This is a genomic window from Streptomyces sp. NPDC127190 (assembly GCF_042672505.1).
Classification (GTDB): Bacteria; Actinomycetota; Actinomycetes; order Streptomycetales; family Streptomycetaceae; genus Streptomyces.
In genome coordinates this window covers 56628-114298 of the sequence record NZ_JBHXVE010000024.1, presented here as the reverse complement: position 1 = coordinate 114298, position 57671 = coordinate 56628, and the positions used below count along the sequence as shown (strand labels likewise).

General features: G+C 71.6%; 43 protein-coding genes (2 of these 43 cut by a window edge). 29 read left to right on the top strand and 14 right to left on the bottom strand.

All coding sequences use genetic code 11. The features are described 5' to 3' along the window. The 5 genes in view from clpB to dnaK are tightly spaced (at most 8 nt apart) and all read right to left on the bottom strand, a layout consistent with a single transcriptional unit that may run on beyond the window. Nucleotides 1–1095: the 5' end (the start) of an ATP-dependent chaperone ClpB gene (gene clpB, locus ACFVIU_RS30020; protein WP_385846332.1), read on the bottom strand. It extends 1545 nt beyond the left edge of the window; only the first 1095 of its 2640 coding nucleotides appear in the window; it begins with the start codon at nt 1093–1095; the stop codon falls past the left edge of the window. Further along, complete coding sequence (locus ACFVIU_RS30015; protein WP_385846331.1) at nt 1086–1493, bottom strand: chaperone modulator CbpM; 408 nt, start codon at nt 1491–1493, stop codon at nt 1086–1088. The genes clpB and ACFVIU_RS30015 overlap by 10 nt, the downstream gene beginning before the upstream one ends. Continuing rightward, nucleotides 1490–2443 carry a DnaJ C-terminal domain-containing protein gene (locus tag ACFVIU_RS30010; RefSeq protein ID WP_385846329.1) on the bottom strand — a complete coding sequence of 318 codons (954 nt, stop codon included), beginning with the start codon at nt 2441–2443 and terminating at the stop codon, nt 1490–1492. The genes ACFVIU_RS30015 and ACFVIU_RS30010 overlap by 4 nt, the downstream gene beginning before the upstream one ends. A 6-nt stretch (nt 2444–2449) precedes the next feature. After that, entirely contained in the window at nt 2450–3058 is a 609-nt protein-coding gene (locus ACFVIU_RS30005; protein ID WP_385846328.1) for a nucleotide exchange factor GrpE, read from the bottom strand. Between the two features lie 8 nt (nt 3059–3066). Then, a complete protein-coding gene (dnaK, locus tag ACFVIU_RS30000; protein ID WP_385846327.1) occupies nt 3067–4968 on the bottom strand; it encodes a molecular chaperone DnaK in 1902 nt (633 codons plus the stop codon). 280 nt (nt 4969–5248) lie between these two features. On the opposite strand from dnaK, the gene ACFVIU_RS29995 reads away from it, so the two are divergent. Continuing rightward, nucleotides 5249–7030: a PucR family transcriptional regulator gene (locus ACFVIU_RS29995; RefSeq protein ID WP_385846326.1), complete on the top strand. Its 1782-nt coding sequence runs from the start codon at nt 5249–5251 to the stop codon at nt 7028–7030. Between the two features lie 119 nt (nt 7031–7149). Here the strand turns inward: ACFVIU_RS29995 and ACFVIU_RS29990 are convergent, their stop codons facing one another. Further along, nucleotides 7150–7308 (bottom strand): hypothetical protein, encoded by a 159-nt coding sequence (locus tag ACFVIU_RS29990; RefSeq protein WP_385846323.1) that lies wholly within the window; start codon nt 7306–7308, stop codon nt 7150–7152. 108 nt (nt 7309–7416) lie between these two features. Here ACFVIU_RS29990 and ACFVIU_RS29985 point away from each other — a divergent pair, with 108 nt between their 5' ends. From ACFVIU_RS29985 to mgtA, 5 genes are all read left to right on the top strand, one after another. Continuing rightward, on the top strand, nt 7417–8535 hold the full coding sequence (locus ACFVIU_RS29985) for a hypothetical protein (RefSeq protein WP_385846348.1): 1119 nt from the start codon (nt 7417–7419) through the stop codon (nt 8533–8535). 421 nt (nt 8536–8956) lie between these two features. Continuing rightward, on the top strand, nt 8957–10000 hold the full coding sequence (locus tag ACFVIU_RS29980) for a PP2C family protein-serine/threonine phosphatase (protein ID WP_385846322.1): 1044 nt from the start codon (nt 8957–8959) through the stop codon (nt 9998–10000). A 263-nt stretch (nt 10001–10263) separates the two neighbouring features. Further along, nucleotides 10264–12996, top strand: coding sequence for a SpoIIE family protein phosphatase (locus tag ACFVIU_RS29975; RefSeq protein WP_385846320.1), 2733 nt, complete (start codon nt 10264–10266; stop codon nt 12994–12996). 260 nt (nt 12997–13256) lie between these two features. Continuing rightward, entirely contained in the window at nt 13257–14474 is a 1218-nt protein-coding gene (locus tag ACFVIU_RS29970; RefSeq protein WP_385846319.1) for a diacylglycerol/lipid kinase family protein, read from the top strand. 216 nt (nt 14475–14690) lie between these two features. Then, nucleotides 14691–17441 (top strand): magnesium-translocating P-type ATPase, encoded by a 2751-nt coding sequence (gene mgtA, locus ACFVIU_RS29965; RefSeq protein ID WP_385846318.1) that lies wholly within the window; start codon nt 14691–14693, stop codon nt 17439–17441. On the opposite strand, the gene ACFVIU_RS29960 is transcribed toward mgtA, so the two are convergent. Then, entirely contained in the window at nt 17350–18027 is a 678-nt protein-coding gene (locus ACFVIU_RS29960) for an HdeD family acid-resistance protein (protein ID WP_385846317.1), read from the bottom strand. The two genes, mgtA and ACFVIU_RS29960, sit on opposite strands and share 92 nt — an antisense overlap. A 238-nt stretch (nt 18028–18265) precedes the next feature. Here ACFVIU_RS29960 and ACFVIU_RS29955 point away from each other — a divergent pair, with 238 nt between their 5' ends. Beyond that, nucleotides 18266–19951, top strand: a complete 1686-nt coding sequence (locus ACFVIU_RS29955; protein WP_385846316.1) for a ribonuclease J — start codon at nt 18266–18268, stop codon at nt 19949–19951. A gap of 404 nt (nt 19952–20355) precedes the next feature. Continuing rightward, nucleotides 20356–21576, top strand: a complete 1221-nt coding sequence (locus tag ACFVIU_RS29950; protein WP_385846315.1) for a metallophosphoesterase — start codon at nt 20356–20358, stop codon at nt 21574–21576. Between the two features lie 63 nt (nt 21577–21639). Here ACFVIU_RS29950 and ACFVIU_RS29945 read toward each other — a convergent pair whose 3' ends face one another. From ACFVIU_RS29945 to ACFVIU_RS29930, 4 genes are read right to left on the bottom strand one after another with little or no spacing between them, the layout of a single operon-like run. Then, nucleotides 21640–23319 carry an ABC transporter family substrate-binding protein gene (locus ACFVIU_RS29945; protein WP_385846314.1) on the bottom strand — a complete coding sequence of 560 codons (1680 nt, stop codon included), beginning with the start codon at nt 23317–23319 and terminating at the stop codon, nt 21640–21642. A gap of 50 nt (nt 23320–23369) precedes the next feature. Next, nucleotides 23370–25454: a dipeptide ABC transporter ATP-binding protein gene (locus ACFVIU_RS29940; RefSeq protein ID WP_385846313.1), complete on the bottom strand. Its 2085-nt coding sequence runs from the start codon at nt 25452–25454 to the stop codon at nt 23370–23372. Next, nucleotides 25451–26341, bottom strand: a complete 891-nt coding sequence (locus ACFVIU_RS29935; protein ID WP_385846347.1) for an ABC transporter permease — start codon at nt 26339–26341, stop codon at nt 25451–25453. The genes ACFVIU_RS29940 and ACFVIU_RS29935 overlap by 4 nt, the downstream gene beginning before the upstream one ends. Nucleotides 26342–26381: 40 nt before the next feature. Further along, nucleotides 26382–27365, bottom strand: a complete 984-nt coding sequence (locus ACFVIU_RS29930; RefSeq protein WP_385846312.1) for an ABC transporter permease — start codon at nt 27363–27365, stop codon at nt 26382–26384. 413 nt (nt 27366–27778) lie between these two features. Here ACFVIU_RS29930 and ACFVIU_RS29925 point away from each other — a divergent pair, with 413 nt between their 5' ends. Genes ACFVIU_RS29925 through ACFVIU_RS29900 form a run of 6 tightly spaced genes read left to right on the top strand, consistent with a single transcriptional unit; the run spans nt 27779 to nt 34611 of the window. Continuing rightward, the gene (locus ACFVIU_RS29925; RefSeq protein ID WP_385846311.1) at nt 27779–28570 is read left to right on the top strand and encodes a GntR family transcriptional regulator; all 792 of its coding nucleotides are present in this window, start codon (nt 27779–27781) and stop codon (nt 28568–28570) included. 39 nt (nt 28571–28609) lie between these two features. After that, nucleotides 28610–28837 carry a ferredoxin family protein gene (locus ACFVIU_RS29920; RefSeq protein ID WP_055491243.1) on the top strand — a complete coding sequence of 76 codons (228 nt, stop codon included), beginning with the start codon at nt 28610–28612 and terminating at the stop codon, nt 28835–28837. A gap of 15 nt (nt 28838–28852) precedes the next feature. Further along, the gene (locus ACFVIU_RS29915) at nt 28853–30196 is read left to right on the top strand and encodes an ABC transporter substrate-binding protein (RefSeq protein ID WP_385846310.1); all 1344 of its coding nucleotides are present in this window, start codon (nt 28853–28855) and stop codon (nt 30194–30196) included. After that, the gene (locus tag ACFVIU_RS29910) at nt 30193–31080 is read left to right on the top strand and encodes an ABC transporter permease (RefSeq protein WP_385846309.1); all 888 of its coding nucleotides are present in this window, start codon (nt 30193–30195) and stop codon (nt 31078–31080) included. Before ACFVIU_RS29915 ends, ACFVIU_RS29910 begins: the two co-directional genes overlap by 4 nt. Then, nucleotides 31064–31852, top strand: a complete 789-nt coding sequence (locus tag ACFVIU_RS29905; RefSeq protein ID WP_385846308.1) for an ABC transporter ATP-binding protein — start codon at nt 31064–31066, stop codon at nt 31850–31852. The genes ACFVIU_RS29910 and ACFVIU_RS29905 overlap by 17 nt, the downstream gene beginning before the upstream one ends. A gap of 11 nt (nt 31853–31863) precedes the next feature. Next, entirely contained in the window at nt 31864–34611 is a 2748-nt protein-coding gene (locus ACFVIU_RS29900; RefSeq protein WP_385846307.1) for a fumarate reductase/succinate dehydrogenase flavoprotein subunit, read from the top strand. Between the two features lie 72 nt (nt 34612–34683). Here the strand turns inward: ACFVIU_RS29900 and ACFVIU_RS29895 are convergent, their stop codons facing one another. After that, the gene (locus tag ACFVIU_RS29895; RefSeq protein ID WP_385846306.1) at nt 34684–35448 is read right to left on the bottom strand and encodes an amino acid ABC transporter ATP-binding protein; all 765 of its coding nucleotides are present in this window, start codon (nt 35446–35448) and stop codon (nt 34684–34686) included. A gap of 421 nt (nt 35449–35869) precedes the next feature. On the opposite strand from ACFVIU_RS29895, the gene ACFVIU_RS29890 reads away from it, so the two are divergent. The 9 genes from ACFVIU_RS29890 (at nt 35870) to ACFVIU_RS29850 (ending at nt 45789) form a co-directional block, all read left to right on the top strand. Beyond that, nucleotides 35870–36907: an ABC transporter substrate-binding protein gene (locus ACFVIU_RS29890; RefSeq protein ID WP_385846305.1), complete on the top strand. Its 1038-nt coding sequence runs from the start codon at nt 35870–35872 to the stop codon at nt 36905–36907. 3 nt (nt 36908–36910) lie between these two features. Then, nucleotides 36911–37753 (top strand): ABC transporter ATP-binding protein, encoded by an 843-nt coding sequence (locus ACFVIU_RS29885; RefSeq protein ID WP_385846304.1) that lies wholly within the window; start codon nt 36911–36913, stop codon nt 37751–37753. Continuing rightward, the gene (locus ACFVIU_RS29880) at nt 37750–38688 is read left to right on the top strand and encodes an ABC transporter permease (RefSeq protein WP_385846303.1); all 939 of its coding nucleotides are present in this window, start codon (nt 37750–37752) and stop codon (nt 38686–38688) included. The genes ACFVIU_RS29885 and ACFVIU_RS29880 overlap by 4 nt, the downstream gene beginning before the upstream one ends. A gap of 131 nt (nt 38689–38819) precedes the next feature. Beyond that, nucleotides 38820–40175 carry an LLM class flavin-dependent oxidoreductase gene (locus tag ACFVIU_RS29875; protein WP_385846302.1) on the top strand — a complete coding sequence of 452 codons (1356 nt, stop codon included), beginning with the start codon at nt 38820–38822 and terminating at the stop codon, nt 40173–40175. Continuing rightward, nucleotides 40172–41794, top strand: coding sequence for an FAD-dependent oxidoreductase (locus tag ACFVIU_RS29870; protein WP_385846301.1), 1623 nt, complete (start codon nt 40172–40174; stop codon nt 41792–41794). The genes ACFVIU_RS29875 and ACFVIU_RS29870 overlap by 4 nt, the downstream gene beginning before the upstream one ends. Continuing rightward, nucleotides 41791–42159, top strand: coding sequence for a 4Fe-4S dicluster domain-containing protein (locus ACFVIU_RS29865; RefSeq protein ID WP_385846300.1), 369 nt, complete (start codon nt 41791–41793; stop codon nt 42157–42159). The genes ACFVIU_RS29870 and ACFVIU_RS29865 overlap by 4 nt, the downstream gene beginning before the upstream one ends. Nucleotides 42160–42211: 52 nt before the next feature. Continuing rightward, entirely contained in the window at nt 42212–43111 is a 900-nt protein-coding gene (locus ACFVIU_RS29860) for a TauD/TfdA dioxygenase family protein (RefSeq protein ID WP_385846299.1), read from the top strand. Nucleotides 43112–43214: 103 nt separating this feature from the next. Further along, nucleotides 43215–44924 (top strand): hypothetical protein, encoded by a 1710-nt coding sequence (locus tag ACFVIU_RS29855; protein ID WP_385846298.1) that lies wholly within the window; start codon nt 43215–43217, stop codon nt 44922–44924. Further along, nucleotides 44917–45789, top strand: coding sequence for a hypothetical protein (locus ACFVIU_RS29850; RefSeq protein WP_385846297.1), 873 nt, complete (start codon nt 44917–44919; stop codon nt 45787–45789). Before ACFVIU_RS29855 ends, ACFVIU_RS29850 begins: the two co-directional genes overlap by 8 nt. A 47-nt stretch (nt 45790–45836) precedes the next feature. Here ACFVIU_RS29850 and ACFVIU_RS29845 read toward each other — a convergent pair whose 3' ends face one another. Continuing rightward, a complete protein-coding gene (locus tag ACFVIU_RS29845; RefSeq protein ID WP_385846296.1) occupies nt 45837–46472 on the bottom strand; it encodes a TetR/AcrR family transcriptional regulator in 636 nt (211 codons plus the stop codon). A 289-nt stretch (nt 46473–46761) separates the two neighbouring features. Between ACFVIU_RS29845 and ACFVIU_RS29840 the strand changes: the two genes are divergently transcribed. Then, nucleotides 46762–48750 carry an acetoacetate--CoA ligase gene (locus ACFVIU_RS29840; RefSeq protein ID WP_385846295.1) on the top strand — a complete coding sequence of 663 codons (1989 nt, stop codon included), beginning with the start codon at nt 46762–46764 and terminating at the stop codon, nt 48748–48750. Between the two features lie 100 nt (nt 48751–48850). On the opposite strand, the gene ACFVIU_RS29835 is transcribed toward ACFVIU_RS29840, so the two are convergent. After that, entirely contained in the window at nt 48851–50209 is a 1359-nt protein-coding gene (locus ACFVIU_RS29835; protein WP_385846294.1) for a hydrolytic protein, read from the bottom strand. Between the two features lie 233 nt (nt 50210–50442). Between ACFVIU_RS29835 and ACFVIU_RS29830 the strand changes: the two genes are divergently transcribed. The 5 genes from ACFVIU_RS29830 to ACFVIU_RS29810 form a co-directional block, all read left to right on the top strand. Beyond that, nucleotides 50443–51135 carry a response regulator transcription factor gene (locus tag ACFVIU_RS29830; RefSeq protein WP_385846293.1) on the top strand — a complete coding sequence of 231 codons (693 nt, stop codon included), beginning with the start codon at nt 50443–50445 and terminating at the stop codon, nt 51133–51135. A 139-nt stretch (nt 51136–51274) separates the two neighbouring features. Then, nucleotides 51275–54457, top strand: a complete 3183-nt coding sequence (locus ACFVIU_RS29825; protein ID WP_385846292.1) for a hypothetical protein — start codon at nt 51275–51277, stop codon at nt 54455–54457. Further along, nucleotides 54454–55254 carry a DUF4255 domain-containing protein gene (locus ACFVIU_RS29820; protein ID WP_385846291.1) on the top strand — a complete coding sequence of 267 codons (801 nt, stop codon included), beginning with the start codon at nt 54454–54456 and terminating at the stop codon, nt 55252–55254. Before ACFVIU_RS29825 ends, ACFVIU_RS29820 begins: the two co-directional genes overlap by 4 nt. Beyond that, nucleotides 55251–57365 carry an ATP-binding protein gene (locus ACFVIU_RS29815; protein ID WP_385846290.1) on the top strand — a complete coding sequence of 705 codons (2115 nt, stop codon included), beginning with the start codon at nt 55251–55253 and terminating at the stop codon, nt 57363–57365. The genes ACFVIU_RS29820 and ACFVIU_RS29815 overlap by 4 nt, the downstream gene beginning before the upstream one ends. 247 nt (nt 57366–57612) lie before the next feature. Continuing rightward, nucleotides 57613–57671, top strand: the beginning of a protein-coding gene (locus ACFVIU_RS29810) for a phage tail sheath family protein (protein ID WP_385846289.1). 1501 nt of this gene lie beyond the right edge of the window; the window shows 59 of its 1560 coding nt (coding positions 1–59); its start codon is at nt 57613–57615; its stop codon lies off the right edge, out of view.

The window sequence follows — 57671 nt, the reverse complement described above, 5'->3', positions numbered from 1 at the left end:
GAAGACCTCGAGGCGTTCGCGCAGTCCGCGCAGGATGGAGATGGTGTCCTCCACGCTCGGCTCGTCGACCAGGACCTGCTGGAAGCGGCGTTCGAGGGCGGCGTCCTTCTCGATGTGCTTGCGGTACTCGTCGAGGGTGGTGGCGCCGATCATGTGGAGTTCACCGCGGGCGAGCATCGGCTTGAGCATGTTGCCCGCGTCCATGGCCCCTTCGGCGGCGCCCGCGCCGACGACGGTGTGGAGTTCGTCGACGAAGAGCAGGATGCGTCCCTGGGCGGCCTTCACCTCGGACAGCACGGCCTTGAGGCGTTCCTCGAACTCGCCGCGGTACTTGGCGCCGGCGACCAGGGATCCCATGTCGAGAGCGAACACCGTCTTGTCGCGCAGGCCCTCGGGGACGTCGCCGCGGACGATGCGCTGGGCCAGGCCCTCGACGATGGCGGTCTTGCCGACACCGGGATCGCCGATGAGGACGGGGTTGTTCTTGGTCTTGCGGCTGAGGATCTGGGTGACGCGGCGGATCTCCGCATCACGGCCGATGACCGGGTCCAGCCGCCCGGACCGGGCCTCGAGGACGAGATCGCGGCCGTACTTCTCCAGAGCCTCGTAGGCCACTTCGGGGTTGGCGGAGGTGACGCGCTGGTTGCCGCGCACCTGGGTGAGCGCGCTCAGGAACGAGTCCCGGGTCACGCCGTGCTCCTTGAGCAGGCGTCCGGCGGCGGTCGCCGAGCCCTCCTCGGCCAGGGCGAGCAGGAGGTGCTCCACGGACACGTACTCGTCCTTGAGGCGTTTGGCCTCCCGCTCGGCGGCGTCGAGCAGGCGGGACAGGCGCTGGGTGACGAAGACCTGGCCGGGTGCCGCGCCGGGACCGGTGACCTTCGGGCGGCGGGAGAGTTCCTCGCGCAGGGCCGCGCGCAGCTCCTTCGGCCCGGTGCCGGCCTGTTGCAGCAACCGTGGGATCAGACCGTCCTCCTGATCGAGAAGCGCGAGCAGCAGGTGTTCCCCGTCGACCTCGGTGTGCCCCATGCCGACGGCCGCGCTCTGGGCCTCCTGGAGGGCTTCCTGCGACTTCTGGGTGAGACGGTTCATGTCCATGGGGGTGTTTCACTCCTCGTGCCGCGGCCGCGCAGGGCGGCTTCGAGCAGGCTGATGCGGTCGAGCAGGTCGAGCACCAGGCCGATGGATGCGTAGTTGAGGCAGAGTCCGGTGCGCAGCCGCTGGATACGGGCGAGCACCGCCGGGGCCGTGGGATCGAACACCAGTCGCCCCGCGGAGTCGCGCTCGGCGTCGACCAGGCCGAGGGCGACGAACCGGCGGATCAGCTCGGGGTGGAGGCCCGAGCGAAGGGCCACGGCGGCCAGGGAGAGCCTGGGGACGGGCACGAGCGCGTACCGGACAGCCGTCGAGGCCGTGATGTCGGCGCCCCTTCGTACCTGACGGGCTCCCACGTCGGCCCGGCCGATGCCTCCCGCTCCCGCGGGTCGGTCGTTCATCGCGTCCTCCTGGGGTCGAACGAGGAAGTGGCGGCGAGCTCCTCGAACAGCTCGCGCTCCCGGTCGCCGAGGGCGGGAGGCACCATGACGCGAAGTTCGGCGTACAGGTCGCCGTTCGCGCCCCGCGGATTCGGCATGCCCTCGCCGCGCAGCCGCAGCCGCCGGCCGCTGGACGAGCCCGCGGGCACCGTGACCTTCGCCGTGCCGCCGCCGGGCGTGGGCACCGGCACGGTCGCGCCCAGGGCCGCCTCCCAGGGGGCGACCGGGACCTGGACGTGCACGTCACGGCCGTCCAGCCGGAACCGGGGGTGGGGCTGGATGCGCACCCGCAGGTACAGGTCGCCCGCGGCCGCGGCACCACTGCCCTGGCCTCCCTCACCCGCCAGCCGGATGCGCTGCCCGTCGGTGACGCCCGGCGGCACGTCGACCTCGTACCGCCGCGGCTGCCCGGTGGGGCCGGCCAGTGTGACGGTGCGACGGCCGCCTCGGTACGCCTCCTCGACGGTGAGCGGCAGTTCGGCCTCCTGGTCCGCTCCGGGGACGCCGCCTCGGGCGGCGCCGGCTCCGAACATGGAGCCGAGCAGGTCCTCGATGTCGATGCCCTCCGCGCCGAAGTCGCCACCGAGGCCGGTGGTGTAGCGGACGCGAGGGCCGCCCGCGCCTGTGGTCCTGCGAGCGCGGAAGCCGCCGCCCGCTCCGGCAGCGACCCGTTCGTCGAAGTCCTCGGGGATCCTGCGGAAGTCCTCGCCGAAGCGGTCGTAGCGGGCCCGGGTCTTGGGGTCGGACAGGACGCTGTACGCCTCGTTGAGGTCCTTGAAGCGTTCCTCCGCGCCAGGGTCCTTGTTGACGTCGGGGTGGTACTTGCGGGCGAGCTTGCGATATGCCTGCTGGATCTCGTCCTGGCTCGCGGTCCGCGACACGCCCAGCACCTCGTAGTGGTCCCGTGCCATCGCCGGTCACTCCCGCTTCGCGACCGTCACGGCGGCGGGCCTGAGCTGCCGCTCACCGTCCCCGTAGCCGGGGCGCAGCACCTCGACGACGGTGCCCGGTGGGGCGTCGGGGTCCTGGACGACGCCGACCACCTCGTGCCGCGCCGGGTCGAAGGCGACACCGCTCTCCGCGTGCCGCGGGTAGCCGAGCAGTTCGAGGACGTTCACCGCCTGGTCGCGTACGGCCCGGACGCCCTCCACGATCGCGCCCGGATCGGCGCCGGCGTGGGTCAGGGCGAGTTCGAGGTTGTCGAGGACGGGCAGGAAGGCGGCCGCCGTGCGGGACCGCTCTGCCGCCCGTTCGCGATCCAGTTCCCTGGCGTGACGCTTGCGAAGGTTGTCGAGGTCGGCGAGGGCGCGCCGCCAGCGGTCCTCCAGTTCCTGGATCGCGGTCGTGTACTCGTCCTCGGCAGGCGCGGGACCGGCGGCATCGGGCCCCGGTTCGCCGTTCGTCGCGTCCGGCCGGGGCGGCCCCGGTTGGGGCAGATCCCCGCGAGGACCAGGCCCGGCGCCTGCCGGGACCTGCGCGCCCGGATCCGATGCGGCCCGGTCGGGTTCCTGGGGGTGGGTGGGCATGGCGCGCCTCAGCCCTTGTCGAACTCGGCGTCGATGACATCATCGTCACCGCCACCGCCACCCGTGGGACCGCCGGTGGCGCCGTCCTGGCCGGGACCGCCGTCCGTGGCGGCGGCGCCCTGATGGGCCGCCAGCCCGGCGAACACCTGCTGGAGTTCGGAGGTCAGAGGCCGCACGCGCTCCACGCCCGCCTCTTCCTTGACCGCCGCCCGGGCATCGGACACGAGCATCTCGGCACGTGCCTTCTCGTGCGCGGGCGCTGCGTCGCCCAGTTCGGCGAGGCGCTTCTCGACCTGGTACGCGACGGCGTCGAGTTCGTTGCGGGCGTCGACGGCCTCCCGGAGTGCCTGGTCCTGGCCCTGGTTGCGCTCGGCCTCCTGGACCATGCGCTCGACCTCACTGCGGTCCAGGTTGGAGCTCTCGCTGATGGTGATGCCCTGTTCCTTGCCGGTGTCCCGGTCGCGGGCCTTGACGTTGAGGATGCCGTTGGCGTCGATGTCGAAGGTGACCTCGATCTGCGGTTCGCCCCGCGGCGCAGGCCGGATGTCGGTGAGCTGGAACCGGCCCAGCACCCGGTTGTCGGCGGCCCGCTCGCGCTCGCCCTGGAGGACCACCACATCGACGGCCGGCTGGTTGTCCTCGGCGGTGGAGAACGTCTCGCTGCGGCGCACCGGGATGGTGGTGTTCCGCTCGATGATCTTCGTCATCACTCCGCCGCGTGTCTCCACGCCCAGCGACAAGGGGGTGACGTCGAGCAGCAGGACGTCCTTGACCTCGCCCTTGAGCACCCCGGCCTGGATCGCGGCGCCCAGGGCCACGACCTCGTCGGGGTTGACGCTCATGTTGGGTTCCTTGCCGCCGGTCAGCCGGCGGACCAGGGTCTGGACGGCGGGAATGCGGGTGGAACCGCCGACGAGGATGACCTCGTCGATGTCGCTCTCGCCGACCTTCGCGTCGGCCATCGCCTGCTGCACCGGTCCCAGGCAACGCTCCACCAGGTCGCCGGTGATCTGCTCGAAAGTGGACCGCATGATCGAGTCGGTGAGGTGCTTGGGGCCCGCGGCGTCGGCGGTGATGAACGGCAGGCTGACCTGCGTCTGCGTCACCGAACTGAGCTCGGTCTTGGCCTTCTCCGCCGCCTCGAACAGTCGTTGCAGCGCCTGCGGGTCCTTGCGCAGGTCGATGCCGTTCTCCTTCTGGAAGTCGTCCGCGAGGTAGTCCACCAGACGCCGGTCGAAGTCGTCGCCGCCCAGGTGGCTGTCCCCGGCGGTGGAGCGCACCTCCACCACGCCGTCGCCGACGTCGAGGATGCTCACGTCGAAGGTGCCGCCGCCCAGGTCGAAGACGAGCACGGTCTCGTGCTCCTTCTTGTCCATGCCGTACGCGAGGGCGGCCGCCGTCGGCTCGTTGATGATCCGCAGCACCTCCAGTCCGGCGATCCGTCCGGCGTCCTTGGTGGCGGTCCGCTGGGCGTCGTTGAAGTAGGCGGGCACCGTGATGACCGCCTCCGTGACCCGCTCCCCCAGCTGCTTGGACGCGTCGTCGGCGAGTTTGCGCAGCACCTGTGCGCTGATCTCCTCAGGCGCGTACAGCTTGTCGCGCACCTTGAAGCGGGCCGCCCCGCCGTCGCCCTCGACGACGTCGTACGCCACCGCCCTGGCCTCGTCGGAGATCTCGTCGTAGTGCCGGCCGATGAACCGCTTGGCCGAGTAGATGGTGCCCTTGGGGTTGAGGATCGCCTGGCGCCGGGCCAACTGGCCCACCAGACGTTCCCCGGTGTCGGTGAAGGCCACCACGGACGGTGTCGTGCGGTTGCCCTCGCTGTTGGGCACGACGGACGGCTCGCCGCCCTCCCACACGGCGATCACCGAGTTGGTGGTGCCCAGGTCGATGCCCACTGCCTTGGCCATGAGGAACTCCTCCCGGTGCAGCGCCTGCGTCGACTCTCCGGATCACGTTCGTTCAGACAGAGGCGGGACTCCGCCGGTTTCCCACCGGTGCGCGCGGAGCGTCTCGAGCACTCCCCAGGGTGACGAACCGGGTGGCTCCACGCCTGCGCCTGGCGAGTCAGGAATGCACGGGTCCGGTCACCCCACGAGTACGAGAGAAAGAACCCACACGTGTCGGGGTAGCCGGCCCGGGACCGGGTACGCGAATGCCGCTCACCTCGAAGGAGGGGAGTGATCTCCCATGACCGGCAGTCGGGCGTACAGCCCGTACCACCGCTGCTCCGACCGGCCGGGCGGCCTTCCGCGGGGCAGCGCCGGGCGGCGCCCCACGGCCGCGCCCGGGCGGCCCCGCCTGCCCGCTCGTACCCCAGCCGCCCGTTCCCTCCTCGAACTGGTCGCGCTCTCCCGCGCCCAGTTCGACGCTCCGGACGAAGGCGAGATCCTTCGCCTGGCCATGGATCACATAGTCGCCGCGGGGCCGTACAGCGCCGAGGCCGGATATCTCAAGGTGGGCGGCGACCTGGTCCCCAGCCCGTGGAACGGGCGAGCGCATGCCTTGACCCTGGACCGGAGGGTGCGGGAGCTGGCCGGGCAGGACGGCAACGTGACCGTAGCCGGCAGGCCCTGGGGCCGCGCCCTGGGGCTACGCGGACCCGGGGTCCTGCACGGCTACCTCGTGGTCACGTCCCGCTCCCGGCCCACCAAGGCCGAGCAGTCCCTGCTCGCCTTGCTCGTCCGGCACACCGCTGCTGCACTGTCGGTCGCCGTCGCACACCGCCGCCGACGCGAGGACGCGCTGGAGCTGCACCGGCTGAGGGAGGAACGCACAGCCCTCCAGCGGCAGCTGATCTCTGTGGCGGCTGAGCTGGGCTACGAGCGAGCCGTTCACGCTCTCCTGGCCGACGCCGCTGCCTCGGGTGGCGGCGAGGAAGCCGTCACCCGCGCACTGCACGGGCTCACAGGACTTCCCGCACTGGTCGAGGACCGCTTCGGCCGGCTGCGGTCCTGGACCGGTCCCGGCCGCCCCGTCCCCTATCCCGAACCGGACCCCGTGCGCCAGGACGAAATGCTGCACGCAGTCGCCCGTCAGGCCGGACCGGTGCGGGTAAGGGACCGGCTGATCACCCTGATCCGCCCGCACGGCGAGATCCTGGGTGTGCTGGCCCTGGTCGACACCCGGGACGAGGCCGACGAGCACATCGTCCTCGCGCTCGGACACGCCGCCACCTCGCTCACCCTGGAGCTGACGCACCTGCGCGATCTGGCCGAAGTGGAGCTGAGGCTGCACCGTGAGCTGGCCGACGACCTCCTGGCAGGGACGGACGAGCCGAGCGCCTACGCCCGGTCCGAGGCCGTCGGACACGACCTGCACGGCAGCCACTACATCGTCGTGGTGCAGTGGTCGAACCGGACCGCCGACGATGCCTTCGCGCAGACCGTGGGTCGGGCCGCCGCTGCGGTGGGCATGCGCTCCCTGCTGACCCACCGCTCCGACCACGTCGTCCTCATCACCGGCGACAGACCGCACGCCCGCGCGTTGTACGAGGTGCTCGCCCGAGAACACGGGACATGGTCCGGGACGATCGGGGTGAGCGCCCCTTGCGACTCCGTGGACGACATCCCCCATCACTACCAGGAGGCGCAGCGCGCGCTGGACGTGCGCCGCCACTCCCGCGAGCGCTACGGCACGTCGTTCTTCGAGGAGCTGGGTCTCTACCGCATCCTGGGACCCGGCAGCGGTCACCGGGAACTGGAGACGTTCGTCCAGGAGTGGCTCGGGCAGCTCATCGACTACGACTCCCGGCACCACGCGACCATGGTGGAGACCCTGTCCCGGTACTTCGACTGCGGCGGCAACTACGACGAGACCGCCGACTCCCTCGCGATCCACCGCAGCACGCTGCGCTATCGGCTCCAGCGCATCCGCGACATCAGCGGCCACGACCTCGCGAACGTCGAGGACCGGCTGAACCTCCAGGTGGCGACCCGAGTGTGGAAGATCGTGCTGGGCGGACCCGGCTGATGCCTCACTGGAACTCTTGCGCGAGCATCGGCGGATGCGCAGCGGATGTCGCGGCCTGAGCGAGGCGAACGCAGGGGCCGGACACCACCGACGGGTGACGTCCGAGCCCCGGCCCGGCGTCACAAGGCGATGACGTGGAGGTCGACCAGCTCGATCATCGCTCGCAGAGCCGAGCCGGGCGGCCGGGTCGTCGACGTGCCGAGATGCATGCTCCAGCGGAGCACGGTGTCGTGGCTCGGCCGGCGGCGCATCATCGTCCCGGCGCTGCTGGTCGGCAAGGCCCGATGGTATGGGCAGGGGCCAGCGTGTCAGGCGGTGTCGGCGTTATATCGGGGACATTCTGGGCACTGGTGAGCGCCGGGTCAGCCGACTGGAAAGGGCCGGTCATGCGGGAGTCATCGCAGGACGTTACGGTCGTGGCTCTTCTGGCGGATCCGGACACGCCGACGGAGATCGCGCAGCGCATGGCCCAGATGCTGCCTGCTCGGCTCGCCGACAGGTCAGGCCAGGGACGACGGTTCGACGTCGTGGTGGTCAGTGAGCCCTTCACCGCAGGGACCGAGGACCTGTCCACATTGACGCGCCGCATCATGGACCGCGGAAGTGAGGGGAACTGGGACATCGTCGTGGCCCTCACCGACCTTCCCGTGCACTCACATGGGCGCAAGCTTGTGGTGGATCTGAGTCACGAACACGGCTTGGCGCTGCTGTCTCTTCCCGCGCTGGGGGGCTTCCGGCTGCAGACCAGGGCCCGGCAGGCCGTGGAAGAAGCCGTCCTCAGCTTGGCGGGCCCGCAGGCCACCGGGCCTGAAGGGCCTCCGGGAAGTCAGCTGCGGGGGCCCTTCATCGGTCGTCTCGCGCCCGTCCATCCAGGCCGGATCGGTGAGGAGGAGATCGCCGATCAGCGGTACGTCGTCAGTGGGCCGCGCGGATACCTGAGGGTGCTCGGCGGTATGGTCCGCGCCAACCGGCCGTGGCGCTTGGTTCCGGGCTTGTCGAAAGCCCTGGCGGCCGCACTCGCCACGGGAGCAGTCGCCACCGTGAACTCCACCATCTGGAACCTGGCCACCTCCCTGAGCACGCCACGCCTGGTGATCGCCATGGTCGGGTCTGTCGCGCTCATGATCGGCTGGCTGATCGTGGACGCGAACCTGTGGCATCGAACGGATGAGGTCTCGCCGGAGGCCAGGAAGAGGGCGGCTCTCTACAACGCCTCGACGGTCGTGACCGTGGGTATCGGGGTGATCGTCTGCTACGCGGGTTTGGTGGTCATCAACCTGGCGTGGGCGCTGTTCATCCTCAACGACCGGCTGTTCGCTTCCACGACACGAACGCCGCTGCACCCCACGCAGTACTGGACGCTGTCCTGGTTCGTCGCTTCCGTCGCCACGGTGGGCGGCGCGCTGGGATCCGGCCTGGAGAGCGATGAGGCGATCCGGGCAGCCGCCTACTCCAAGCGCGAACAGGAGCGTCGCAGCGCGCTGCAGGACGACCGCAGTGACTAGCGGGTGAGCTTCCGAGAGTCAAGCTCGCCCTCACCTGCCTGGCCGCACTCCACCTCGCGGCCATCCTCATCCGAACCCGGAACTGACCAAAGAGACAGAACCCAGGCCGACAGGCCGCCGGCGGCCACGACGAACCGCCCCGTCGGGATGGTTCTCGACGGGGCTCCGCCGCAGCACTCGCTGTCACGCAGCTGACGCCGACTGTGCGGCCCCGGGCTGCCCATCGCGGAAGGGCCGCTCACAGCCGTGGAGGGGGCTGCACGGTGCGGTCCAGCGGCCGGTCGGCGCGCATGGGCGCCGATGCCCTCACGAACGAAGCCCGTTATGCCCCATTAAAATGATTTTTGTGATGAGGATAGGACGACCCCGGCGCCACCGCCCTTCATCCGATGCCCGACGCGAGATCGTCCTGCTGTCCCCCGTGATACTCACCGCCCTCATCACCGGCCTGGCCTTCGCCACTCCCAGGGAGATCGCCTTCAGCCGTCTCCTGCCTGCCGCACCCGCCCTGGCCGCTGCGATGTGGCCCGTGCTCCCGACGATCGCACTGGGGGCCTTCTGCCTGCTGACCATGATCGGGCTGAGCCTCGTGTACTCCGATCTCGGAACGCCCTACACGGCGGCTGCGATCGTCGCGGTCACCTTGACGGCCGCATATACGAGTCATCTTCGACTCCAACGGGAGGAAACGCTCTTCCAGGTCCGGCTCGTCGCCGACGCGGCGCAGCAGGTGTTGCTGCGCCCGCTGCCGCGCCGCGTCCAAGGCCTCGATGTCGAGTCGCTGTATCTGGCGGCTCAGGAGCAGGCCCGGATCGGAGGCGACTTCTACGAGGTGGCCGACACGCCGTACGGGGTTCGGCTGCTCATCGGTGACGTGCGCGGCAAAGGGCTGTCGGCCGTGGGAGCCGCCTCGGCAGTCATCAACTGCTTCAGGGAGAACGCGTACGACCAGCCCGACCTGAAGGGCGTCATCCATCGGCTGGAGACGAGCATGAGGCGCTACAGCGTGGCCATCCTCGACCCGGATCAGCCTGAGCACTTCGCCACTGCTCTGATCGCCGAGATCCCCAGGGGCGGCGGACACGTCAAAATCCTCAATTGCGGACATCCTCCGCCATTGGTGATGCACAGCGGCGAGATCCGCGTCCTTGAGCCGACCGTTCCCTCACCGCCCCTCAACCTCGCGGCCCTCCTGGGGGGCGACTACAACGTCGACACCGTCGCCTTCGCCTCCGGCGACCAGATGCTGCTCTACACCGACGGCGTGACGGAGACCCGGGACCGGGCCGGCGCGTTCTTCCCGCTACCGGAGTGGATGCGGCAACTCGGCCCGGCGACGCCCCGTGAGCTGCTGGACCGGCTTCACCGGGACCTACTCCGTTACAGCGGCGGAAGGCTCGATGACGACATCGCGGCCGTCGCCGTCCGCTGTAGGCGTCCCGGGACCCCAGAGCGCACCGCGTAGGTGGCTGGAAGCCGTGTCACGGCTGCGTCCGCTCCCGGTGAGCAGGCGGGCATCTGCTCTCGACGCCCTGCTCCCGCTCAGCTCGTTCCTCCCTGCACCGACGCCCTCTGCCGCTGCGACCGGCAGCCGCGCGAGGGATTCGATCAGCGTCGGCTTGCCCACAGTGGTGTTATCAAGGGTGTATGGAGGCATTCTCCGGACGCTCTCTGAGCCCGGAACGTCATCCGCCCGGCGGACGCTCGCGCAAGGGTCGCGCTTCCCGGATGGACCTGCGCAGTGCGGCCGGTCAGGTGTTCCTCCTCCAGGTCGTCATCGTGGTCCTGCTGGTGGTGGCCGCGGTGGTGGGCATGGTGCTCCAGGCGGCGCGTGACGCTCTGCAGCAAGGACGACGGGAGTCGGTCATCGCGGCCCAGTCGTTCGCGAGTGCCCCCGGCGTGGCCGCGGCACTGCAGAGCCGGAACCCCTCAGCGGTGCTCCAACCGCGGGCCGAGGCGGCGCGCAAGCGCACAGGCATGGATTTCGTCGTCGTCATGAGCACGAAGGGGATTCGTTACACGTACCCCTATCCGCGGGAGATCGGGAAGAAGTTCGTCGGCGACATCGCACCGGCGCTGAAGGGCCGTACCGTCGTCGAGCAGGCCGGTGGGCCGCCTCTGCCCGCCGGCCAGGGGACGGACGTGCAGGCGGTGGTCCCGGTGACCGACTCGCGCGGCACGGTGGTCGGCCTGGTCTCCGCCGGAATCACGGTCAAGAACGTGGCGGGACTGTGGCTGCCGCAGCTGTCGATCATCTTGGCCAGCGGCGTGGTCGCGCTGGCGCTGGCCATGACGGGAACGACGCTGGTGTCCCGGCGGCTGCGGCGGCAGACCTACGGCCTGACTCCGGTGGAGTTGGCACATTTGTACGAGCACCACGACGCGGTCCTGCACGCGGTACGGGAAGGGGTGCTGATCACGGGCGCCGACGGACGGCTGCTGTTGGCGAACGACGAGGCGACGCGGCTTCTCGGACTGCCGGCTGACGTGCGGGGGCGCTCGGTGCGGGAGCTGGGACTTTCGGAGTCGGTCACGAGCCTGCTGTCGTCGCGGGACGAGGTCACCGACGAGGTGCGGCGCGCGGGGGACCGACTGCTGGCGGTGAACAAGCGGCCGACGTACCCGCAGGGCGACCGGGGCGGCAGCGTGGTGACCCTCCGGGACACCACGGAGCTGGCGGAGATCTCGGGTCGGGCCGAGGTCGCGCGGGAGCGGCTGAGGCTGCTGTACGAGGCCGGGGTGCGGATCGGGACGACGCTGGATGTGAGACGTACGGCCCAGGAGCTGGCCGACGTGGCGGCGCCGCAGTTCGCCGACCTCGTGACCGTGGATCTGCTCGACGCGGTGCTGCGGGGGTGGGAGCCGACGGCGGAGGGCTGGCGGCATCTGCGCCGGGCGGCGATCGGGGGCGAACAGCGGATGATGCCGGTGTATCCGCTGGACGAAGTGATCGCGTTCTCGCCCGACACCCCGCAGATGCGGACGCTGCAGGAGGGGCGGGGGATGCTGGAGACGGACCTGCGCCGGTCACAGGGCTGGCGGGAACAGGACCCGGAGCGCTCCCGGAAGGCCCTGGAGGGCGGGCTGCGGTCGCTGGTGGCCGTGCCGCTGCGGGCGCGGAACGTACCGCTGGGCGTGGCGAACTTCTACCGGACGGCGGATTCCCCTGCGTTCGAGCCGGAGGATCTCACCTTCGCGGAGGAACTGGCCGTACGGGCGGCGGTAGCCCTCGACAACGCCCGGAGGTTCACCCGGGAGCACGCGATGGCGGTGGCGCTGCAACGCAGTCTGCTGCCGCGTGGACAGCCGGAGCAGGACGCGCTGGAGGTGGCCTGGCGGTATCTGCCGTCGGAGGAGGGGGTGGGCGGGGACTGGTTCGACGTCATCCCGCTTCCGGGCGCGCGTGTGGCCCTGGTGATGGGGGACGTCGTCGGTCACGGGCTGCACGCGACGGCGACGATGGGTCGGCTGCGCACCGCTGTGCACAACTTCTCCACCCTGGACCTGCCCGTGGACGAGGTGCTCGGGAACCTGGACGACCTGGTCGTGCGCATGGACAACGAGAGGAACAGGGGTGATGCGGATGGCCACGAAGGGGAGGCGGTGACCGGAGCGACCTGTCTGTACGCGGTGTACGACCCGGTGGCGGGGACCTGCACCATGGCCCGTGCGGGACACCCGGAACCGGTGGTGGTGCGCCCCGACGGGACGGTCACCTGCCTCGGTGTGCCGGTCTCGGCACCCCTCGGTCTGGGCGGCTACCCCTTCGAGAGCGCAGAGGTGTCCCTGCCGGAGGGTTCACAACTGGTGCTGTACACCGACGGCCTGGTGGAGAACCGCGCCCACGACTTCGACGTCGGGATGGAGAGGCTGCGCCGGGCTTTGGACGGGTCCGGGAAACGCACTCCGGAGGAGACGTGTCAGGCGGTGATCGACGCGCTCAAGCCGTCACGCCCCTCCGACGACATCGCGCTGCTGACGGCACGTACCCGGATGTTCCCGCCCTCGCGCGTGGCCGAGTGGGACGTGCCGCCCGATCCGGCGGTGGTTCCCTCGGTGCGGGCGCGCTGCAGGGAGACGTTGTCGGAGTGGGGGCTGGAAGAGACCGGATTCGCCACGGAGTTGATCGTCAGCGAGTTGGTCACGAACGCGATCCGGTACGGCTCGCCACCGATCGGCGTGCGGCTGTTGCACGGACGCTGTCTGATCTGCGAGGTCTCGGACGGCAGCGGTACCTCGCCGCGCCTGCGGCGGGCGGCGGCCACGGACGAAGGCGGGCGGGGGCTCTTTCTGGTGGCGCAGTTCGCGCAGCGATGGGGAACGCGGTACACGACCCACGGCAAGGTCATCTGGACGGAGCAGCTTCTTCACGACGGCGAATCCGATGCCTCGGGCCTCGCACCGGTCGACTTCCTTCTCGACCAGTTCGACCTCGACCAGTTCGATGATCCCGGTTTGTGAGCCGACGTTGACCCCGAGCGCCATGGACAACGGCATGTCCGGCGCAACGAACCCCTTTGGCTTGACTGGGACCGGCCTCACCCCCGACGACCTCGCCGAAGCCCCGCTCATCCGGCTCGGCGCAGCGGACGGCGACCGAGAGGGCGTCAGGAGGAGCGTTACCGTCCAGGAGCACCCGGCGGGTTCGTCGGTCAGGCGGCAGGGTCGTAGCCCTGCGGCACCCGTCGCTGCAGCGCCTCGACCGTCCGGCGCGGTGGCGGGTGGACCAGGTACGTCCCAGGTGCGGATGCTCGGGCCCCGCTGCAAGCTGGTGCCGTAGGCCGCACCTGTCGAAGGAGTGTCATGGTGGCGGTGGCCGCACATGCGATCGCCGGAGCGTCGGCCCGGACGGGGCCGGCGCCGCCGGCTGCGGGTGTGATCGCGGCAGTCCTGTTGTCGCTCCTGAAGTGCGCCGGGCCGGTGCGTGCGGCTTATCGGTACGTGCCGTGACCGAGAGCGCGTCGCGACCTGCGGCCGGCGTGCGACGGCCCTATCTGATCGTGAACCCGCGCTCAGGGGGAGGGAAAGCGAGCCGGTTCCGGATCGCGGAGCGCGCCCGTGCGTGCGGAGCTCAGGTTTTCCTGATCGATCATTCCCTGCCCCAGGACCTGGCGACTGTCGCGCGACGCGCCGTGCACGACGGTGCGGATCTGCTCGGGGTGGCCGGCGGAGACGGCACACAGGCACGTGTGGCCGAGGTGGCCGCAGCAAGCGGCCTGCCGTTCATGGTCGTTCCGGCGGGTACCCGCAACCACTTCGCGATGGATCTCGGCCTGGACCGTGACGACCCTTCAGCCGCGCTGGAGGCCCTCAGGGACGGCGTCGAGCTGCGCGTGGATCTCGGGTACGCAGGCGAGCGGGCATTCGTCAACAACGTGTCGTTCGGCGCGTATGCCGCCCTGGTGCAGGACCCGGCCTACCGGGAGGACAAGATCGGCACGATGGTACGGATCCTCCCGGAATTTTTGGCCCGCCACGAGGGTCCGGAGCTGCGGGTACGCGCAGGGCTGCTCACTGTGGACCGGCCTGATGCCGTGCTGGTGAGCAACAATCCCTACCAACTCGACGACCCGGCCGGGCTGGACAGGCGGGCGCGGCTCGACTCCGGGCTCCTGGGAGTACTGACCGCCAGGGCGGAGACGCCCACCGAAACCGCCGCCAGGCTGCGCAGCGGGCAGACGCACGGACTGACCCGGCTGGCCACACCCGATGACGTCGTCATCCACGCCGACGCCCCGGTCGTCCCCGTCGGGCTCGACGGCGAAGCCGTCACCCTGCGGACCCCCGTGCGGTGCCGGATCAGCCCCGGGACGCTGCGGGTGTGGGTGCCCCGCCATCGGCCGGGCGTCGCGCCCGCCGGATGGCGACCGCCGGGATGGGCCGTCGTCCAGCGGGCGGCCTCACTCGTCGGACGGTCTCATGGCCGTCACGGCGACTGACCGGAGCGCGCTGCGTGGTGAGCAGCAGGTCCCGGCGACAGGGCCCGACGGCCCATGGGGGTGTGACCGGTGAAGGGTGGAGGGTGGGATGGTGAGGCGACTGCCAGATGATGCGGGCGCGGACCCGTTCTGCCGCCCGCTCAGCACTGTCAAACGTTCGTCGAGCCATGTGTGTTTCCCTGTGCGGGAGGGCACACGCCCGGGCGGTGGGCGCTGATGGCGACCACGGTCGGGGCGAGGCCGGTGGCCGCGGGGCGTGCCGTCTCGGCGGCCTCCCTGCCCACCGCGCAGGTGCTCCGTGATCTCCAGGTGCCCGAGGGCGGCCTGACGTCGGAGGAGGCGGCAACACGGCTGAAGCGCTGGGGCCCGAACGCCGTCCACTCCCACCGAGCTCGGGCGTGGCTGGTGCTGTGGCATCAGCTGCGGTCCCCGCTGCTCGGCCTGCTGCTGGCCGCGGCCGTCGTGTCGTACTTCGTCGGAGAACGCAGCGACGCCATGATCATCGCGGTGATCGTCGCGCTCTCCGTCGGCCTGGGTTTCGTCAACGAGTTCCGGGCGGAGAAGACCGCCCAGTCGCTGCACGCGAAGATCCGGCACCGCACGGTCGTACTGCGCGACGGGCGAGCACAGGAGGTCGAGGTCACCGCCCTGGCGCCGGGTGATGTGGTCGAACTGCGGCTCGGCGACATCGTGCCCGCGGATCTACGGCTGCTTCAGACAGCCGGGCTCGAGTGCAGCGAGTCGGTGCTGACCGGCGAGTCGTTGCCGGTCGCGAAGGACACCGCCCCGGTTCCGGCCGGCACGGCTCTGGCGGACCTGTCCGGCTGCGCCCTGATGGGCACGGTGGTGCACGCGGGAAGCGGCCGCGGTGTCGTGGTCGCCACCGGTGCCGAAGCCGAGTTCGGGAAGATCGCCGCCGGCCTGAGCGGACACCAGCTGGAGACCGAGTTCCAGGGCGGCCTGCGCCGCTTCTCCATGCTTCTGGTCTACGTCGCCGGGGCACTGACCACGTCGGTCTTCATCATCAACGTCGCACTGCACAAGCCGCTGATCGACGCCCTGCTGTTCTCCCTCGCCATCGCGGTCGGCATCACCCCGCAACTGCTGCCCGCGGTGGTCTCCACCAGCCTCGCCGCCGGCTCCCGGCGCATGAGCCGGCGCAAGGTGCTGGTCAAACGGCTGGTGTGCATCGAAGACCTCGGCGACGTCGATGTGCTGTTCACCGACAAGACCGGAACCCTCACCCAGGGACGCATCGACTTCATGCGGGCCGTACCGGTCCCCGGCACCCTGGCGGAGGAAGTGCTGCACCGGGGACTGCTGTGCACCGGATCGGACGTGGACGGCCAAGGCCGGCCGGTGGGCGGAAACCCGCTCGACGACGCCCTGTGGGACTCACCGGCCGCCCAGCGCCCTGTACTCAGCGGCTGGAGACGGGCCGGCGTCCTGCCCTTCGACCATGAGCGGCGGATGGTCTCCGTCACCGTCACCGATCCCGCCGGTGACACCTTGCTCATCACCAAGGGTGCTCCGGAGACGGTACTGGAACGCTGCACGGAGGTTCCCCAGCCGGTCCGCGAGGCGCTGGACGCGGAGTTCGCCGCCGGGAACCGGGTGGTCGCGGTGGCGACCCGGCCCGCCCACCCCGCCACCGCACTCAGTGCCGCCGACGAGCGGGGCCTCCGCCTGGCCGGCCTGCTGGTCTTCCGCGACCCGCCCAAACCCGACGCGGCCGAGGCTCTGAGGCAGCTGGACAGGCTCGGCATCAAGACGAAGATCGTCACCGGGGACAACCCCACGGTCGCCGCCAAGGTCTGCCACGACCTGGGGCTGACCGACGCCACCGTGCTGACCGGGAACGACCTGGACGCCATGGACGACGAGCGGCTCACCGCCGCCATCCGCGACACCACCGTCTTCGCCCGGGTCAGCCCCGAGCACAAGGCCCGCATCGTGCGGATCCAGCGGAAGACCGGCGGCGACGTCGCCTTCCTCGGCGACGGCGTCAACGACGCCCTCGCGCTGCACGCCGCCGACGTGGGCATCTCGGTGGACTCGGCCACCGACGTGGCCAAGGACGCGGCCGACGTGATCCTGCTGGACAAGGATCTCGGGGTTCTGGCGGACGGGGTCGCCGAGGGACGACGCATCTTCGCCAACACGATCAAGTACGTCCTGATGGGCACGTCCAGCAATTTCGGCAACATGTTCAGTGCGGCCGGAGCCTCGCTGTTCCTGCCCTTCCTGCCGATGCTGCCGTCCCAGATCCTGCTCAACAACCTGTTGTACGACACCAGTCAGCTCGCCATCCCCACCGACGAGGTCGACGAGGAGCAGGTGCGGCGGCCCGCTCACTGGGACATTGCCTTCATCCGGCGGTTCATGATCTGTTTCGGGCCGATCAGTTCACTGTTCGACTTCGTCACGTTCGCCGTGATGCTGGGCGTCTTCCACGCGGACGCCGCCCAGTTCCACACCGGCTGGTTCGTGGAGTCACTCGCCACGCAGACCCTGGTGATCTTCGCCATCCGCACCCGCCGCATTCCGTTCTGGCGCAGTCGCCCCAGTCTGCCTCTGACGCTGACCGCGCTGGGAGTCGTCGCGCTCGGCGCCGCCCTGCCGGCCACTCCCCTGGCCCACGTCCTGGGCTTCCAACCACTGCCGACCGTCTTCCTCGCCACCGTGGCCGCCATGGTCGTCGTCTACCTGCTCCTCGTAGAGCTCGGCAAGCGGATCTTCTACCGGTCCACGGGTCCACGGGATCGCCCCGCACCCGCTCCCGGCCACCGGCACTTGCGCCGCCGTGCAGCAAGGTTCAGCACCGTCACCCGCCTGCCGCACCGGCGAGGCCTCCGCCGTCCGCCGGTGAAGGGTCTCAGTGCTGTGGGTGCGCACGTGGGTGGAACAGAGGGCGCCTCTGGGTGGTCGGGCCGGAAGCGAGATGGCCGATCTCGACGCGTGTCCTGATGGCGCGGACCACCTCGGTCAGGCCCACAACTATGGCCATGACGCCCACCACCAGCGTGAGTGTCGCGATGGATGCGAACGGCATGACGATCATCACGATGCCGGCCATGGTGCCGATGACGCCGAAGGCCACGTGCCAGCCGCGCCCCGGCATGGTCCGGTCAGAGGCTGCGGCAACCGTCTCCAGCATGCCCCGCATGAGCCAGCTGAAGCCGATCCACAGGGCGAGCAGAAAGATCGACTCGAGGGTGCCCTTGAAGCAGATCAGTCCCAACAGGATGGAGGCAGCACCGGTGACGAAGTGCAGTACGCGAAGATGCCGGGGGACGTGGGTGCCGAAGGCGGCGGCGAGTTGGAAGACACCAGTGGCAAGCAGGTAGACGCCGAAGAGCACGCCGACGACACGAAGCGTCGCACCGGGCCAGACCAGCGCGACGACGCCCAGGGCGATGGTGGCGAGGCCCATGGTGAGCAAGAGCTGCCAGCCCAGGTTCGCCAGTGCTGTCATGCCTTCGGTCAGGGCGCCCTCCTGCGGCTCGGTGCCGTGTGGGGAATCGGGGCCGGAGGATTGTGAAGGAGCTGTCATCGCACCTGCCTCCTTCTCGGAGCAGCGTCGTCGCATCCATCTGTTCCATTCCATCGTCACCCGATCAGCCTCGTGTTGCCCGCTGGAGAGGGCGGGGGCGGGGCGCACAAGGTCCAGCACGAGCTGAGCGCCCTGCTGCGCCGGGACCAGGCCCCGGAGGGGCGGGTGCGTGTCGAGCGCTCGTTGCATCACACACGCAATGGATCATCCCGTCCCGCTTTCCGGGTACCGTCAGGGTATGAGTCATCCGCACCCCGAACTGAAAGCCGCCCCGCCCCTTCCCGAAGGAGGGCTGCGGGTCATCGCCCTGGGCGGCCTGGGTGAGATCGGCCGCAACATGACCGTCTTCGAGCACGCGGGCAAGCTGCTCATCGTCGACTGCGGCGTGCTGTTCCCCGAGGAGACCCAGCCCGGCGTGGACGTGATCCTGCCGGACTTCACCTCGATCCGGGACCGGCTGGACGACATCGTGGCCGTGGTCCTCACCCACGGCCACGAGGACCACATCGGCGGCGTGCCGTACCTGCTGCGCGAGCGGTCCGACATCCCCGTCGTCGGCTCCAAGCTGACGCTGGCGTTCCTGGAGGCCAAGCTCAAGGAACACGGCATCCGGCCGCGCACGGTGCGGGTGCGGGAGGGCGACCGCCGTGGCTTCGGGCCCTTCGACTGCGAGTTCGTGGCGGTCAACCACTCCATCCCCGACAGCCTCGCGGTCGCGATCCGCACCCGGGCCGGGATGGTGCTGCACACCGGCGACTTCAAGATGGACCAGTTCCCTCTCGACGACCGCATCACCGATCTGCGCGCCTTCGCCCGCCTCGGCGAGGAGGGCGTGGACCTGTTCCTCACTGACTCCACCAACGCCGAAGTACCCGGCTTCACCACCTCCGAGCGAGAGCTGAACCCAGCGATCGAGCAGGTGATGCGGACCGCGCCGCGCCGGGTCATCGTCTCCAGCTTCGCCAGCCACGTGCACCGCATCCAGCAGGTCCTGGACGCCGCCCACCAGCACGGCCGCAAGGTCGCCTTCGTCGGCCGGTCGATGGTGCGCAACATGGGCATCGCCCGGGACCTGGGGTATCTGAAGGTCCCCTCCGGTCTGGTCGTGAGCACGAAGGAGCTGGAGAAGCTCCCGGACCACAAGATCACTCTGGTGTGCACCGGCTCCCAGGGCGAACCGATGGCCGCGCTGTCACGGATGGCCAACCGCGACCACCTGATCCGCATCGGCAAGGGCGACACCGTCCTGCTCGCCAGCTCCCTCATCCCCGGCAACGAGAACGCCATCTACCGGGTGATCAACGGACTCACCCGGTGGGGCGCCCACGTGGTCCACAAGGGCAATGCCAAGGTGCACGTCTCCGGGCACGCCAGCGCCGGCGAACTCGTCTACTGCTACAACATCGTCAAACCCCGCAACGTCATGCCCGTGCACGGCGAATGGCGACACCTGCGGGCCAACGCCGACCTCGCCATCCGCACCGGTGTCGACCCCGACCGGGTCGTCATCGCCGAGGACGGCGTCGTCGTCGACCTGATCGACGGACGCGCATCCATCACCGGCAAGGTCCCCGCCGGCAACGTCTACGTGGACGGCATGGAAGTCGGCGGCGCCACTGAAGCATCGCTCAAGGACCGCCTCACCCTCGCCGCCGAAGGCGTGGTCACGGTGGTGGCGATCGTCGACGCGGACACCGGCGCCCTCGCCGAGGCTCCCGACTTCCTGGCCCGCGGCTTCGTCCACGACGACGCCACCTTCGAGCCGGTCATCCCCGTCATCGAGAAGACCCTGGCCACCGCGGCCGAGGAAGGCGTCGGAGACGCCCGCCAACTCGAACAACTCATCGCCCGCGCCGTGGCGAACTGGGCGTTCCGCACCTACCGCCGCAAGCCCCTCATCATCCCCGTCATCATCGACGCCTGAGCCAGTGGGTCCGCTTCGGCCAATTGCACCACGTGGACCGGCCCGTACGGATTCACGGACGCGGCGGGAGATCTGTTTGGAGGTGCTCGGGCCGGCCGGTTCCACCTGGTCGGGCACCACACCGGCCGGTGATCGCCGTGGAGCCGGACCGCGTCGTCGCCCACCTCCCGCACCCGCACGTCCCACAGCCGGCCGTACGCGCGGGGGAACGCGAGCGGGCCGGGGGGCAAACTCCTCAAGAGCCGTATCCGGGAACAGGTGCGGTGGGGTGCCTCGCTGCGATGACGCGCCTTCGCTGAATTACCCGACCGCACGTCCGTCATCACGACGCGAGGACCCTGTGCGACGGACACGGACTACGCTCATGACAGCTGTCGCACGGCAGCCTGGTCAGGAGGGGAAGCGTGACCGACACCAGCAGCACCCGGCCCGCCGAGGGTGAGACACGAGACCTGCGGCCGAGCCGGCTGCACCGCCTGATGCGCTACCTCCCCGTGATCGCCCCCGTCCTGCTGTGGGCCGTGCCCTGCTGGGTGCTGCTGTACGGCGGCCAGCACTGGCCGCTGCCTGTCACGCTCGCCGGCACCGCCCTGTCCGTCCTCGGCCTCATCGGGATGCCGCTCGCGATGGTGCGCGGCCACGGCCCGCGCCAGCAGGACCGGGCGGCGATCGTCGGTGACACCCTGCTGGGCGCCGGCTGGGTGCTGTTCACCTGGTCCGTTCTGCTCGGCCTCTTCCTGCGGCTCGCCCTGAGCGTGGCCGGCGTCGGGGACGGTCAGGGCCGGGCCCGGATCGTGACGTGGGCCGTCCTCGGTGTGACCGCCGTCCTGCTCGCCTGGGGGTACGCCGAGGCCCGCCGCGTGCCGCGGGTGCGCCGGCTCGACGTGCAGCTCCCGCGGCTGGGTGCCGGGCTGGACGGCCTCCGTGTCGTCCTGATCACCGACACCCACTACGGCCCGCTCGACCGTGCCCGCTGGTCGGCGCGGGTGTGCGAGACGGTGAACACCCTGGAGGCCGACCTGGTCTGCCACACCGGCGACATCGCGGACGGCACGGCCGACCGCCGCCGCGCCCAGGCGGCCCCCCTCGGGACCGTGCGGGCCACTCGTGCCCGGGTGTACGTCACCGGCAACCACGAGTACTACAGCGAGGCCCAGGGCTGGGTCGACCTGATGGACGAGCTGGGCTGGGAGCCGCTGCGCAACCGCCATCTGCTGCTCGAACGCGGGGGCGACACCCTCGTGGTCGCCGGGGTGGACGACGTCACCGCCGAGTCCTCCGGCCTGGCAGGCCACCGTGCCCATCTCGCCGGAGCCCTGGACGGCGCCGATCCCGGCCTGCCCGTCCTGCTCCTGGCACACCAGCCGAAGTTCGTCGACCGGGCGGCAGCCGCCGGCGTCGACCTCCAGCTCTCCGGCCACACCCACGGCGGCCAGATCTGGCCCTTCCACCACCTGGTCGGCATCGACCAGCCCGTCCTCGCCGGCCTCAGCCGCCACGGCACCCGGACCCTGCTCTACACCAGCAGGGGCACCGGCTTCTGGGGCCCGCCCTTCCGCGTCTTCGCCCCCAGCGAGATCACCCTGCTCGTGCTCCGCTCCCCGCAGCTTCCGACCTCGCCGTAGCGGCCGGTACGTCCTTTCGGGGAGCGCGGCCGGCCACCGTGGGCGCGGCCGTCCTGCGGGTGGTCACTTCTCCCAGCCGACCGTCTCCGGGAGCGGGTTGTAGAAGATGGTCGCGCCGACGTTGGCGAGGCCCTTCTTCACGCCGTAGGTCGAGGGGCCGCTGAACAGCGGGAGGAAGGCGTACTGCCGGAGTGCCTTGCGCTCGACCTGGTTGGCCGCCGCGGCCTGCTTGCCGAGGTCGGCGATCCGGCCGGTGGCCCGGATCTCCTTGTCCAGCGCGGGCGAACCCGCACCGGTGATGTTGGAGTCGCGGTCGGAGCAGTAGAAGTCGCACAGGTAGCGGGCGCCGAACGGGTCCATCGAGCGGTTTCCCGACAGGAACAGATCGAACCTGCGGTCGCTGAGGATCTTGGAGAAGTCCGCCTCGTCGGCCTTCCTGATGTCGAGGCGGACGCCCACCGGCTTCAGCATCGCCGCGAAGGCGCCGGCGGTCGCCTTGTCCAGCGGGTCGTCACCCAGGAGCGTGTAGCCGACTTCGAGCTTCCTACCGTTCTTCACGCGTACGCCGTCGCTCCCGGGCTTCCAGCCCGCTGCGTCGAGTGCCTTGCGTGCCGCGTCCGGCGCGTACTTCAGCACGGCCGAGACGTTGTCCTGGTAGCCCTTCTGGAAGCTGTACAGGATGGCGGAGCCGGGCAGCGGCTCCTTGTAGTCCAGGCCCTGGAACCGGATCCTGGCGATCTGTGTGCGGTCGATGCTCTCCTCGATGGCCTTGCGTACGGCCGGGTCGGCGAGCACCGGGGACTTGGTGTTGAAGTACAGCGAGTACTCGAAGGGGCTTCCGCCGCTGCGGATCTCCGTGCCCTTGAGCCCCTTGATCTGCTTGAGGCTTTCCGCGTCGACCGCGGAGACGTAGTCGAGCTGCCCGTTCTTGAAGGCGTTGACCGCCGCGGTCGATTCCAGGTTGACGTAGACGCGCCGGTCGAGCTTGCCCTTCCTGCCCCACCACTTCGGATTGCGGACGAACGTGATGTCGCCCGAGTGGGTGTCCCACGTGCCGACGGTGTACGGCCCCACACCCCACTCCGGGTGGGCCTTCTTGACGTAGGCGTTGTTGAAGTTCCGGACCGTTGCGGCCTTGGGATGCAGGAAGGTGGTGAACAGGCTCGACCAGGAGGGGTTCACTCCCTTGAAGGTGATCACGGCCTGCTTGGCGTTCCGGCCCTTCTCGACCGAGGTGATCTGGTCGTAGCCGTCCGTGGAGGAGGCGGCGTACGCCGGGTTGGAGCCGTTGTTGGCCTGCCAGGTGGCTTTGATCGCGGTCCAGTCGACGGGAGTGCCGTCGTTGAAGACGGCCTTGGGGTTGATGGTGAGCGTGACCTTCTGGTTGCCGCCCTCCACGGAGACCTTCACATCGCTGAAGTAGTCCGGGTTGTACTGCACCTCGCCGGTCGGCGAGTAGGTGATCGCGTCGGCGTTGTACCAGGACCATACGCGGGACGCGGTCAGCGTGGAGTTGACGTTGAACGGGTTGCCCTGGTCGTCGAAGGTCCCGACCGTGGTGTACGTGCCGCCGTCCTTGATCCGGTCGTACGGCGTGGGGTTGTAGTCGGCGACGGACGACGCGGCCGAGGGGGCGTTCTTCGCGTCCGGCTGCGCGGAGTTCCCCGACGAGGACTGGCACGCGGTGGCGGTGACGGAGACGGCGGCGATCAGAGCGACGGGCAGGGCCAGTCTCGTGCGCATGGTGGAAGGTTCCTTAGAGGTCGGTGAGGGACAAGGTCGCGGGCCGGTGTTCAGACGCCGTGGCAGGCGTACTGATGGCCGGGGGACCCGGCCGCGGAGGTCGGCACGGGGGGCTGGGTGCGGCAGCGGTTCTGCAGTTCCTCGCCGGCCAGCCGGTACAGCGGGCAGCGGTCGACGAAGACACAGCCCGCGGGCATGCGCGCGGCGTTCGGCTGCTCTCCCGTCAGCACGACGCGTTCGCGGGTGCGTTCGCGCCCGGGGTCGGGGATCGGGATCGCCGACAGCAGCGCCCGGGTGTACGGGTGCTTCGGATCGGAGAAGATCGTCTCGGTGTCTCCGCTCTCGACGATGTGCCCCAGGTACATCACCGCGATGCGATCGGAGATGTACCGGATCACGGCCAGATCGTGGGCGACCACGAGGTAGGCGAGGCCGAGTTCGCGCTTGAGCCGCGCCAGCAGGTTGATCACTCCGGCCTGCACGGAGACGTCCAGGGCGGAGAGCGGCTCGTCGAGCGCGAGCAGCTTCGGCTCCGTCGCCAGGGCGCGGGCGATGCCCACGCGTTGGCGTTGGCCTCCGGAGAGTGCGGCCGGGAAGCGGTCGCCCACCGAGTCGTCCAGCCCCACCAGGGCCAGCAGTTCGTGGACCCGTGCGCGTATCGCCTCGCGGTCTCGCCCGATCGCCCGTAGGGGTTCGGCCAGCGAGTGGAAGACGGGCATCCGGGGGTCCAGGGCCCCCAGGGGGTCCTGCATGACGATCTGTACGTCCTGCCGCAGCTCCCGTCGGCGCGTCCCGGTTGCGTCGGTGCCGACGTCGATGCCGGAGACCTCGATCCGGCCGCCTTCGGGCCGTCTGAGCCGGAGGATCTCCATCAGGGTCGTGGTCTTGCCGCTGCCGGACTCCCCGACCAGGCCGAGCGTCTCCCCGGCGCGCAGTTCGAAGCTGACCTTATTGACGGCGTGCAGCGTGCCGACCCGGCGCTTGAGGAGGGCGCCCTTGGTGACGGGGAAGGTCTTGACGAGGTCCTCGACACGCAGCACCACCTCGCCGGCCCCGGCACCACGCGGGGGTGCGGGCGGGTCGACGGGCGCGACATCGCCCGCCGGGTCCAGGGATCCGTCGGCGATCTCGGTGGCGCGGAGGCAGGCCACGTCTCCGTGCCCGGTGACATGGCGCAGCTCCGGTTCGTCGGAGCGGCAGGCGTCGAGGGCGACGGCACAGCGGGGCGCGAAGGGGCAGCCGGCCGGGAGGTCGACCAGGGCGGGGGGCTCTCCGCCGATGGGCACCAGGGGGCGGCGGGAGCCGCCGTCGACGGTCGGCACGGCGGCCAGCAGCCGGGCGGTGTACGGCATGGCCGGCCGGCGGAAGAGTTCCTCGACGCCCGCGTGTTCCACGAACCGGCCGGCGTACATGACGGCGACGTCGTCCGCGTGGCCTGCGACGACCCCGAGGTCGTGCGTGATCAGGACGAGACCGGCGCCCGTCTCCCGCTGGGCCAGCCGCAGCACGTCGAGGATCTGGGCCTGCACGGTGACGTCGAGTGCGGTGGTGGGTTCGTCGGCGACGAGCACGGACGGCCGGTTGGCGATGGCCATGGCGATGACCACGCGTTGGCGCATGCCTCCGGAGAACTCGTGCGGGAAGGCGGCGGCCCGGTTGCGCGGGTCGGGGATGCCGACGAGATCGAGCAGCTGCACGGCCTGTTCCCAGGCCGCCCGCCTGGTCAGGTCCTGATGGACGCGCAGGGCGTCGGAGAGCAGCCTGCCCACCGAGAAGATCGGCGTGAGGGCGGACAAGGGGTCCTGGAAGACCATGCCGATGGAGTTGCCGCGGATCTTGGACAGTGCCCGGTCGTCGAGGCCGATGAGGTTCTGTCCGCCGAGCAGCACCTGGCCGCGCAGGTCGGCGGTGGGCGGCAGCAGGCCCATGACGCCCATCGCGGTGGCCGACTTGCCCGAGCCGGATTCGCCGACGATACAGAGGGTCCGGCCGGGCAGCAGGTCGAAGCTCACGCCGCGCACCGCCTCGACGGTGCCCGCCTCGGAGGGGAAGGAGATCCGCAGATCCCGCACGGAGAGGACGGGAGTCGCGTCGGCCGGTGCTGCCGGGGCGGGCAGCGGGGTGGCGAGGGTCATCGTCGGCCTCCTGCCGAGCCGGTCACCGAGGTGGGGTCGAGGGCGTCGCGCAAGCCGTCGCCGATGAAGGTCATCGACACGGTGAGCAGGACGACCAGACCGGCGGGGAAGGCGAAGAGCCAGGGGGCGCTCGTGACGGTGGTCGCGCCGTCCGCGAGCATCGTGCCGAGGGAGACGTCCGGGGTCTGGACGCCGAACCCGAGGAAGGAGAGGGCGGTTTCGCTGAGCACGGTCGCCACGACCCCGAGCGTCAGGTTGACGATCAGCAGGGAGCCGAGGTTGGGGATGATGTGCCGGAAGATGATCCGCAGCGGACCGACCCCCATGAACTCGGCCGCCTTCACATAGTCCCGTTCGCGCAGTGAGGTCGAGACGGACCAGATCACCCGGGCCGTGGACATCCAGCCGAACACGGTCAGCACGACGATGAGGACCCGCCAGTCGCCGGCCAGCCGGTGGGAGACCAGTGCGAGGATGAGGAACGAGGGCACGATCAGCAGGAAGTGGATGACGGCGAGGGTCACTCGCTCGACCCGGCCCCCGAAGTACGCGGCGCCGGAGCCGATGATCGCGGCCAGGACAATGGTCAGGACCGACACGGTCACGGCGATCGTCAGGGAGCGCTGGAGCCCGTGCACGGCACAGGCGTAGATGTCGTTGCCTCCCTGGTTGGTGCCGAACCAGTGGAGGCTGCTCGGAGGCTGGGTGAGGGCGGTGAAGTCGGTGTCGGTGTAGGCGTAGGAGGTGAACCGGCCGCCGAAGGCTGCGAACAGCACCAGCAGCGCGAAGATCGCCACTCCGACGACGGCGAGGCGGTTGCGCAGGAAGCGGCGCAGATAGAGCCGGCCGAGGCCGAGGTTCGAACGCTTCCGCGCGGTGGTGGCGATGTGCTCCGCGACCGGACGGGAAGGGGCATCGGTGCTCACGTCAGCTCACCCGCACTCTCGGGTCGAGGAAGACCGTGGCGATGTCCGCGAGGATCGCGCCGATCGCGGTCAGAGCCGCGGCGAAGGCGGCCGTCGCGACCGCGCCGTGTACGTCGTTCTTGCTGATGGTCTGGATGAAGTAGCGGCCCATGCCGTTCCAGCCGAAGACCGTCTCCGTGATGACGGCACCGGTGAAGATGGCCGGGACACTGAACGCCACGGACGCGGCCGTCGGGATGAGCGCGGCCCGCAACGCGTGCCTGCGGATGGCCTGGGCGCGGGTGAGGCCGGTGGCCTGGGCGGTCCGCACGAAGTCGGCGTGGAGGGTGTCGAGCAGGAGCGAACGCTGCGTCAGGTGATAGCCGACGTAGCCGATCAGCGTGAGCGTCAGCGTCGGCAGGATCAGGTGCAGCAGGCGGTCACCGATCGTGGGGAGCAGTCCTTCGACGCCCGGCGAGTTCTCCCCCGCGACATAGAGGAAGTGCAGCCCGGCGTGCTGGTTCAGCCAGATGGCGACGAAGACCACGACGAGGGCGGCGACGGAGGTGGGGACGTTGAACACCACGATGGACACGGCCTGCGAGATCCGGTCGGCCCAGCCGTACTGCCGTGCGGCGGTGTAGACACCGAGCGCGACGCCGAGCACGACGGACAGCACGGTCGCGATGACGACCAGCTCCGCGCTGATGAGGGCCCGGTAGCCCACTTCGCCGTTGACGGAGACGCCGGTGGGGGACTTTCCCCAGTCGAAGCGCAGGACGACCGAGGTCAGCCAGTCCCACCAGCGGTGCGCCAGCGGGACCCTGGGGTCCAGGTTGTACGGCGCGAGGGCGCGGTCGATCTGTGCCTCGCTGCGGACGGGCCGCAGTTCCTTGAAGTTCGACCGCGGGTCGAGGAACCAACTGGCCAGGAAGTAGGTGGCGTTCGTCGCGACCACGATCATCAGGAGCCAGCCGACCGCCTTGCGCATCACATAGCGGGCCACGCGCGGCACCTCCTCGCCCCACACGAGATGTGTGCTTCCGGAGCACCGAGGAGACAGGTCGAATACATGCGCGGTGAGGCTTTCTGGGGCTGTGAAGAGGACGTGGAGGTGTACACGTCAGCTTGGTCCGCGGTGTGGCGCGGCACCAGGTTTTGCCTGGCGACGCCATAAAGTCGTCATGTTGCCGTAGCACACAGTCCGGCATACGGAGCGATTCGGATGCCGTGCGAGGTGGGCGCGGCCGGTTCGGCGAACATCCCGGCCGCCCGATGTCTCACATGATGGGAGGCCGGACGGCGGATGCTCCCACCGTCCCGCTGAAAGCCCAGGTCAGCGACGGTTCCCCCAGTCCGTCAGGTGGCGCAACAATCCAGCAACACCACGATTCCCAGCGGATGGCTATGGTTCGGGCCATGCCGCCCACCGACCGCATCCGAGACCACGCCGGCCAAGGCGCCGCGACCACGGTCGCCGCCCACCGCAGCCGGCGCAGGCTGCGCGCCGACCGGGCCAGGCAACTCGCCGACCTGCTCCGGCGCCAGCTCCTCAGCGACGCCTTTCCGGACGGTGCGCTCCCCCACGAGTCGACCCTCGCCACCGAGTACGGCGCCTCGCGCAACACCGTCCGCCAGGCCCTCGACCTGCTGCGCACCGAGGGCCTCGTCGAGCGCCAGCCCGGTGTCGGCACCCTGGTCGTGGCCCGCAAATACCCGCATGGTCTCGACCGCCTGATGGGCCTCGCGGAGACCCTCCGCGAACACGGCCGGGTCACCAACGAGGTCCGCACCATGGGCCCCGTCCCGGCCCCCGCCCCCGTCGCCGACCGACTCCGCCTGCCCGCCGGCGCCGACGTCCTCTACATCGAGCGCCTGCGCCGCCTCAACGGCCTCCCCCTCTCCCTCGACCTCACCTACATCCCGCTGGACATCGGCACCGCGCTGCTGACCGCGGACCTGGAGAACACCGACGTCTTCCGCCTGCTGGAGGCGGTCTGCGGGCTGCCGCTCGGCCATGCCGAGATCACCCTGGAGGCCGTCAACGCCGACGCCCACTCCGCCGCCGTGCTCGAGGCCCCGCACGGCTCGGCCGTCCTGATGCTGGAACGCCTCACGCATCTCGCCGACGGCCGGCCCGTCGACCTCGAGTTCATCCGCTTCCGCGGCGACCGCATCACGATGAGCGGCCTGCTGCACCGCTCCGTCTGACGTCATCCCCGAACAGCTCGACATCCACTGGAGACAGCCATGCCCTTGGCGCCCCAGCGGGCCGACGTGCCCGTGACCATCGACGAGTCGAAGTGCATCGACGGCTGCACGCTCTGCGTGGACATGTGCCCGCTGGACTCCCTCGCCATCGACGTCAGCAGCGGCAAGGCGTACATGCACGTCGACGAGTGCTGGTACTGCGGCCCGTGCGCGGCCCGCTGTCCCACCGGAGCCGTCACGGTCAACATGCCCTACCTGCTCCGTTGAGAGGCCCCAACTCCCATGAAACGCACGGCAGTCGCACTCGCCGCATCCGCTCTGCTGCTCCCCCTGTCCGGCTGCGGCGGCAGTGCCGAGGCGGGTGGCGGCTCCACGGTCACCGTCACCGTCGGATACCAGTCCAAGACCGTCAACACCGTCACCGCCGGCACCCTCCTGCGCTCCCTCGGCTACTTCGAGAAGCAGCTCAACGCCCTTCATGACGGAAGGACGTACAAGGTCGACTGGCAGGACTACGCCACCGGCGCGCCCATCACGGCCCAGATGACCGCCGGGAAGATCGACATCGGCTCGATGGGGGACTTTCCGCTGCTCATCAACGCGGCCCGCGGCAAGCAGCTGGGCCGGCCCACCCACCTGGTCTCGGTCACCGGCTACAACCTCAAGGGCGGCCTGAACACGGTCGTCGTCGCACCGAATTCCACCCTCACGTCCCTGAAGGACCTGAAGGGCAGGAAGGTTTCCACGAGCGTCGGCTCGGCCGCCGACGGCACCCTGGTGCGGGCCCTGCAACGGGCCGGCATCGCCCCGGACACGGGGATCGAGAAGCTGAACCAGCAGCCCGCGGTGGGCGCGTCGGCCCTCTCGGCGGGCAGCGTGGACGCGCTGTCGCAGTTCGTGGCCTGGCCCGGCCTGCTCGCCTACCAGGGCAAGGCGAAGGCCCTGTACGACGGCGCCCAGCTGGACCTGCCCACCTTCCACGGCGTCACCGCCCGCGAGGACTTCGCCCGGCAGCACCCCGCCGTGCTGGAGGCGTTCCTGAAGGCCCAGGCCGAAGCGACCGACTACCTCGACGCCCGTCCGGTGGACGCCGCCGAGAAGGTCGCGAAGGCCACCGGCCTGCCCGCCGAGGTCGTCTACCTCTACAACGGCGCCCACGGCATCGCCACGTTCGACCCCGCCGTCAAGCCGCAGCTCGTCTCCGCGCTCGAGCAGGACGTGTCGGTGCTGAAGGCGGCCAAGCTGACCGGCGACATCGACGTGAAGGCCTTCGTCGACGACCGGTACGTCAGGAAGGCCCTCGGCGCCGGTTACGCGGGGCGGCTCGCCGCGGCCCCGCCCGCCGCCGCGAGCGAGGTCTGGCCCAAGGGGGCCACGAAGACCCGGAGTTTCACGTCCCCCACCCGGCTGCTCGCCTATGTCGCCCGGCACAGGGACGGCATCCGCGCGGCCTATGTCCCCGACGCCACGACCGGCACCCTCTGGTTCGCCGACAAGGCCGTCTGGGTGGCGGACGGCGCGCAGCTGCTGCCCTTCGTGGCCCCGGCCACCGCACAGGCCTATGTGGCCGGTCACAGCGGGGCCCGGGTGATCACCTACGCGGACGCCCTGGGGCGGGCCTCATGAGCGGGTACCCCCGGCGGACGGGCCGGCTCGTGCTGCGGGCCGGCTCGCTGGCCGCCGCTCTCGGCCTGTGGCAGCTGCTGACCGCGCTCCATGTGGACGTGTGGGTGCGCTTCTCGCAGTTCCCGACGGTGACCGATGTCGCCCGGACCTTCGCCGACCGGCTGTCCGGCGCCGACTACTGGACCGACCTCACCCACAGCCTCACCCGGATCCTGACCGGCTTCCTCCTCGCCGCCGTCCTGGGCGTGGCCACCGGCGTGCTCGTGGCACGCTCGCGGCTCGCCGAGGACCTGCTCGGCCCGGTCCTGGAGGTGGTGCGGCCCATCCCCGCCATCGCCCTGGTCCCGGTCGCCATCCTCGCCTTCCCCTCCAACGAGCAGGGCATCGTCTTCATCACCTTCACCGCCGCCTACTTCCCGGTGCTGGTCTCCACCCGGCACGCGGTGCGCGCCCTGACCCCGGTATGGGAGGAGGCGGTACGCACCATGGGCGGCAGCCGGTGGCGGATCCTGCGCTCCGTCGTCCTGCCCGGCGCACTGCCCGGCATCTTCGGCGGCCTCTCCGTCGGCATCGGCGTGTCCTGGATCTGTGTGATCTCCGCCGAGATGATCTCCGGCCAGTACGGCGTCGGGTACCGCACCTGGCAGGACTACACGATCGTCAACTACCCGGGCGTGTTCGTCGGCATGGTCACCATCGGCCTGCTGGGCTGGCTCACCACCACCGCCGTCGAACTGCTCGGCCGCCGCCTCACCCGCTGGCTGCCGCGCACGTCGTACGTCCCCGGCACCCGGCCCCGGCCCCGGCCGGACCGGGCCCTGACCGTAACGTCCCCCACCGAACCCGCGCCGGCCGAGGAGGCACGCGATGAGCACCTCGTCTGAGACCCGACCGGCCGGGGCGAGGGGCGGTCCGGCGGCCCCGCGCGGCGCCCGCCTCACCCTGCGCGGCGCCGTGCTCGGCCGGCCGGACGCCCCCGCCGTGGCCGACGTCGACCTGGACGTCGCCGCGGGCGAGATCCTCACCGTCGTCGGCCCCTCCGGCTGCGGGAAGTCGACGCTGCTGCGCACCTGGGCCGGGCTGCTGCCCCCGCTGGACGGGGCGGTGGAACAGGACGGCCGGCCGGTGACCGCCCCGGGCGCGGACCGGGCGCTGATCTTCCAGGAGGACGCCCTGCTGCCCTGGCGCACCCTGCGCGCCAACGTCGAACTGCCCCTCGCCATCCAGGGCCTGCCCCGGACGCGACGCAGGGAACAGGCCGAGATCTGGCTGGCACGGGTGGGACTCGCCGACCGGGCCCGGCAGCTGCCGCACCGCGTCTCCGGCGGTCAGCGCCAGCGCACCCAGCTGGCCCGCGCCCTCGCCGGACGCCCGCGCGCCCTCCTGATGGACGAGCCCTTCGGCGGCCTCGACGCCCAGACCCGCGCCGGCATGCAGGACCTGCTGGTGGACGTGTTGCGCGGGACGGGCGCGACGGTCGTCTTCGTCACCCACGACGTCGACGAGGCCCTGTTCCTCGGCGACCGCGTGGCCGTGCTCGGGGCGGGCCGCCTCGTCGCCGTACGGGACGTACCGCGTCCGCGCGAGCGCGGCGCGCACGACGATCCGGCGCGCACCGCGCTGCGGCGCGACATCCTCACGTCACTCGGTTCTTGAAAGGCACCCTGGTGGACACCCCTCTGGAGATCCCGGCACTCACCGACGCCGAGGAGCTGACCTGCGACGTCCTCGTCATCGGGGGCGGCACGGCCGGCACCATGGCGGCGCTGACCGCCGCCGAGCACGGTGCGGACGTCCTGCTGCTGGAGAAGGCGCACGTACGTCACTCCGGCGCACTCGCGATGGGCATGGACGGCGTCAACAACGCGGTCGTCCCGGGCCGCGCCGAACCCGACGACTACGTCGCCGAGATCACCCGCGCCAACGACGGCATCGTCGACCAGACCACCGTCCGCCAGACCGCCACCCGCGGCTTCGCCATGGTGCAGCGGCTGGAGTCGTACGGGGTCAAGTTCGAGAAGGACGAGCACGGCGAGTACGCGGTGCGCCAGGTCCACCGCTCCGGCTCGTACGTGCTGCCGATGCCGGAGGGCAAGGACGTCAAGAAGGTCCTGTACCGGCAGCTGCGGCGGCGGGAGATGCGCGAACGGATCCGGATCGAGAACCGGGTGATGCCGGTGCGCGTGCTCACCGCCGAGGGCCGGGCGGTGGGAGCGGCCGGCTTCCACACCCGCACGGGCGCGTTCGTGGTGGTGCGCGCGGGCGCCGTGATCCTGGCGACCGGCGCGTGCGGCCGGCTCGGCCTGCCCGCGTCCGGCTACCTGTACGGCACGTACGAGAACCCGACCAACGCGGGCGACGGCTATGCGATGGCGTACCACGCGGGCGCGGAACTGACCGGCATCGAGTGCTTCCAGATCAACCCGCTGATCAAGGACTACAACGGCCCGGCCTGCGCCTACGTCGCCAACCCGTTCGGCGGCTACCAGGTCAACCGGCACGGGGAACGCTTCGTCGACTCCGACTACTGGTCGGGCCAGATGATGGCGGAGTTCGCGGCGGAGGTGGCGTCGGACCGCGGCCCGGTGTACCTGAAGCTGAGCCACCTCCCCGAGGAGTCGATCACGGCCCTGGAGTCGATCCTGCACTCCACCGAGCGGCCCACCCGCGGCAGCTTCCACGCCGGCCGCGGCCACGACTACCGCACCCACGACGTCGAGATGCACATCTCCGAGATCGGCCTGTGCGGCGGCCACTCCGCCTCCGGCGTCCGCGTCGACGACCACGCCCGTACGACCGTTCCCCGCCTGTACGCCGCCGGCGACCTGGCGTGCGTACCGCACAACTACATGATCGGCGCGTTCGTCTTCGGCGACCTGGCGGGCGCGGACGCCGCCCAGTACACGCCCTATGAAGGGGAACTTCCCGCCGGGCAACTGCGCGAGGCGCACGAGCTGATCTACCGCCCGCTGCGCAACCCCGACGGCCCGCCGCAGCCCCAGGTCGAGTACAAGCTGCGCCGTTTCGTGAACGACTACGTGGCGCCGCCCAAGTCCGGCGCCCGGCTGTCCCTCGCCCTGGAGGCGTTCGAGCGGATGCGCGCCGACATCGCCGCGATGGGCGCGCGCACGCCGCACGAGCTGATGCGGTGCGCGGAGGTCACGTTCATCCGCGACTGCGCGGAGATGGCCGCCCGCGCTTCCCTGGCCCGCACGGAATCCCGCTGGGGCCTCTACCACGACCGTCTCGACTACCCCCGCCGTGACGACGCGTCCTGGTTCCACCACCTCGACCTGCGCAAGTCCGCCTCCGGCGCGATGGAGTTCACGGCACGCCCCGTGGCGCCGTATCCGGTGCCGGTACCCGGCTTCACCCCGGTCGGCGGCCCCTCACGGCACCTCGGCGAAGTCCACCCGGAGCAGGTGGCGACGGCGGGACCCCCGCAGGCGGCCCCGACGACGACGCGGCCGGACCCCGCCCCCGCGGCCACGGCTGGCCGCCCCGGTACGGAGGCGGAGGCACCGGCCACGCCGCGCCTCCTGGAACTCCTCGCCCTCACCGAGGACCAACCGGAACTCGCCGTCCTCAGGCCTTACTTGGCCGACCCCGAGCCCGCCGTCCGCCGAACGGCCATCGCCGTCCTGACGGAGACCACACCGCCGGGCACCGGAGCGGCACTGGCCGCGGCGCTCGCCGACCCCGACGCCGGCGTCCGCGCCGCCGCGGCCGCCTCGCTGCGGGAACTGGCCGAGACGCTGACCCCGGAACCGGTGCTGCGGGACGGTCTCGTCGCGGCCCTCTCCGAGGCCGATCCTGTCGTCCGTGCGGCCGCCCTCGACATCCTGCGCGGCCTGCGCGCCGGGGACGCGGACCTGTTCGCGGCCTTCCTGTCCGACTCCGACATCGCCGTCCGTATCGCGGCCGTGCGGGCGCTGGTGTCGGTCGACGCCGTCGCGGAGGTCGCCCGCGAGGCGGCCACCGAGCCGTCCCGCGAGGTCCGCGTCACGATCGCCAAGGCCCTGGCCGGCGTGGCTCCGGGCCGGGACCCGGACGTGGTCCACGCGGCCCTCGCCGGGCTGGCCGGAGATCCCGACGCCCTGGTGCGCGGCGCGGCCTACGAGGCCCTGGGCACGGCCGGCTGCCCGGCGCCGCTCGCCGTACAGGCCGAGTCCGCGCTGTCCGACCCCGCCTGGCAGGTGCGGGCTGGCGCCGCCACCGCGCTGTCCGCCGCGGACCCCGGCGTGGCCGTCCCCGCGCTCGCCAAGGCCGTGGCCGACCCCAACGCCGACGTCCGCAAGGCCGCCGTACTGGCCCTGACCCGGCATCGCGCCGCCGAGGAGGCCCGAGCGGCCCTGGCCACGGCGACGGCGGACTCGGACGCGGACGTCAGGGCCTATGCGGCGCGGGCACTGTGACGACGGTCGTCCTGGTGCCGACGCGGCCGCCGGTTCGGTGGTGCCGCCGTCGGACGACGGAGTGAGGGGCGGTCAGAGGACCTTGGAGAGGAAGGCGCGGGTGCGGTCCTGGCGCGGGGCGTCCAGGACGGCCGCGGGCGGCCCCTGCTCCACGACGACTCCGCCGTCCATGAACACCACGGTGTCGGCGACCTCGCGGGCGAAGCCGATCTCGTGGGTGACGACGATCATCGTGGTTCCGGTACGGGCGAGGTCCTTGATGACGTCGAGGACCTCGCCGACCAGTTCCGGGTCGAGCGCCGAGGTGGGCTCGTCGAAGAGCAGCACCTTCGGTTCGAGGGCGAGCGCGCGGGCGATGGCCACGCGCTGCTGCTGGCCGCCGGAGAGCTGCCGCGGGTAGGCGTCGGCCTTGTCGGCGAGGCCGACCCGCGCCAGCAGCCGACGGGCCGTGTCCGCCGCCTCTCCGCGGGGCCGGCGCAGCACGGAGACGGGGGCCTCGACGAGGTTCTCCAGCACGGTCAGATGCGGGAAGAGGTTGAAGTTCTGGAACACGAACCCGATGTGGGTGCGCTGTTTCAGTACGTCCCTCTCCCTCAGCTCGTGCAGCTTGTCACCCGCGCGGCGGTAGCCGATGAGTTCGCCGTCGATGCTGATCCAGCCGCGGTCGACCTTCTCCAGGTGGTTGATGGTGCGCAGCAGGGTGGACTTTCCGGAGCCGGACGGGCCGAGGATCACGGTGACCTCGCCGGTGCGGACCTTCAGGTCGACGCCGCGGAGCACGTCCAGCGGACCGAAGCTCTTGTGGACGCCGTGCACGTCCACCATGACCTCACTCATCGGCTGCCTCCCAGGGGTTGCAATTACTTGAGCAGGACGTCTCGCGTCTCGTCAACCACGGCCCGAATACCGGACGGAAAGCCGGAGATTGTGAACGCAGCACTTCACCCACATGTCGAACGTTGAGAATGTGAGACCGACGCGCAGGCGCCGTTGACTTGGCCGAATTCCGCTGCAAGTCTCTTGGCTGTGAGCACGTTCGAGAACCTCTCCGCCCTCTGTCCTGCCGGTCCCTGTACCCGCTGACAGACGCAGCTCACCCGCGCTTCCTTTCACGAATCGGCCTCTCCGTCAGGCCGTGTCCGCGCAATTCCCGGGCCCCCCACAGCCATTTCTGCTGGGCTTGTGCGCTCTGTTCACCGTATTCGGCAGTCGCCGTACGCACTCCAGTCGCTCCATCGAACTCGAACAGGACCCATCCATGGGCACGACGGCATCGACTCGACGCCGGTTTCTCTCTCTGCTCGGCCTTTCTGCGGTGGCCGTGAGCTGTGGCACGAACGCGAGCGGAGCCTCCTCCGGCAAGGGAGGAACCACGACGCTGCGCTACCAGGGCTGGGCGGGCCAGGTCATCCTGCCGGAGCTGGCCGAGGACCTCGGCTACCTGGGCGAGGTGAAGCTGAAGTGGATCGGCAACACGATCAGCGGGCCGCAGGACATCCAGTCCGCTGCCACGGGCCAGGTCGACTTCGGCGGGGCCTTCAACGGCGCGGTCGTGAAACTCGCGGCGAACGGGGCCCCCGTGAAGGCGGTCATCAGCTACTACGGCTCCGACAAGTACGCCTACAACGGCTTCTACGTGTCCGAGGACAGCCCGATCCGGTCGGCCAGGGACCTGATCGGCAAGAAGGTCGGCATGAACACCCTCGGCGCCCATGCCGAGGCGATGCTCGACATCTATCTCCAGCGCGGCGGTCTGTCCCGGGCGGAGATCGACAAGGTCGAGCCTCTGGTGGTGCCTCCGGTCAACACCGAGCAGACACTGCGCCAGAAGCAGATAGACGTGGCCGTGCTCGGCGGCATCCTGCGCGACAAGGCCCTGGCAGCCGGCGGCATCCGGCCGCTGTTCACCGACTACCAGCTGCTCGGCGCGTTCAGCGCCGGCACCTATGTGATGACCGACCGCTTCCTGAAGCAGAACCCCGACACGGCCCGGGCCTTCGTCACCGGGGTCGGAAAGGCCATCGAGTGGGCCCGCACCACTCCGCGCGGCGAGGTCGTCGCCCGGATGACGGACATCGTGAAGAAGCGCGGCCGTGAGGAGGACACCGCGCCGCTGAAGTACTGGCGCTCCTTCGGCGTCGCCGAGACGGCGGGCCGGATCACCGACAAGGAGTTCCAGCTGTGGATCGACTGGCTGGCCCAGCGCGGAGACATCAAGAAGGGGCAGGTCAAGGCGGCCGATCTCTACACCAACGAGTACAGCACGGCTTCTTCCTCCTCGACGAGCGGGAGCTGACCCATGCCGGAAACCATCGCGCCGAAGATTGAGCTGCGGCAGGTGCGCAAGGAGTTCGCCGTCAGGGACCGGGGGCCGCATCCGGCCGGGCGGGGCTCCCGGTTCACCGCCCTCGACGGCATCGACCTGGAGGTGGCGGCCGGCGAGTTCATCGTCCTGGTCGGCCCCAGCGGCTGCGGGAAGTCGACCCTGCTCGACCTCCTCGGCGGCCTCGCCCAGCCCACCGGCGGACAGATCCTGCTGGACGGGAAACCGGTCACCGGGCCGGGCCTGGACCGCGGCATCGTCTTCCAGCAGTACGCGCTGCTGCCGTGGCGAACGGCGCTGGGCAACGTCGAGTTCGGTCTGGAGGCCACCGGTGTCCCGCGGCGCCAACGCGCCTCCCGGGCCCGGGAGTTCCTCGACCTGGTGGGCCTGGCCGGGTTCGAGAGCCGCCATCCGCACGAGCTGTCGGGCGGGATGCGGCAGCGAGTGGCGATCGCCCGCAGTCTCGCCTACGACCCCGATGTGCTCCTGATGGACGAGCCGTTCGCCGCGCTGGACGCGCAGACCCGGGAGTCGCTCCAGGACGAACTGCTGCGCATCTGGCAGCGCACCGGCAAGACCGTCGTCTTCATCACGCACGGCATCGACGAGGCCGTCTACCTGGGACAGCGCGTCGCCGTCATGACATCGAGGCCCGGCCGTATCAAGCAGATCGTGCCGGTCGCCTTCGGCGCCCGCACGGCGACGGACGACCTCCGCTCCAGTCCCGAGTTCGCCCGCTACCGGCACGAGATCTGGTCGCTGCTGCACGACGAGGTGGCCAGGGCCCAGCAGTTGGAGAAGGAGGAGGCTGCCGTATGAGCCCCACGCCCGGCACGACCACCGGCACCACCACAGTGCCGGACACCGCGAGCGCGACCGCGCCCGTCCCGGCCCCTTCCCCTGCTGCGCCGCCCACCCCCTCACGGGCACCCGAGGCACCGGACGTGCACCGCGGCCCCTCCCGGGTGCGCCGGGCGGCGTCGCGTCTGCCGTCCCTGCTGGTGAGGGGGGCGACCAAGTCCGTGGCGATCGTGGCCCTGCTGGTCCTGTGGGAGACCGCGCCCCGGCTCGGCCTGGTCGACCGGACCTTCCTGCCGCCGTTCAGCGAGGTCGCCCGCGCCTGGTGGGGGCTGGCAGCCGACGGCCGGCTCGCCGACAACGCACGCGCCAGCCTGGTCCGCTCCTTCAGCGGATTCGGCATCGCCGTGGCCGTCGCGGTTCCGCTCGGCCTGCTGATCGGCTGGTACCGGCCCGTCGCCGACCTTCTCGGGCCGCTGCTGGAGGTCTTCCGCAACACCGCGGCTCTCGCCCTGCTGCCGGTGTTCGTGCTGTTGCTGGGCATCGGCGAAACCTCGAAGATCTCCATCGTGGTGTACGCGTGCACCTGGCCGATCCTGCTCAACACGATCAGCGCGGTGCGCACCGTCGACCCGACCCTGCTGAAGCTGGCGAAGTCGATGGACCTGTCCGCACCACGCCTGTTCCAGAAGGTCATCCTGCCCTCCTCGGTACCGGTGGTCTTCACCGGCATCCGGCTGGCCGGAGCGGCGTCCATCCTGGTCCTGGTCGCTGCCGAGATGGTGGGCGCCAAGGCGGGCCTCGGCTATCTGATCAACGCCTCGCAGTACAACTTCGCGATCCCGCAGATGTACGCCGGGATCCTCACGATCGCCGCCATAGGCGTGGCCTTCAACCAGGTCCTGGTCGCCGTCGAGCGACGGCTCACGTCCTGGCGGGTGCCCGCGGGCGGCTGACCCGGCCGTCGGCCCGTCCCGCCGCCTCCCGGTCCCGTCGTACGAGCGATCCGGCTCAGGGACCGCGACGGCTCACGCGCCCGACGTCCGCTGTGCACCCATCGGCCCACTCCCACCGACCGAGGTACCCCATGCCCGCGACCGCCCCCCGTCAACTGCACCTCAACGCCTTCCTGATGAACGCCGGCCACCACGACGCCGCCTGGCGGCACCCCCGCACCCAGCCGGAACGCGTCACCGATCTGCGCTACTTCCAGCAGCTCGCGCAGACCGCCGAGCGCGGTCTGCTCGACTCGGTCTTCCTCGCCGACGGCCTCGCGCTGTGGGGCAAGGTCCGGCACAACGCGCTCGGCGGCTTCGAACCGCTGACCCTGCTGTCCGCCCTGGCGGCCGTCACGGAGCACGTCGGCCTGATCGCCACCGTCTCCACGACCTTCAACGAGCCCTTCCACACCGCCCGCAAGTTCGCCTCCCTGGACCACATCAGCGGTGGCCGGGCAGGCTGGAACATCGTCACCTCCGGAACGGTGGACGAGGCCCGCAACTTCGGGCAGGACGAGCATCTGGAACACCGGCTGCGCTACGAGCGGGCGCGGGAGTTCGTCGAGGTCGCCACCAAGCTGTGGGACAGCTGGGAGGACGGGGCGATCCTGCTCGACCGGGAGCGCGGCGTCTACGCCGACACCGACAAGGTGCGGACGATCAACCACCGCGGGGAGTACTTCGGCGTCCAGGGCCCCCTCAACGTGCCCCGCACACCCCAGGGATATCCGCTGCTGGTGCAGGCGGGCTCCTCGGAGGACGGCAAGGAGTTCGCCGCCCGGTACGCCGAGGCGGTCTTCACCGCCCAGCAGACCCTCGCCGACGGCCAGTCCTTCTACAAGGACCTCAAGTCCCGGCTGGCCCGCTACGGCCGTACGACGGACCAGCTGCTGATCCTGCCGGGCATCGCCCCCGTCATCGGCTCGACCGAGGCCGAGGCCCGGGCGCTGGAGCGGGAGCTGACCGAACTCCAGGTCCCCGAGTACGGGCTCGCCCAGCTCTCCGGGATGCTCGGCACCGACCTGACCGGGCTGCCCCTGGACGGACCGCTGCCCGACCTGCCCGAGGAACGGGACATCAACGGCAACAAGAGCCGGTTCACCCTGGTCGCCGAACTCGCCTGGCGCGACGGCCTCACCCTGCGCGAGCTCATCGCCCGGCTCGGTGCCGGGCGCGGCCACCGCGTCTTCGCCGGCACCCCCGAGCAGGTGGCCGACCAGCTCGAGGAGTGGTTCACCCAGGGCGCCGCCGACGGCTTCAACATCATGCCGCCCCATCTGCCGGGCGGCCTGGACGACTTCGTCGACCACGTGGTGCCGCTCCTCCAGCGGCGCGGGCTGTTCCGCACCGAGTACACCGGCCGCACCCTGCGCGACCACTACGGCCTGGCCCGCCCCGCCAACCGGCTGGTCGCGGCAGCCGCCGAAGAGAGGCAACCGGTATGAGCGGACTGGACCTCACCGCAGACGTCCTGGTGGTCGGCGGCGGCCCCGCGGCCACCTGGGCCGCGCTCAAGGCGGCGCAGGACGGGGCCGACGTGATCCTCGCCGACAAGGGCTACTGCGGCACCAGCGGCGCCACCGCCTCGGCCGGTACCGGCGTCTGGTACGTCCCGGCGGAGCCCGCGGCACGGGAGGCGGCCATGGCGAGCAGGGAGGCCCTGGGCGGACACCTGGCCGACCGACGCTGGATGGCCCGGGTCCTGGACCAGACGTACGCCGGCGTCAACGAACTCGCGGCGGCCGCACGCTACCCCTTCCCGACCGGGCCCGACGGGAAGCAGCTCAGGAACGGGTTGCAGGGGCCGGAATACATGCGCAGGATGCGGATCCGGGTCCAGCGGGCCGGGGCGCGCATCCTCGACCACAGCCCGGTCACCGAACTGCTCACCGACCCCTCCGGCGCCGTCGCCGGTGCCAGGGGCCACCGGCGGCAGGCCGGGCAGTCGTACCGGGTGCGCGCCGGGGCGGTCGTCCTGGCCACCGGCGGCTGCGCATTCCTCAGCGGCGCGCTCGGCTGCAACGTCAACACCGGCGACGGTGCCCTGTTCGCCGCCGAGGCGGGGGCAGAGCTGTCGGGGATGGAGTTCTCCAACGCGTACGGCATCGCGCCCGAGGGCACCTCCGTCACCAAGACCGCGTTCTACTCCTTCGCGACCTTCTACCGGGCGGACGGCTCCGTCCTGGAGGGCGCGACGGCCCAGGGCGGCCGGTCCGTGATCGCGCGAACGCTGCTCAGCGAGAAGGTGTACTGCCGGCTGGACCGGGCCGACGCGGCCGCCCGGCGGGCGATGCGGCTGGCCCAGCCGAACTTCTTCCTCTCCTTCGACCGGCTCGGCATCGACCCCTTCACCCAGCTCTTCGCCGTCACGCTCCTCGCCGAGGGCACCGTGCGCGGTACCGGCGGCATCCGCATTTCCGGGGACGACTGCTCCACCACCGTCCCCGGGCTGTACGCGGCCGGGGACGCCGCGACCCGCGAGCTGATCTGCGGCGGCTTCACCGGCGGCGGCAGCCACAACGCCGCCTGGGCCATCTCCTCCGGCACCTGGGCAGGCCGGGGCGCGGCCCGCCACGCCCGCTCCCTGGGGGTGCGCGCCGGTACCAGGCGCCTGGTGGCGGCGGGCGGAGCCGGACTCCGGCCCACCGGGGCACCCGGTCCGGCCGACGGCTTCCGGCACGTCATCGCCGCCGTCCAGGCCGAAGTGCTCCCGTACGAGAAGAACTACCTGCGCCATGGTGACCTGCTCACGGCCTCGCTGAGGGTGCTCGACACCGTGTGGGAGGAGTCGCGCGCCTCCCTGTACGCCGGAGGCGGGGACGTCGTACGGGCCAGGCAGGCGGCAGCCATGACGGCGCACGCCCGCTGGATGTACACCGCCGCCCTGGCCCGCACCGAGACGCGCGGCATGGCCAAGCGGCTGGACTTCCCGGCCCAGGACCCCGGGCAGCACCACCGCATCGTCACCGGCGGCCTCGACCGGGTATGGACCCGCACCGAACCCCTGCCCTGCGCGTCGGCCGCACCCCTGGTCCCCGCGTCATCGCTGGAGGTGGCTTCGTGATCGAACTGGTCTCGGCACAACGATGCATCGCCTGCGACAAGTGCATCAAGGTCTGCCCGACCGACGTCTTCGACCGGGGCGCGGACGGCATCCCCGTCCTCGCCCGTCGCGACGACTGCCAGACCTGCTTCCAGTGCGAGGCGAACTGCCCGGCCGACGCCCTCTACGTCTCGCCCCTGGCACACCCGCTGCCCGACGACTCCGCCGCCCGCGACGAGGAGTACCTGAGCCGTACCGGTCAGCTCGGCAGCTACCGCCGGCACATCGGCTGGGGACAAGGCCGCACACCCGGCGCCCTGCGCGCCGTCGGTCCGCCCCTCGCACCGCCGGGCTCCACCGAAACCAGCCTGCCCATCACCTCCTGATCACCGACCGGTCGATCGCATGCACCGATCGCTCTCGAAAGGACACCCGCGCATGACCACCAGCCCCGGCTTCGACATCCGCAGGATCGGCGGCCGGATCGGCGCCGAGATCCTCGGCGTGGATCTCTCCACCGACCTCGACCCCGCCGTCGTCACCGAGATCAACTCCGCGCTCCTGGAACACAAGGCGCTCGTCTTCCGCGGCCAGGACCTCGACGACGCCGGTCAGCTCCGCTTCGCCTCCCTCTTCGGCGAGCTCACCACCGCCCACCCCACCGTGCCGTCCGTCGAGGGCCGGCCGCAGATCCTGCCCGTCGACGGCGACGAAGGCATCCGCGCCAACCACTGGCACACGGACGTCACCTTCGTCCGTACGCCTCCGAAGGCGTCCACGCTGCGCGGCATCGTGGTCCCGCCCTACGGCGGCAACACCCTCATCGCCAACTCGGCCGCCGCGTACCGCGACCTGCCCGAGCCGCTGCGCGAGCTGGCCGACAAGCTGTGGGCGGTGCACACCAACGACTACGACTACGCCGCCCCCAAGAGCGAGAAGGCCGCCGAACACCGCAGGCAGTTCGTCTCCCGGAAGTACCGCACCGCGCACCCCGTCGTCCGCGTCCACCCCGAGACCGGCGAGCGCGGTCTGTTCATCGGCGGCTTCGCCCAGAGCATCGTCGGCCTCGGTCCCTCCGACTCCCGCGACCTGCTGCGCATCTTCCAGTCGTACGTCACCCGCCCGGAGAACATCGTGCGGGTGGCCTGGACGCCGGGGGACCTCGTCCTCTTCGACAACCGCATCACCCAGCACTACGCCCCCGACGACTACGGCGACCTCCCGCGCCTGCTGCACCGGGTGACCGTCGCGGGCGACGTCCCCGCCGGTGTCGACGGCAGGCTCAGCCACACCATCGAGGGCGACGACGCCTCCCACTACACACCCGCGGTGGCCTGAACCCGCCCGGTCGCCGGGCGGGAACACCCGTCCGGCGACCTGTGCCCGACGGCCAGTTGAGCAACTGCTACGCTGCCCGGAGGTGGCGTCGGCCCCTGTCACGGTGACCGAGAAGACACACCTCCCGGCAGCGCAAGCGCTGTCCTGGGTCCGCCGTTTACCGCACACACGCAGTCCTGGAAGCCACCTCATGAGTGACCGCCCCCGCGAGGAGCCGCCACCGGCACCCGAAGCTCCGCGGCCGGCCGATGAGGCACCGGAACCGGCTGCACCGGTCGACGAGGCTCCGGAACCTTCCAGCGACACCGCGCCCACGCCCGCGCCCTCGTCCGACGAGGCTCCGGAGCCCGGTGCGGGCGGTCAGGACCAGGGTGCCGATGCCCCGAAGTCACCTACGGAAGCCGCCGGTTCGGACGAGGAGGCCCCGGAACCGACGGCACCGACGGACGCCCCCGAACCGTCCGCGCCCGAGCCCACGGCGGAGGCCGATCCAGAACGCACCGAAGCCGCTCAGCCGCCCGCGGACATCCTGGACCCGACCGCGGAAGCCCCGGAGCCGGCGGCACCGAGCGACACACCGGAACAGCAGGAGCAGTCGGAGCAGCCGGAACAGGCAGCCCCGGTCAACGAGGCTTCGGATTCGGCCGACGAGGGCTCGGACTCGTCCGACGAGGCGCCCGAGCCGCCCATGGCTTCCGACGCTTCGGAGCCACCGGCTGACGCCTCGGATACGGCGGATGAGGCTTCGGATACGGCGGATGAGGCGCCGGAACCGGCTGGGGAGGGCCCGGAGTCGGCTGATGAGGCACCGGAACCGGCTCTGGACGGACGGGAGTCGGCTGACGAGGCCCCGGAACCGGCCCTCGACAGCCCGGAATCGGCCGCGGAGGCGCCCGAGCCGACGATCGACAGCCCTGAGTCGACCGACGAAGCCCCGGAACCGGCCCTGGACGGACGGGAGTCGGCCGATGAGACGCCGCAGTCCCCCGCGGACGCGGCGCGCTCTGCCGACGATGCCCCGGAACCCACGGCACCGACGGACGCCCCCGAATCACCCGCACCCGAGAACACGACAGAGGCCGAGCCGGAGGCCGAGGCGCCCGAGGTGGGTGCCGGACGGTACGACAACGCAGCGCTGCGCGACGGCCCCGGCTATCAGAAGGAGATCGACGACCAGCTCGCGGCACGCGGCCTGGACCGCTCCGAGCACGACAAGCTCCGGCTCACACCGACCAACGAGCTGACCGAGCCGCAGGCCCGCGAGGTCGTCGGGGTCCGTGACGGGATCAAGCTCGACGATGGCCAGATGGTGACCAAGGTGGTCAAGCCCGAGGTCGCGGAGGCCTACCTGGACAACGCCACGAAGCTCGGCAGCGACGACTTCAATCCCGGCGAGTTCCGCGGCTCCATCGCGCGCGGCTGCGACACCGCGGACCTGCGCACCATGGACCAACTGCGCGACGGGCTCGCTCTCGGGGATGCCGACTGGTCCCCCGTCCCACCGGGCGCGACCGAGGCGTACCAGCTGCGCTTCCCCGCACCGCCCGACATGCGCGCCGACCCGACCCTCGGCGCCGTCGGCGACCAGGATCTGGCCGACAGCGTGGCCGGCATGGCCGGTCAGAGCCCGGGACGGGCCTGGGACGACCCGTTCCTCGGCACCGGTTACACCGGCGGGGGCATCCCCGAGTGGGAGGCCAAGCCCACCGGCTTGCCGGACCATGCCGAGATCTGGCGTCTCCACGATGACGGATCCGAAGAGGCGGTCGGCTTCTTCGACAAGAACGAAGGGCTGTGGCATTACTATGACTGACCCCGCGGGCTCCCCCTTCCCGGTCAAGGGGGAGGTCGCCGTCTTCCATGGCGACCTCTACCCGGCCCGTGCGGCCGCGGGTCTGTGGCCGCACGTCGAGCTGCTGCCGGAGCCCGGCCGCCCCGCACCCGCGAACGTCGCGCCGCGCGAGGCCGCCGACGGGTCGGTGGGCTACCCGGTTGCGCCGGACGACCTCGAAGCCTGGTACGCCGTGACATGGACGTTCCGCTGGCGCGGTGAGCTCTTCGAGTGCACCGCCGCGACGCCCACGACGCTCTCCGGCAATTACCTCGGTTCCGACGAGCACTTCGCCAAGGAGCACCTCAAGCGCCGGGTGATCGGGTATCGCGGTACGTTCCCCCGCCAGGAGGTCACCGAGCTGGCGGAGCACCGCGAGGATCTGCTCCAGCCGCTGCGCGAGCTGGTACGACGCCTGTCCGAGGTCGACCACTTCCGCCCCAAGGCCTACGCGGTCCACCGCGGCCGGACCTATCCGGCAGCCGCCGAGGCCGACGCCTCGGGCCTGGTCGCGCTGAGCACCGGGCAGGACCGGCCCGAGGATCTCGTCGCCGATCCCCGTCACCCGGGCGGCGGGCACTTCCTGGCCGCGCCGGAGCAGTTGGAGGCCTGGTACCGCATCCACTGGGCCTTCCGCTGGCAGGGCGGCCCCTTCGAGGCCGTCGGAACGGTGGACGGAAAGATCAAGGGCGTCTACACGGGCGGCAGTTGGGGCTTCGCGGACAACTGGCAGCTGACCGCGGAGACGGGCCCCGACGGGGTGCACACCCGGTACACGGCCACGGTGGACCTCGACGGTGTCACCGATCTCGAACAGCACCGCACCGACCTGCCCGACAGGGCATAACCGCAGCCGGCGTCCGGCCGACAGCCGACGGGCTGCCCGATCCGTCGTCAGCCGAGGTCGGGCAGCGGGCGCCGGGCGACCGCGCGGGCGTCCTGCGGCGGGACACCCAGCATGCACAGCAACATCTCGGCCAGGTGGGACGCGGCCTCGTCGCCGTCCAGCTCCGGCCGGGCGAACCGCAGTTCCACCAGGGCGAGCAGGGAGCCGCCCAGGGCGGTCACCGCGACGGTCGGATCGGTGACGGTGAAACGGCCGGAGGCGATACCGGCCTCCAGATCGCGCAGGGCGCGGGGAGCGAGGCCCGAGTCCGAGTGGACGTAACCGAGGCCGCGGCGGCGCAGCACCTGCATCAGTTCCCGCCGGGACTCGGCCAGGCGCGCGCTGAGCCGGAAGCCGGCCGCGACGAGTTCCGCGGGGTCCTCGACACCCTCCAGATGCTCGTCGACTGTCTGGCCGAATTCCTCGAGGGCGTCCCGCACCGCCGCGTCGAACAGCTCCGTCTTGGACTCGAAGTGGTTGTAGAAGGAGCCGAAGCCGACGTCCGCGCGCTCGGCGATCGCCTGGATGCTGGCGCTGGTGTCGCCGGTCTCGGCGAGAATCTGCCGCGCGGCACGGACGAGCGCCTGCCGGGTCTCGGCGCGGCGCCGCTCGAAGCGGTTGCGGGGCGGGGCTGACGTGGGCATACGCACAAGTCTACCAATGACTCCCATGAGACCACAGTTTTGATGAAATGGTCAACCTGTCCCTGCTGGATTCCTCAGAAGTACCTGTCCCTGCTGGATTCCTCAGAAGTGGAGCCTGGCTGCGCGAGGGGCGGGCGGACGCCCCGCTGCTGCGGCCGGACCGGGTCGTGAGGGATGTCCTCCCGTCCGGCGGGCACGATTCCACCGCGACCGCCGACCGGGCGGTCCAGCTGCACTCCGCACGGACCCCCGGGCAACGCTGCCGAGAACCTGACGAGGAGACCGCACGATGACCGCACCGGCCCCCTTCTTCACCCTCGATCCGGAGACCGTCGCGGCCAGCCGCATCGCGGACTTCGCCCGCCACGCCGGGATGGACGGCACCGACTACGCCGCGCTGCACCGCTGGTCGGTGACCGACCTGGCGGGCTTCTGGGCCGCGGTGTGGGACTACTTCGGCATCGACGCGCAGACGCCGTACGAGCAGGTGCTGGCCGAGGAGACCATGCCGGGTGCCCGCTGGTTCACCGGCGCCACCCTCAACTACACCCACCACGCCCTGCGCCCGCATGCCGACGACGGCGTCGCGGTCATCGCCCTCGACGAGACGGGCTCGGCACACGAGGTGACCGGGGCCCGGCTGCGCTCCCAGGTCGCCTCGGTGGCCGCGACCCTGCGCGAGCTGGGCGTCGGGCAGGGCGACCGGGTCGTGGGGTACCTGCCCAACACCCCGCACGCGATCGTCGCGTTCCTGGCCGCCGCGAGTCTCGGCGCCGTCTGGTCGGTCTGCGGCCAGGACTACGCCCCCAGGGCCGCCGCCGACCGCTTCGCCCAGCTCGAACCGACCGTCCTGGTCGCCGCCGACGGCTACCTCTTCAACGGCACCACCCACGACCGCCGGGAGGCCGCGCTCGAACTCGCCCGGTCGCTCCCGACGTTGAAGGCGACGCTGCTGGTGGGCCACGTGGGCCTGCCCTGGCCCGAGGCCGACGGCCCCTCCCTCGTGGTGCCGTGGGAGGAGGCCTCCACCCGGAGCGAGGAACTCGTCTGCACCCCGGTGCCGTTCGACCACCCGCTGTGGGTGGTGTTCTCGTCCGGCACCACCGGCCGGCCCAAGGGCATCGTCCATGGCCACGGTGGCGTCCTGCTGGAGCACCTGAAGACCCTGGCTCTCCACTCCGACGTCGGCCCCGGCGACCGTCTGCTCTGGTACACCACCACCAACTGGATGATGTGGAACATGGTCGTCTCGGCCCTGCTGACCGGCGCCACGACGTGTACCTACGACGGCAGTCCGGCGCCCGCCGCCAGGCTCGACGTCCTGTGGGAGCTGGCCGCGCGCCACCGGGTGACGGTGTTCGGGACCAGCCCCCAGTACCTGCTGGGCATGGCCAAGGCCGGCATCGAACCGTCCCGGCACGACCTGTCGTCCATACGGGTGCTCGGCTGCACCGGCTCCGCCCTGCCGGCCTCCGCCTACCCCTGGGTGCGCGACCACGTCGGCGCACACGTCCTGCTCGCGTCGACCAGCGGCGGCACGGACGTGGTGTCCGGCTTCGTCGGCAGCGCGCCCAACACCCCCGTCTGGGCGGGCGAGTTGTCCGCGCCCCACCTGGGTGTGGCGCTGGCCGCCTACGACGCCGAGGGGCTGCCGGTGGTGGACCGGGTCGGTGAGCTGGTCGTCACGCGCCCCATGCCGTCGATGCCGCTGTACTTCTGGAACGACCCGGACGGCACCCGCTACCGCGACGCGTACTTCGGCACCTACCCCGGTGTGTGGCGGCACGGCGACTGGATCACGGTCACGGGGCACGGCTCGGTGATCGTCCACGGCCGCTCCGACTCCACGCTGAACCGCAACGGCGTGCGGCTGGGCAGCGCCGACATCCATGACGCCGTCGAGCGCCTGCCCGAGATCGCCGAGGCCCTGGTCATCGGCGCGGAGGAGCCCGACGGCGGCTACTGGATGCCGCTGTTCGTGGTGCCGGCCGACGGAGTGGTCCTGGACGACGCGCTCCGCGAGCGGATCAGGGAGGCGATCCGCGCCGGGGCCTCGCCGCGCCATGTCCCCGACGAGATCCTCGTCGTGCCGGGGATCCCGCACACCCGCACCGGCAAGAAGCTGGAGGTCCCCGTCAAGCGGCTCCTCCAGGGCGCTCCCGCCGAGCAGGTCGTCAACCCCGCAGCGGTCGACCGCCCCGACCTCCTGGACCACTTCGCCCGGCTGGGGGCCGAGCGGCGCGAGCGGCGCAGTACCAGGTCCGTACCGGAGAAGTGACGTTCACCGGCACAATTCGCGGCACTTTTCGGACGGAATAGGAGTCGCCTCTTTCTCTTGTGTCCCACCAGGCGAACGATGTTTCGAGAAACGATACGTCTCATCGCTGGGTGTCACCGAGCAGACCGCTCACGTTCAGCACCTCGTGGCACTGCTGTGCCTGCCGGCCGGTGGCCGGTGTGCCCGGCTTGGCGCAGGTGACGTTCACGGTGACGGTGGCGTTCTGGGGGATCTTGATGGGGGTGACCCAGTGGTAGTCCTGGTTGCGGAAGGTCTCCAGCGCGATCGTGGTGATCTTCCGGTCGCCGAAGCTGATGGTCATCACCCCTTCGTCGCCCTGGAAGTTGGCGGCCACCAGGTCCGTGACCCCGAAGATCTTTCCGGCGGGCACCACATAGGTGCCGGTCTTCGTCTGGCCGCCGGAGGTCTGGAGATCGATGGTGGCCGAGCTCTGCTGGCCACCGGCGAGACCGGCGTCGCCGCCGGTGCCGCCTCCGCTCCCGCCTCCGCTGCCGCCGCCCGTGGTGCCGCCCGAGGGCACGGCCGCCTTGCCCTGGCCGCCCTGCTGCTCCGCCGAGCCGTTGCCCGTCCCGGTACCCGGCGCCCCGGCGTTCTGCCGGGCACCGGGCGTCGGCCTCGGGTGCACCACCTCGTCGGCGGCCTCCTTGGCCGTGCTGCGCACCGCCGGACGGACCAGCGCGAACCAGGCCAGCAGCAGCGCGAGCAGCGCCGCGAGCAGGGCCAGCAGCCACTTCGGGAACACCGGGATCTGGACGAACTCGGCTTCCAGGGGCGGTCGTACGACGGTCCCGGCCCGCTCCGCCTCCGCCGCGCCGGCGTCCTGGGTGCGTACCGTGAACGGCCAGGTCGCGGGCTTGCCGAACCAGACCGGCTTGCCGGTGCGCACCCGCAGCCGCGTCTCCGCCGACTCACCGGGCTCCAGCGTCAGCTCGGCCGGGGTGAAGCCGAACCGCAGCTCCTCCCCCGCCTGCTCCGGGGTGAAGGACACCCGGGCCGGGGAGTTGCCCTCGTTGCGCACCGCCAGCCGGTAGCGGCCGCGCAGCCAGCCGCGCCGGCGGCGCGGGGCCAGCTCGGCGCGCAGCTCGTGGAACTCCTCGACGTGCACGGTGGTCTCGGGCACCGTGACGGACTCGGGGTGTTCGGCCGGCAGCACCCGTACGGCCAGCGGCACGTCACCCGCGCGGACCTCCGGGGAACGCGGAGGGTTCAGGCGGATGGTCACCGTCTCGGAGGTGCCGGGGTAGAGCGAGACCCGCTCGGGTTCCACGGTGGCCCATGGCGCGCAGTCGCCGACCACCTCCAGCGCGTACGCCTCGACGATGTCGCTGTCGTTGCGGACGGTCAGGCTGGTGGCGGCGGTACCGCCCGGCGTCACCGTCACGGCCGGTATGTCGAGGCCGGGGGCTCCGGGGCCGGAAGAGGCAGCAGATGGCGTCACGCCACGACCGTAGGGCGGGGGGCGGGACGCGACGAGAGACGCGAGGGCAACACCCGGGCAATCGCCGTGCCCCGCGCGGTCAAGGCCGACTCGGCCGTGCGGGCAGCTGGTTGAGCCGGTGCACGGCGCGCGCACCGCCGCCGGCGGAGGTTCCCCCGGTGTCCTTGTGTTCCCGCCTCCGTCCAGGAAACGAGTAATCCACCATGTCCGGCTCCACGAAAGACATTCCTTTCATGACCACCGGCACGCCGCGCACGGGTACACCTGCCCGTACGGCGTCCCCCCACACCCCGGCCGACGGCCCGCGTCGGGTGACCGTGGCCGTCTACGCCCAGGACCCGGTCCTGCACATCGGCATCATCCATCAACTGCGGCAGCGCCCCGAGGTGGAGCTGGTCGGCGCGGCCGAGGCTGACCGGGCGCAGACCTCGCTCGTGGTCGTCGACGCCGTGGACGACGAGGTGATCGCCCTGCTGCAACGGTTACACCGCGGCTCCGCCACCCGCACCGGCCTGGTCGCCGGCGCGTTCGACTCCGCGGCGCTCCAGCGGGTGCTCGAGTGCGGTGTCGCGGCGGTGCTGCGGCGCGCCGAGGCGGACCAGGACCGGCTGCTGCACCTGGTGCTCGCGCTGGCCAACGGGGAGGGAGTGCTCCCCGGTGACCTGCTCGCCACCCTGCTGGCGCAGGTCGGCAGCCTCCAGCGCGCCGGGCTCGACCCGCACGCCCTGTCCCTGTCCACGCTCACCGCGCGCGAGGCCGACATGCTGCGCCTGGTCTCGGAGGGGTTCGACACCGCCGAGATAGCGCAGAAGACCGCGTACTCCGAACGGACCGTCAAGAACGTGCTGCACGAGATCACCACGCGCCTGCAACTGCGCAACCGGGCGCACGCCGTCGGCTACGCGCTGCGCAACGGGCTGATCTGACGGCCGCCCGTCACCCGGGCGCTGCCCGAAAGCGCAGGCACGCTTCCCTCCGGCACGGCCCCGCCGCCCTGCCGCGTACGCCACGTGCGCGGCAGGGTGGCGGGGCGCACCCAGGTGTTCCGAGACTGCGAGGTGGACCGTGAACGGCACCGCTGACCCCGGCGGACGGCAGCGGCTGCGGAGGTTCGGCGCGTCGTTGCTGCTGCTGGTCCCGCTGTGCGCGGTGACGGCGGCCTCGGGGCCGGGCCACGCCGAACCGCAGCCGGCGGCGGCGCCGGCCGACGCGTCCGCCACCCGGATCGCCTACGCGGGCACCGCGCACCGCAGCCTCGGCCGGGTCGTCAAGACGACGTCCAGCGAGCCCCTGTTCGGGACGGGCCCGGCACACTTCGACATCCAGCCGTCGGCGCTGGGCGAGACGCTGGTGTTCGCCAGCCGCCGCGACGACAAGCGCCCGCAGATCTATCTGCGGGCCCCGGACGGGACGGTGCGCAAGCTGACCGACGGCCGGGACGCGGCGCATCCACGGCTCACGCCGGACGGCGGGGCGGTGGTGTTCGACTCGGCGGAGCCCGGCGGCCCGGACGGCAGGAAGCAGCGCGACCTCTGGCTGGTGCACACCGACGGCACCCATCTGACCCGGCTCACCGACACGCCGTACGACGAGGAGAGTCCGACCGTGTCGCCGGACGGGCGGCGGCTCGCCTACTCCGCCGACGCCGATCCGGCGGCGGGGCCGCAGATCTATGTCCGGCCGCTGACCGGGGGCACCCCGGCCCGGATCACCGGGACGCTCGGCGGCAAGGCGACCGAGCCCGTGTGGAACCCGGTGGGCGACGCGGCGCACCGGGACCTCGTCGCGTACACCTTCACCGCCGACCGGACGACCGGTCCGCGGCTGCGGGTGACCGGCGGAGCGGGCGGGGACCAGCCGCTCCTCGCGGGGGAGCAGGCACAGTGGCAGACCCATGGGGCGACCTGGCTGCCCGACGGGGACGGGGTGCTGTTCCTCAGCCCGAACCGCACCTGTTCCTGCGAGGGCGACTGGGACCATGTGTTCCGGGTGCCGGCGCACTCCGCGGACACCCCTCAGCTGGTGCTCAGCGAGGACCGCGCGGTCGGCACGGCCACCTGGGTGGGCCCGTCGTCCGGCGGATACGCGGTGGTGGACCGCATCTCGGCGCTCGGCCCGCACGTGGTGACGCTCCAGGACGTACGACGGGACGGCAGCGATCCGCGCGACCTCGGGCTGACCCTGCTGAATGAGGACCCGGCCGCCGACACGAACACCGACCCGGCCAAGGACCCGCTGTTCCAGCCGGCCGCCGGGTACGACCCGTGGACCGAGCGGCAGACCTACACCCCGGACGGCCGCCGCATCGTGGTCACCCGGTTCGAGGACGGGGCGGCCGGGCGGATCGAACGGATCTGGACGGTCGACGCCGACGGCACCCACCAGATGGCGATGCCGCTGGCCGGACGCGGGCCGCAGGACCGGGACACCGACCCGGCGTTCTCCCCTGACGGCAGGTACCTCGCCTTCACCCGGATCTCGCCGGGCGGCTCCGGTTCCGCCCCGGGTCTCAGCCGCGTCCTGATCGCCGATGCCGAAACCGGCGCGATCGTCCACGAGATCGTGCCGCCGGCCGGGGAACAGACCGGCGGCGACGCCCAGCCGACCTGGTCCTCCGACGGCACCACCCTCGCCTTCACCCGCAACGAGGTGATCGACGGGCGCGGCGGCAACAAGCACATCTGGACCGTGCCGGTGAGCGCCCTCGACCGGCAGCGGGACCTCAGCTCGGCGATCTGCCCCGGCACGTGCGCGGTCATCGACGACAGCCCGGCCTTCTCCCCGGACGGCCGTCTCATCGCCTTCAACCGGAAGAACGGCGGCGGCCTGGTCGACGAGCGCAACGGCCTGCTGCTCACCTCGGTGTCCGGCACCGACTGCCGGGTGCTGCTGCCCGAGGCCGCGCGGAACACCGCCGACGGCTGCCACCGGGCGCTGCCGGACACCACGGTCACCGGCCCGCACCAGCCGCGCGACGCGGCCTGGAAGGCGGACGGCACCAACCTGGTCTTCACCGCCCGCGAAAAGCAGCCGGTCAACTGCCCCGAGAAGCTCTACCGGTTGAACATCAGGACCGGCCGCGTGTCACCGATCACGACCGAGCTGCCGGGGCGGCAGAAGGAACCGAGCGTCCAGCAGTCCGTGGACCTGGCCGTGCACGCCCCGGTCGCGGTGCCCTCGACCCGTGTCGGCACCGCCCGGGACGTCCGCGTCGACGTGGTCAACAACGGCCCGGCCGCCTCCCCCGGCACCCGGCTGACCATCGCTCCCCCGCCGGGTGTGACGGTCACCAAGGTAAGTCTCCCGGGCGGCAGTTGTGCCGCCATCACCCTCCAGTGCAACCTCGGGGTGGTGCCGCCCGGCAGGACCGTGCCGGTGACCGTGACCCTGACCGGGCACACCCCCGGCGCGCAGCCGGTGGACTGGTCGGTCACCGGCAGCGTCATCGACCCCGCGCCCGGCGACAACACCGCCCGGACCGTGGTGCCGGTGCGCCCGGTCACCCCGCCGCACCCGACTCCGACCCCGCCCCCGTCGCCCAGGCCGACGCCGAAGCCCGCGCCGCCCGCGCCGCCCGCGCCGCCCGCGCCGCCCGCGCCCAAGGCCGGACCCGGGGTGCAGGTCACCGCCCAGCCGAACCCCGGTTACGTCGGCGGCCGGGTCGTGGTGACGTACACCGTGCGCAACGGGCGCAACGCGCTCGCCACCGGGCTGCGGCTGCGGCTCGGGCTGCCCGCCGGGATACCGAACGGCGGGCCCCCGCCGGGCTGCGACACCTCGTGGAGGTGCGCGCTGCCCGACCTGGCACCGGGCGGCCGGACCGTCGTCCAGGTGGTACTCGCCCCCGACCGGGCGCTGACCGGCCGCGTCACCGGCGTCCTCACCACCACCGGCACGGACGCCGACCGGAGCGACAACACGGCCCGTACGACGCTGCGCATCCTCCAGCCGCGGATCGTCGCCGTCCCGCCGATCGGCAAGCCCGGCTTCGTCACCTCGGTACGCGGCAAGGACTTCCCGCCCGGGGTGCCCGTGCGGTTCACCTGGAAGCCGGGGATCACCGCGGCCGCCGTACCGACCGTGCCGAAGCCGGACGGCACGTTCATCGGCCAGCTGCTCATCCTCGCCAAGGACCAGACCGGCCCGCGCACGATCACCGCGCGGGGCCCCGGATTCTCCCCGGTGAAGACGGACTTCCTGGTGGTGACCGGCAGCGTGCAGCCGCCCGACGAGGTGACCCGCCGGTGATCCACGAGGTCGACGAGGCACTGCGCGGACTGCTCGCCGAGTCCGGGCTGGAGGCGTCCGGCGTCGAGGTCGTCCTCGACGCGCCCACCCGCGACTGGGCGGCGCGCCGGACCGCGCCTACCGTCTGTGCCTTCCTCTACGACATCCGGGAGGACACGTCCCGGCGCGGCAGCGGCGCGGGGGAGGTGTACGACGCGGACGGGTATGTGGTGGCGCGGCGCACCCCGCCCCGCTGGTTCGAGCTGACCTACCTGGTCACGGCCTGGGCGAGCCGCCCGCAGGACGAACACCGGCTGCTCTCGCAGGTGCTGGCCGCGCTCGTGGCCACCGACACGCTGCCGGAGCGGCTGCTCACCGGGACGCTCGCGGAACTCGGCCTGACCGTGTCCCTGGACACCTCCGGCGCCGAACTCGACGCGCCCGCCGCCTGCGATGTGTGGTCGGCGCTCGGCGGCGAGCTGCGGGCGTCGCTCGGGGTACGGGTGCGCGCCCCGCTCGCCGCGGTGAGCAGGGCGGCCGCGCCACCGGTGACGGAGGGCCTCGTGATGCGCTCCGCCGACCGCACCGGGGAGAGCGATGCGGAGGCGGGCGATCCGGAGGCCGGACGCAGGTTGACGGGCGAGGAGACGGGCGATCCGGAGGCGGGGCGCGGGCTGCGGGGTGAGGAGGCGGGCGATCCGGAGGCCGGACGCCGACTGCGGTACCGGGACGTGAGCGACCCGGGCCGGGACGGCTTCGGCGGCCCGCGCGAGCGCCGCCCGGCCCCCGCCCGGCGCCGGAGGGGACGACAGCCGTGACGGACCTCGCCGAGGCGGGCACGGCCGTCTCCGTGGAGCCGCTGTGGGCGCGGCTGCGGCTCGTGGAGGAGCGGGTGCGGGAGGCCGTCGCGGCCCGCCGCGCCGTCGATCCCGACCCCGACGATCCGTACCGGGGCCAGTACCTCTCCCCCGAGGCCGTGCAGCGGATCCTGGACCCGCCGGCCGGCCCCGGCCTGCCGGGCCACACCCCGCTGCCCGCGCCGACCGGCTCCGTGCTCGGCACGCTCGCCGCGCGGTTCGCGCTGTCGCCGCTGGACCTGGATCTGCTGCTGGTCGCGGTGGCCCCCGATCTGGACGCCCGGTTCGAGCGCCTGTACGGCTATCTCAACGACGATCTGACGCGCCGCCGGCCGACGGTCGGGCTGGCGCTGGAACTGTGCGGGTGCGCCGCCGCGTCGACCGCCCGGTTCCGGCTCTCCCCCGCGGCGCCCCTGATCGCGAACGGCCTGCTGGAGATCACCGAGCCGGACCGGCCGGTCCTGTCCCGCACGCTGACCGTCCCGGACCGGGTCACCGCCCATCTGCTGGGTGACACCCACCCGGACGCCCGGCTCACGGGGGTGCTGGACGGGGAGGGTTCCCTCGAAGAGGTGGTCGACGGTGATCCGGCAGGGACCGAAGCCGGAAGCGGGGAGCCGGGGGATGTGGGGCGGGCTGCTGCGGCCGTTCGGTCGGGGGCGGAGTTCGTGCATCTGCTCGATCGGGGCGGGGATCCGCAGGGCCTCGCCGTCGCGGCGCTGCGGGCGGCCGGGCTGCGGCCGCTGGTGCTCGACGCGGCGGCACTCGCCCGGCGGGCCGGCGACCTGCCCGTGCTCGCCCGGGTGGCGGCGCTTGAGGCCCGGCTCACCGGGGCGGGCGTCGTCCTCGGCCCGCTGACGGCGCTGCCGCCGGAGCCGTCCCAACGGGCGGGTGCGGTGCGGGAGTTGTGCACGGCACTGCGCGGCATCCCGCTGTTCACCCACGGGGTGGACGGCTGGGACCCGGCGTGGGCGGTCGACACCCCGGTCGTCCTGCCGGTCGGCCCGCCCTCCGCCGCACAGCGGGCGGCACGCTGGCGGCACGCCCTGGACCGGGCCGGCGCCAGCGTCGTCGGGGACACGGAGACGCTCGCCGGGGCGGTCGCCGCGCACCGTCTCGACGGCGGGCAGCTGCGCCGCGCCGCCGGGGCCGCGGTGCGCGCCGCCGCGCTGGCGGGCCGCCCGGTCACCGCCGACGACCTGCGGTCCGCCGTACGGGCGCAGAACGGCGCGGGGCTCGCCCGGCTGGCCCGCCGGGTGGAGCCCGGCGTCGGCTGGGACGACCTGGTGCTGCCCGCGCCGACCCACCGCAGGCTGCGTGAGCTCGCGGTGCGCGCCCGCCACCGCGACCAGGTGCTCGGGCAGTGGCGGATGCGTCCGGGCGGCGGCCGGGGACGCGGGGTGATCGCCCTGTTCGCGGGCGAGTCCGGCACCGGCAAGACCATGTCCGCCGAGGTGGTCGCCGCGGACCTCGGGATGGACCTGTACGTGGTCGATCTGTCCACGGTCGTCGACAAGTACGTCGGCGAGACCGAGAAGAACCTGGAGCGCATCTTCACCGAGGCCTCCGCGGTCAACGCGGTCCTGCTCTTCGACGAGGCCGACGCGATCTTCGGCAAGCGGGCGGAGGTGAAGGACGCGCACGACCGGCACGCCAACATCGAGTCCGCGTATCTGCTCCAGCGGATGGAGTCGTTCGACGGCATCGCCGTACTGACCACCAATCTCCGGGCCAACCTGGACGAGGCGTTCACCCGGCGGCTCGACGTGGTGGCGGACTTCCCGGTGCCGGACGCCGCCCAGCGGCTGGCCCTGTGGGAGCGGTGTCTCGGGCAGCGGCTGCCGCGCGCCGCCGATCTGGACCTCGGCTTCTGCGCGGACCGCTTCGAGCTGGCCGGCGGCTCCATCCGGGCCTGCGCGGTGACCGCCGCCTATCTCACGGCGGAGTCCGGACAGCCGCTCGGCATGCGGCAGTTGGTGACGGCGGTGGCCCAGGAGTACCGCAAGCTCGGCCGGCTGGTGCTGGAGAGCGAGTTCGGCCCGTGGACCCGGGATGTGCTGAGCGAGGGCTGACCACAGCCCTCCGGCCGGTCCTGCACACATCCGCCGCCGAGTGCCGCCCGGAGCTCCTTGCGCGGCGGCCGCGCTGCCCGGAACCACCCTGCGCGGCGGCCGTGCTGCCCGGACGGCCCGGGCGGGCGTCCGGAAAGGCAGCGCGGTTGCCCCCGGCGAGGTACCCGCGCACCTGTCGCCGCGCCCGACCCGCCTCGGAGACTCGGCATCGACGCAGGTGACCACGCTGGACCACAAAGGAGCGAGCATGCCGACGTACCTCACCCCGGGCGTGTACGTGGAGGAGGTGCAGTCCGGTGCCCGCCC

Bases quoted from the DNA above. Each gene is read 5' to 3' on its own strand.
- ACFVIU_RS30015 (WP_385846331.1), bottom strand. From the start codon at position 1,493: ATGAACGACCGACCCGCGGGAGCGGGAGGCATCGGCCGGGCCGACGTG.
- ACFVIU_RS30010 (WP_385846329.1), bottom strand. From the start codon at position 2,443: ATGGCACGGGACCACTACGAGGTGCTGGGCGTGTCGCGGACCGCGAGC.
- ACFVIU_RS30005 (WP_385846328.1), bottom strand. From the start codon at position 3,058: ATGCCCACCCACCCCCAGGAACCCGACCGGGCCGCATCGGATCCGGGC.
- dnaK (WP_385846327.1), bottom strand. From the start codon at position 4,968: ATGGCCAAGGCAGTGGGCATCGACCTGGGCACCACCAACTCGGTGATC.
- ACFVIU_RS29995 (WP_385846326.1), top strand. From the start codon at position 5,249: ATGACCGGCAGTCGGGCGTACAGCCCGTACCACCGCTGCTCCGACCGG.
- ACFVIU_RS29985 (WP_385846348.1), top strand. From the start codon at position 7,417: ATGCGGGAGTCATCGCAGGACGTTACGGTCGTGGCTCTTCTGGCGGAT.
- ACFVIU_RS29975 (WP_385846320.1), top strand. From the start codon at position 10,264: ATGGACCTGCGCAGTGCGGCCGGTCAGGTGTTCCTCCTCCAGGTCGTC.
- mgtA (WP_385846318.1), top strand. From the start codon at position 14,691: ATGGCGACCACGGTCGGGGCGAGGCCGGTGGCCGCGGGGCGTGCCGTC.
- ACFVIU_RS29960 (WP_385846317.1), bottom strand. From the start codon at position 18,027: ATGACAGCTCCTTCACAATCCTCCGGCCCCGATTCCCCACACGGCACC.
- ACFVIU_RS29955 (WP_385846316.1), top strand. From the start codon at position 18,266: ATGAGTCATCCGCACCCCGAACTGAAAGCCGCCCCGCCCCTTCCCGAA.
- ACFVIU_RS29945 (WP_385846314.1), bottom strand. From the start codon at position 23,319: ATGCGCACGAGACTGGCCCTGCCCGTCGCTCTGATCGCCGCCGTCTCC.
- ACFVIU_RS29940 (WP_385846313.1), bottom strand. From the start codon at position 25,454: ATGACCCTCGCCACCCCGCTGCCCGCCCCGGCAGCACCGGCCGACGCG.
- ACFVIU_RS29925 (WP_385846311.1), top strand. From the start codon at position 27,779: ATGCCGCCCACCGACCGCATCCGAGACCACGCCGGCCAAGGCGCCGCG.
- ACFVIU_RS29920 (WP_055491243.1), top strand. From the start codon at position 28,610: ATGCCCTTGGCGCCCCAGCGGGCCGACGTGCCCGTGACCATCGACGAG.
- ACFVIU_RS29915 (WP_385846310.1), top strand. From the start codon at position 28,853: ATGAAACGCACGGCAGTCGCACTCGCCGCATCCGCTCTGCTGCTCCCC.
- ACFVIU_RS29910 (WP_385846309.1), top strand. From the start codon at position 30,193: ATGAGCGGGTACCCCCGGCGGACGGGCCGGCTCGTGCTGCGGGCCGGC.
- ACFVIU_RS29905 (WP_385846308.1), top strand. From the start codon at position 31,064: ATGAGCACCTCGTCTGAGACCCGACCGGCCGGGGCGAGGGGCGGTCCG.
- ACFVIU_RS29895 (WP_385846306.1), bottom strand. From the start codon at position 35,448: ATGAGTGAGGTCATGGTGGACGTGCACGGCGTCCACAAGAGCTTCGGT.
- ACFVIU_RS29890 (WP_385846305.1), top strand. From the start codon at position 35,870: ATGGGCACGACGGCATCGACTCGACGCCGGTTTCTCTCTCTGCTCGGC.
- ACFVIU_RS29885 (WP_385846304.1), top strand. From the start codon at position 36,911: ATGCCGGAAACCATCGCGCCGAAGATTGAGCTGCGGCAGGTGCGCAAG.
- ACFVIU_RS29880 (WP_385846303.1), top strand. From the start codon at position 37,750: ATGAGCCCCACGCCCGGCACGACCACCGGCACCACCACAGTGCCGGAC.
- ACFVIU_RS29875 (WP_385846302.1), top strand. From the start codon at position 38,820: ATGCCCGCGACCGCCCCCCGTCAACTGCACCTCAACGCCTTCCTGATG.
- ACFVIU_RS29870 (WP_385846301.1), top strand. From the start codon at position 40,172: ATGAGCGGACTGGACCTCACCGCAGACGTCCTGGTGGTCGGCGGCGGC.
- ACFVIU_RS29860 (WP_385846299.1), top strand. From the start codon at position 42,212: ATGACCACCAGCCCCGGCTTCGACATCCGCAGGATCGGCGGCCGGATC.
- ACFVIU_RS29850 (WP_385846297.1), top strand. From the start codon at position 44,917: ATGACTGACCCCGCGGGCTCCCCCTTCCCGGTCAAGGGGGAGGTCGCC.
- ACFVIU_RS29845 (WP_385846296.1), bottom strand. From the start codon at position 46,472: ATGCCCACGTCAGCCCCGCCCCGCAACCGCTTCGAGCGGCGCCGCGCC.
- ACFVIU_RS29840 (WP_385846295.1), top strand. From the start codon at position 46,762: ATGACCGCACCGGCCCCCTTCTTCACCCTCGATCCGGAGACCGTCGCG.
- ACFVIU_RS29830 (WP_385846293.1), top strand. From the start codon at position 50,443: ATGACCACCGGCACGCCGCGCACGGGTACACCTGCCCGTACGGCGTCC.